Source organism: Embleya sp. AB8, assembly GCF_049739465.1.
In the GTDB taxonomy this organism is placed as follows: domain Bacteria; phylum Actinomycetota; class Actinomycetes; order Streptomycetales; family Streptomycetaceae; genus Embleya.
In genome coordinates this window covers 1-57,238 of sequence record NZ_JBMHHY010000047.1, presented here as the reverse complement: position 1 = coordinate 57,238, position 57,238 = coordinate 1, and the positions used below count along the sequence as shown (strand labels likewise).

Genomic DNA, 57,238 nt, shown 5'->3' with positions numbered 1-57,238 from the left:
CCCGAGTCCAACCCCGGCGCGAAGAAAGCTCCAGCCCCCACCCGGGACAGCACCGGGGTCGGCAACCCGCATCCCGAACCCGCCGCCCGGGCCCCGAGTCCCGCGTCACCCCCGCTCGGGAGCCCAGCCCCGACCGGGGTTAGCGCCCGGGCGGCACCGAGCAACACCCCAGCCCCCACCCGGAACAGCACCAAAGTCGGCAAACCAAGCCCCCGAACCGGCCCTCCACGCCCCCGAGTCCCGCGTCGCCGCGAAGCGGGAAGCGGGAAGCGGGAAGTGGCTCAACCGTGGTCCGGGGTGAAGAACGGCAGTATCCGTTCCTCGCCCGTCGGGCGCAGGTCCACCCGGACCCGCATCCCCGAGTGGATCTCGGTCGGTTCGACCTCGACCAGGTTGGTGAGCATTCGATAGCCCTCGTCCAGGTCCACGATCGCCACCGCGTATGAACCGGCCGACCCGCGCCCGGCGGGCCTGCGGACCACCGTCCAGCTGTACACGCTGCCCCGCCCCGCGCTGGTGGCCCAGTGCAGCGTGCCCGACGAGCAGCCCCGACACAGCTCGGTGGGCGCGAAGTTGGCCGCCTCGCACTCGGCGCAGCGCTGATAGCGCAACTCCCCCGGTTCCGGCGGCACCCGCACCGACGCGGCGGGAGTGACGGGTACACCGATCTGCGGTCCCAACACGGGTGTCACGGCCTTTCCGTTCCGAACGTTTCGTCGTGCCCGTCGGCGTTCGAGGACGAGCGTTGGCTGCATGCTCGCGCACCAAGCGCGTGGTTGCCGAATCGATCGCACATTCGTTCCCGTTCGGCATCGCTCCCATCACGTCGACTCCCATTCCGCCGACTCCCATTCGAACGCCGGCACCCTGCACCGCACCCGTCCGCACCCCTACCGGCACTCGTGAGGAGGACACCGACAGGACTTCTCGGCCAAGTCACAGACAGGGCTTGCGTGATTGGCGCAGGATAGGTAGCGCAAGTGATCCGCCACGGCGCGTAATCGTTCGCGCGCACCCGAGGCGGGGACGCACAGCAGAGAGGTTGCGCGATGACGGCACAACGCATGGCACCGCGCCCGGATGACCTGGGGCGCGAGCAGACTCCCGGCTCCGGATCCGGAGCGGAGCCCGTGTCCCTGGTCGAGCGCGACTTCCTGCAGCGCGATCTCCACCGCCAGCTGGAATCGGTTCGCGACACCGGCGAGGGCCGACTCGCGGTGATCACCGGACTGGCGGGCATGGGCAAGTCGGCGATGCTCGAGTGGATCAAACGCACCGCCCTGGCCGAGGGTTTCGCCGCCCTGCACGTGGTCGGCTACGACCTGGAGAAGGTCCGGGTATACGGCCTGGTGAAGCGGCTGTTCCGGGATCTCTACAAGCTGGACGACGAAGCTCAACGAAATCGACTCGGCGAGTGGTACGGCATCCTCGGGCCGATCTTCGGGATGAGCCCGCGTCAGCCGGAGGAGTCGCCGGACACCGAGAACGTACGCTCCGGCCTCGACGCGGTGCTGCGCGGCTACGTCAAGGAACGCGCGCCGCTGATCATGGTGATCGACGACGCGCACTGGTCGGACCCGTCCTCGCTGATCTGGCTCACCCAATTGGCGATGCGGATCCGCGACTTCCCGATCCTGATCGTGCTCTCGTATCGACCCGACGAACACGAGCCGGCCCTCGAGGAGCCGCTGCGCGCGCTGGATGCCATCGCGGGCGAGATGTGCGCCAGGCTGATGGAGATCACCCTCGACGGCACCACCACGATGATCCGCCGCCGCTTCCCCGGCCGACAAATCGATCCCGAGTTCGCCGAGCACTGCCACCGCAGTTGTGGCGGCCAGCCGCAGACCGTGCGCGAACTGCTGCGCTACATCGAAGTGAACGGGATCGAGCCGACCGCCGCCGCACTGCCCGTGCACGGCGTGGACATGGAACAGCACGCCGCCAAGGCTTACGCCCGAAGCCACTTCAAGAAGCGCTTCGATCGGCTGGCCCCGGATTCGCGCCGGGTCGCGCTGGCCGCGGCGATCCTGACCCCGCACGTGACCATGGAACGTGCCGCGGAATTGGCCGGGTTGACCCGCGCGGCCACCGTGGTCGCGGCCGCGGATCTGTACCAGCAGGAGATCCTCACCGACGTCGAGGACACACGCACGGCCTGGGGCTTCACCCACCCGCTGGTGCGCCTCGCGGTCTACCGCCACTGCTTCGAGCCGGTCGAGCGCTGCGACATGCACGCGCAGGCCGCCCGGATGTTGCGCGAGGAGCACTTCTCCGCGCAGACCGCGGCCACCCACGTGCTCAAGGTGTTCGACCGGGAGGACCGCTGGGCCGCGAACATCGCGGTGGAGGCGGCCCGCGAGTGTCTGGCCTCCGGCGTCCCCGAGGCGGGCGTGACCTACCTCGAACACGTACTCAAGGAGCTGGCGCCGAAGGACATGCGGGCCAGGATCCACTACAACATCGGCCGCGCCCATTTCGTGAACAATCCCCCGGCCAGCCTCGAACCGCTGCGCAACGCGCTCGCCGAGTCCGGCGAACCGGGCGTGGACGAGCTGCGTACCAACATCGTCGTGGAGCTGGGCCGTTCGCTGGCGTTCTGCGGCCAACTGCCCAAGAGCCTCGAACTGCTCCAGGGCGAGATCGACATCACCCCGGTCAACAAGCGCCAGCGACTCTACGCCGACCTGTTCATGTGGGCCGCGTTCTGGGAGGACGACATCAACTTCGCGTCGCGCGCCCACGACCTGCAGCGGCTGACCGTGCGGTTGAACACCCAGAACGCCACGTCCCGGACGAACTGTTCGATGTTCGCGCTGGTCGCCTGGTACGGCGTGCTCACCGGTCGCCGGCTCCAGACCACCACCAAGTTCGCCCGTGCGGCACTGGGGCCGGAGGCGCCGAACAAGGAGCGGCCGGGCTTCAGTTGGGTCGAGGACGGCTGGGGATTCGAGATCCCGATGGTGCTGACCCTGACCTTCATCTACTGCGACCTGTTCAAGGAGGCGAAGGAACTCCTCGAACGCGGCATGGCCGAACTGCGCGACAACGGCCGCCAACGTGCCCATCTGTCCTACGGCCACGCCTTCCGGGCGATGCTCTACTACCGGATGGGCCACCTCAAGGAGGCCCGCGAACAGGCCCGGATCGGCCTGGAGATGGCCCGCAAACTCGGCGAGGACACACCGTCCCAGTGGTACGCGGCCGGGGTGCTGATCCAGACCCTGATCGCCCAGGGCGACCTCGAGGAGGCCGAGCGGGTGGCCGTACTGATCGGCTTCGACGATCCGGTGAAGGCCGACCTGACCACCCGGGTTTTGCCGGTCCCGGCCATCGTGCTCGCCGAACTGCGGATCGCCCAGGGCAGGCACGCCGAGGTGGTCCAGCCGCTGACCGAACTCGGCGAGCGACTGCGCGCTCGCGGCATGGACAACCCGGCCTGGTGCCCGTGGGGTCTGCTGCTCGCCGAGGCACTGGACGCCAAGGGTCCGCAACACAACAAGAAGCTCGCGAAGGAGGTGGCCAAGCAGGCGGTCGCCCGCGCGGACACCTTCTACGCCCCGGTGGCCGCCGGCCAGGCCAAGCGGGTGGCCGGAATCGTCGAGGACAACGTCGACGCGCAGCAGGCGCTGTGGGACGCGGCGGTCGCCCTGGAGGGGGTCGGCGCCCAGTACGAATACGCCAAGGCGCTGCTCGCGTACGGCGACCGGCTGCGCAAGGACGGCCACAAGCCGGACGCGATCGGCGAGTTGGAGCGGGCCCGGGACACCGCGATGGCCTGCGGCGCGATCCCGGTCCAGATGCGGGCCGCGGAGATGGTCGAGGCCCTGGCCGGCGCGACCGCGCTGCCGCCGGTGGACCACGGGCGGGCGGACGAGGCGGCCGAGTGGGCCAACGAGTACGCCGGCGGCTACAGCCCGTACGGCATCCCGCATCGCGGCGAGGCCCGGCCGGATCCCGACGGGGATCGTTCGGACACCTGGCCGTTCCCGGAGGGGCCCACCCGGCGGCCGGAGTTGGAGTAGGCGCCGCGGGAGCACCGGCGGTGGGTCGCGGGGCGGGCCCCCGGTACGGTGGTGGGGTGATCGACACTGCTGATTCCTCCACCGTTGGTGCCGTCGCCGCAGGTCTCGCGACGATCGCCGCAGACGGCACCGTGCTGGACACCTGGTACCCCGCGCCCGAGCTGACCGCCGGCGACGCGAACGGCAAGACCGAGACCGTGCGCCTGTCCGCGGCCGAGGCCCTGGCGGCACTGGGCGCCGACGCCGCCGCCGGCCTGGGCGCCGACCCGGTCCGCGGCGTCGAGGTCGTCGCCGTACGCACGGTGATCCCCTCGCTGGCCGCCGCGCTCGTGGACACGCACGACGCGTACCTGCGCCTGCACCTGCTCAGCCACCGCCTGGTCCGCCCGCACGGGCAGAACCTGGACGGCCTGTTCGGCGTGCTCCCCAACGTGGTGTGGACCAACCTGGGCGCGGTGCCGGTCGACGGCCTGACCGGCGCCCGGCTGCGGGCCCGCGCCGCCCGGGTCCCGTTCGAGGTGGCCGGGGTGGACAAGTTCCCCCGGATGACCGAATACGTGGTGCCCACCGGCGTGCGGATCGCCGACACCACCCGGGTCCGGCTCGGCGCGCACCTGGCGTCCGGCACCACGGTGATGCACGAGGGCTTCTGCAACTTCAACGCCGGCACGCTCGGCGCGTCGATGGTCGAGGGCCGGATCAGCGCGGGTGTCGTGGTCGGCGACCACAGCGACGTCGGCGGCGGCTCGTCGATCATGGGCACGCTGTCCGGCGGCGGCAAGGAGACCATCTCGGTCGGCGAGCGCTGCCTGCTCGGCGCCAACGCGGGCATCGGCATCTCGCTCGGCGACGACTGCGTGGTGGAGGCGGGCTGCTACATCACCGCCGGCACCCGGGTGACCACGCCCGACGGTGCGGTGGTCAAGGCCGCCGAGCTCTCCGGGCGGGACGGGCTGCTGTTCCGCCGCAACTCGGTCACCGGGACGATCGAGGCGATCGCCCGGACCAAGTCCTGGGGTGCGCTGAACGAGGAACTGCACAAGAACGACTGACGATTCGGTGGTGCCCCGGGCGGGGCCGGCGGTGATCCGCGGGCCCCGCCCCGCTATTCCTCGACCAGGTCGGCCGGCTTGGCGCCGGTGGCGACCGCGCGGATCACCTTGCCGGTCGGGGTCCGGGGCAGTGGCTCGGTGCGCAGCTCCCAGTGCGCGGGGACCTTGAAGTGGGCCAGGCGTTCGGCGACATGGGCGCCCAGTCGCTCGGCGGTGATCGTGCTGCCCGGGGCCGGGACCACGATCGCCTTCACCTCCTCGCCCCACTCCGGATGCGGTACCCCGACCACCACCGACTCGGCGACCTCGGGGTGGGCGTCCAGGCAGTGTTCGATCTCGGCCGGGTAGACGTTCTCGCCGCCGCGCAGGATCAGGTCGCTGCGCCGGGTGGCCAGGTGGAACCGGCCGTCGCGGGCGTAGCCGAGGTCGCCGGTACGCAGCCGGCGGTCCGGGGTGAGCGCCTGCGCGGTGGCCGCCTCGTTGCGCCAGTAGCCGCGCATCACCAGCGGGCTGCGAATCCACAGTTCGCCCTCGACGCCGTCGGGCTGCCGGGTGCCGTCCTCGTGATGGACCGTCACCTCCACGGTCGGCACCGCCGTACCGATCGCGCCCGGTTCGCCCTCCAGTTGCGCGGCACCGGCCGTGGTGGCCACGCCGCCGGACTCGGTCAGCCCGTACCCGACGCCGATCGCGCCCTTCGCGTTCGGGAACACCTCCTGGAGCCGGCGCACCAGTTCGGGCGAGAACGCCGCACTGCCGCCGCCGAGTCGGACGATCGAGGTCAGGTCGCGGGTGGGGGTGTCGGGGTGATCGACCACCCGCCAGCCGACGGTGGGTACGAGCGACCACGTCGTGCAACGCTCCCGTTCGATCAGGTCGAGCAGGCGGGGCACCTCGAACCGGCCGCCGTAGAGCACCATCGTGTGCCCGCCGGCCAGCGCGGCCACGGCGCCCGCGAGCAGGCCGGAGACGTGGAAGAACGGGCTGTTGACCAACCAGCGGCCGGGTGGCGCCTGGGCGACCGCGGCGGCCGGCAGATGCGCGGTGGCTCGGGCGGCGAGCAGGGCCTGGAGGTTCTGCATGGCGACCACGTTGCGGTGGGTCAGCACGGCACCCTTGGGCCGACCGGTGGTACCGGAGGTGTACAGGATCAGCGCCGCGTCGTCCTCGTCGGCCGCGCCCGGGGGCAGTTCGGCGGTGCGCGCGTGGGCGGTCAGGGCGGCGAACTCGGTCTCGATCTCGAGCACGGGCACGCCGAGCTCGCGGGCGGCCGCGGCCGCGCCGCCCAGGCGGTCGAGCCGGCGGCGGTCGGCGACCAGCAGTGCGGGCGCGCAGTCGGCGACGGCGTAGCGGATCTCGTCGGCGGCCCACCAGCCGTTCATCCCGACCGCGATCGCGCCGAGCGCGGCGGTGGCCTGAAAGGCCGTCAGCCACTCGGGCCGATTGGCCGCCAGGATCGCGACCCGGTCCCCCGGACCGATCCCGTACCGGTCGCGGAACGCGTGCGCGGTCGAGGCGACGTCGCGCACGTGTTCGGCGAAGGTGACCCGACGCTCCTCGTGGACGAGGTATTCACGGTCGCCGAACCGCCCGGCCCGCTCGACGAAGGCGGTGAGCGAACGGGGCCGGTCGACCAGGACCCGGAGCGGGACACCGAGCACGTCCTCCTCGGCGAGCGCGAACGGGCCGCCGGGAGCGGTGAGGGCGAGGACCGGGTCGGCGGGCACGGCATCGGGGGCGGCATCCGGGGCGGCGGAGCTGGGGGTGGCCATGGCCGGGACCCTAGAACTCCTTGATCGAGTCATTCAAGTGATCGGGGGTGTGATCTGACACGTGATCAGCTTCCGATGCCGCTACCCCGTAGGGGTAGGGTGTGCGGCGGCGGCGGTCGAGGCAGGGGGGTGGACGACGTGGGCGGGTCGGGACGGAGCCGCGCGCATCGTGCACAGCGCGCCTGTCGCGCTTATTGCGCCTATCCGCTCGCCAAGCTGCTCTTCCTGCTGCTGCTCCTGCTCGGCACGGCCGGCATGCATACACTCGGCCATCCGCAGCAGGAGCCGGCGGCGATGTCGTCCATGACGGCGTCCACGTCGGCGTCCATGTCCGCGTCGGAGTCGGTGTCGGCCGGTGAGCGAATCGAGCACCCCACCGACTCCTCCGAGCACTCCTCCGACCACTCCTCCGGCCATTCCGCGCCGGGTTCCCACTCCGGTCCGAGCCCCGCGTCGATCTGCGTCGCGGTGCTGCTCGGCGGCCTCGCCGTGGGGCTGGTCGCGCTGTGCCGTGCCACCCCCGACCGCCGGCCGAGGGGTACGGGCGGCGCCGAGCACCTGTGGGGCCTGCTGCGGGCCGTATCGCCGCCGCCTCGGCCACCCGACCCGATGTTCCTCTCGGTACTGCGCAGATAGGCCGACGTCGCCGTTACGTCAGCCCTGTTCGCAGTCACGACCGAGAGACATCCCCATCATGAACTCGCAGTCCACCAGGCGGCTTCGGCGCGCCTGCGTACTGACCTCGCTCGCCCTCGCGGGCACCCTCGTGCTCACCGCGTGCGGCAACGACACCAAGTCCGACCGAGCCGGCAACAGCACGCCGCCCGCGACCACGGCGGCAACGGCGAGCTTCGGTGACGCCGACGTGATGTTCGCCCAGATGATGATCCCCCACCACGAGCAGGCCGTGGAAATGGCCCGCCAGGCCCCGACCAAGGCCGCCGACCCCGAGGTCAAGCGGCTGGCGGCGACGATCGAGGCGGCGCAGGCCCCGGAGATCGCCCTGATGAAAGGCTGGCTCACCGCGTGGGCCAAGCCGTTGGCGGCTCCGATGGGCCACGACATGACCGGCATGATGTCCCCCGCGGACATGCAGGCGTTCGGCAACGCGACAGGCCCCGACTTCGACCGCCACTTCCTCGAACTGATGATCGTCCACCACGAGGGCGCGATCACCATGGCCAGGTCCGAACTCACCCAGGGCACCAACCCCGAGGCCCGCCGACTCGCCCAGGCAATCGAGAGTTCCCAGGCGGAAGAGGTGAACACGATGCGACGCCTGCTGGCAGCCAGGACCGGCACCACGCCACCGCCGACCACCCCGACCCACCACTGACACCCCGACCGGGCCGGGTGGTGGGACAAGCCACACAGGCCGACCCCCGGCCCGGTCCGGTCGGCCACCCCGGGGGTGGCAGGGCCGGACCAGGCCACTCGGGTGCCGTTGAAACCGCAACTGAAACCGCAACCATCGAGGTGAACGCAACGGGTGGAGCGGGCGGTTACCCCCTCCCGAACCGGATGGCCCTACACCTGGGGCTCCCGCCTCTCGGCGCCGCGTGGCGTGCGGGTGCCGAGGACCACGAGGACGAGCGTGGCCAGGCCCGCCAGGCCCGCCAGTATCGAGACGGCCGGGAGGATCACGCCCAGGACCGCGCTCTGCGCGTCGCGCCACGCGGAGTCGGTGACCCGGAACAGCCCGATCCCGACGGCGGTCACCCCGAGCAGGGCTATCACCACGTGCCAGATCACCGGGTTCGCCGGGCGGGGTTCGCGCGTCGCGCCGAGTGCCTGGGGCGGGCCGAGGGGGAACGGCGTACCGGCCGCCGCTGGCGGTGCCTCGGTCGGGAGCGGCGGCGCGGCGGCCGATACCACCTCGGCCGAGACCACCTCGGTCGGCGCCGCCGCCGCGGACTCCCGTGCCACCTTGACGGTTTTGTCCCCGGCCCCCACGGGCGCGGGCCCGTCGGGCTTACGCGGGACCTTGACGGTCTCCTCGACCGTCCCGCGTCGCATGGCCGGCACCTTGACCGGCGACTCGCCGTCGTAGGGCGCCTTGCCGACCGGGGCGGGAGCCGCGGCACTCGCCGCGTCGCCCTCCTCCGCGTCCTCCGCGTCCTTGGCGATCCGGACGGCCGGCGTAGCCGCGCGAGCCGCATCGGCGGCGTCCGCGCCCGGCTTCGCCTTGCTCGGCTTGCTCGCCTTGCTCGGCTTGCCGGCGTCCACGGCCGGGCCGGCCACGGGAGTCGGGTCACCGTCGGCCTCCGCGTCCGAACCTTCGCCCGTACTCGGCTTCGCCTTGCCCGGTTTGCCGGTGCGGGCGGCGGGGCTCGCCACGGGAGTCGCGTCGTCGGCATCGTCCCGGCCGGCTGCCGCGCTCGGCTTCGGCCTGCTTGTTTTGCCGGTGCGGATGGCCGGTGTCGTCACCGGGGTCGCATCGGTGGCGGCCTCATCGTCGCGGCCCTCGGCCGGCTTTGGGTTGCCGGTGGGCAGGATCGGTGCCGTGACCACGGTCGTGTCGTCGGCGCCCTTGTCGCGGGTCTTCGTCTTGCTCGGTTTGGCCCTGCCGGTCTTCTTCGGGCGTACGGCGGGAGGTGCGTCGAGCCCGGCCGGGGTCGCCTCGTCGGCTTCCGGGTCCGCCAGGCCCTCCGCGGCGTTCGTGGTCGGCTTCGCGTCGGCCCCGCCCGGTGCGGCGGGCTCGGCGGTCGGCGTCTGCGCGTCGTCCCGATCCGGGCTCGCGGCGCGGGTGGATACCGGTGTCGTGTCGTCTGCCGGGGCTTCCGGGGCGGACTCGGTCGCCTCGTCGACCGTGGACACGGCGGCGGCGCCCCGGACGGCGGGCGTGGACACGGGCGTTGCGTCGGCGTCCTCGGCGGTCCGTACGGCGGCGGCCACCTCCGCCGATGCGGCCAACGCGGCCGACGCCGGGACCTCGGTCGTCTCCAACTCCGCCGCGTCCGCGTGCGCGTCCGCGCCATCACCTGGTTCCGCGTCCTCGGCCGCCCCATCGTCCACGCACGCATCCCGCGCCGCGTCCGCACTCACCTTCTGGGCCGCGCCTTTGCCCGCGCCGCGCGCCGCACCCGCGTCCCCGCTCGGCTCGGCGTCGGCATCGGCATCGGCGTCGGCGTCGGCGTCGGCAACTGTCGCGTCGGCAACCCGCCCCGCGCCCGCGCCTCGGCTCGGCCCCGCGTCGGCGTCCGCTGTCGCGTCCTCAGCCGCGCGCCCGGTCCTACCCTCCGCCGTCGCCGCGCCCTGCCCACCAACCGCCGCACCGTCCGTACCAACCGCCGCCGCAGCCACGGCAGCTCCCGCGCCACCCGCCGCTCCGGCAACCGCCCCCGCAGCCTCCACACCGTCCGCCGCCGCAGCAGCAGCAGCCCCGACAACCGCCTCCGCCGCAGCTGCCTGCGCCACCCCCTCCGGCAGCCACCCCTCACCCGCCGCGTCCCGCGCCGCGAAGCGAGCCACCAGCTGCGCCGCCGTCGGCCTGGCCGTGGGGCGCTTCTTCAGGCAGTCGGCGACTATCTCCCGCAGCCAGTCCGGGAGTTCGGTCAGGTCCGGCGACTCCCGGACCACCCGCTGGGCGATCTCGGCCGCCGAACCCGCGCCGAACGGGTCCACGCCCGCCGCGTGGCACAGGATGCCGCCGAGGGCGAAGACGTCGATCGCCGAGCCGATGGAGCCGCCGGTGACCTGCTCCGGTGCGGGCAGGCCGGGGATGTCCAGCACGCCGGTTCGGCTCATCCCGGCCGAGCCGAGCGCGCGGGCCTGGGCGTAGTCCGCGACCCGTGGGCCATCCGTCGCCAGCAGTACGTTCGCCGGCTTCAGGTCACGGTGCGTCAGGCCCGCCTCGTGCACGGCGGCGAGGCCCTCGGCCAACCCCGCGCCCAGCGTGCGCAACGTGGCCTCGGGGAGCGGGCCGTGGGCCGCGACGGCCGCCGCCAGGGTCGGGCCCGCCACGTGTTCCACGACCAACCACGGCGGCGTGCCGTCGAGGTCGGCGTCCAGGACATGCGCGACGTGCTTCCCGCCGACCTGCCGCGCCGTGACCAGGTCCGCCCGGAAACGGTCCAGGAACGTTTTGTCGGACGCCAGATCCGGCCGGACCAGTTTGACCGTGACGTGCTCGCCGCCGGGCGCACGGCCGAGGAACACCGTTCCCAGTCCGCCCTGCGTCAGTCGGCCCGACAGTCGATACCGCCCGACAACTCCGGGATCGCCCGGCTTCAGCGGATCCATGACTGCCGCCCCCTCTTGTACGTGCTGCGCCAAGGCAGGGAGCGGCTCCAGGGCATTCCTCCGGCCCTGTCTGTCTCGCCTCCCCGCGGACTTTGCCGCAGCCTACCTGCCCACCCGCGGCCCCACCGAGGTCCGGGACGGACCCGTCAACCTCTTGTTACCGACTCGGCACGACCGCCGAACCACCGACGGATCACCGGGACATGTCCGGATTCGCGGCTTTGACCACGCCGGGCCGCGCCACTAGCTTCACGACGACACACCGGCACACCCGCCCGGTTCACCCCACCCCATCCACCCCATCCCACCCCGCACGCTCATCCGCACGAGGGAGTCGACCCGATGGCGATCGTTCTGGGGCCCAACCGATACGGCAAGGCGGAGGTACGGCTGGTCCGGCTGACCCGGACCAGCACGACCGAGCACGAACTGTGCGACCTCGACGTATCCGTGTCGCTGTCCGGGGACCTCGCGGACACCCACCTGCGCGGGGACAACGCCAAGGTCCTCCCGACCGACACGATGCGGGCCGTGGTGTACGCCTTCGCCCAGGACGAACCACTCCCCGCGATCGAGGAGTTCGGGCTGCGCCTGGCCCGCCACTTCGTCGCCGCCCACGCGCCGATCGACACCGCGCGGGTGCGGCTGGTCGAGCATCCGTGGCTACGCATCCCGGCCGGCGACGGGCCGCATCCGCATGCCTGGATTCGGGGTTCGGGGGCTCGCTACGCGGGCGTGCTGCACGGGCCGGCGGGCAGCGAGGTGTGTTCCGGCATCCAGGACGTGACCGTGCTCAAGTCGGCCGGGTCGGAGTTCCATGGGTTCCTGACGGACCGCTATACGACACTGGCACCGACCCGGGACCGGATCCTTTCCACGAGCATCGAGGCGCGCTGGCGCCGGCCGCGTACCTGCACCGGACCCACCGACTGGGACGCCTCGTTTCGCACCGCGCGCGACACCCTGCTCCGCACCTTCGCCGAGACGCACAGCCTGTCCCTGCAGCAGACGTTGTACGCGATGGGCGAGGCGGTGCTGGCCGAGCAGGCGGAACTGGCCGAGGTGCGGCTGACCTTGCCGAACCGGCACCACTACCCCGTGGACCTGAGCGCGTACGGGCAGGAGAACGCGGGCGAGGTGTACGAGGCGACGGATCGGCCGTACGGGCTGATCGAGGGCAGCGTCCGGCGCGACGACGCGCCCGAAGCGTCGGCCGAACTCCCCTGGGAGTAGGCCGAGACCACACCGGGACACCCATCCGCGATGGCGGTGCGATGCCGATGTTTCCTGGGTTGTTGCATACTGCTTGAGTCAATGGAAGCAATGGCTGTGAATAGCGTCAACAGGACATCGTCGGACATGCCTCGTCGCTCCCCTGTCATCGACTCTGCGTTGTTCACGATCCCGGCCGCAAGGAGGAGGAGACGGTGTCCACCAGCCCGCGGGTCACCGCTGCCGAGATCGCCCGCATCGCGGGTGTCGGGCGTGCCGCCGTCAGCAACTGGCGTCGGCGGTTCGACGACTTCCCGAAGCCCGTGGGCGGCAGCGACGCAAGCCCGACGTTCGCGCTGTCCGAGGTGGAGAGCTGGTTGCGGGCTCAGGGCAAGATCGCCGAGGTGGCGCCCGAGGAGCACCTGTGGCACCTGGTCGCGGCCTCGGGCGACGTCCCGGGGCGGCTCGCGGACATCGGCGACCACCTGCTGGCCGGCACGCCCGCACGGGTCGGGCCGTACGCGGACCTCCTGCGCGCCGCTAGCGACCTGGCCGCGACGCGCGGCGCGCCCGCCGTGTTCGCCGACCTCTACGCCCGATTCGCCGATTCGCCCGCCGGCCCCGGCGGCGCGACCCCGCCGGCCACCGTCGCGCTGATCGCCGAACTCGCGCGCGCCGGGCGGGAGTCGGCGGTCACCGTACTCGACCCCGCGACCACGCACGGCGACCTGCTGCTCGGCTTCGTCCGGTCCGCATCCGCGCTGCGCGGCCAGACCGCGGCACCGGCCCTGGCCCGCCTGGTCCGGGCCCGACTCGCGCTGCACCCGGACGCGCTGCCGGACACCGACATCACCATCGCCGAGGGCGACGGACTGCGCGCCGACGCGTGGCCCGGCGCGCTGTTCGACACGGTCGTGGGCAACCCGCCGTTCAACGACCGCAACTGGGGGCACCACGAGCTGGCCTACGACCAGCGCTGGGAATACGGCCTGCCGCCGCGTACCGAATCCGAACTCGCCTGGGTCCAGCACGCCCTCGCACACGCCGAGGTCGGCGGGCGGGTGGTGCTGCTGATGCCGCCGGCGGTGGCGGCTCGCGGCTCGGGGCGGCGGATCCGGGCCGAGTTGTTGCGCCGGGGGGCGCTGCGCGCGGTGTTCGGGCTGCCCGCCGGGGCCGCGCCGCCGCTCGGGGTGGCGCTGCACCTGTGGGTGTTGGAGCGGCCCTCGGACGCGTTGCTGCCCTCGCATGTGTTGTTCGCCGAGGTCGAGGACTTGGCGCGGGCGGATGCGGCGGTTCGGGCCTGGCACGACTTCCGGGCCGATCCGGCCGGGTTGACCGAGCTGCCCGGGCACCATCGCACGGTGCCGCTGATCGAGCTGCTCGACGACGACGTCGACCTGACCCCCTCGCACAACCTGCCCGCGCGCACCGATGCGAACGTGGCCGAGCGGGTGCGGGAGACCCGCGAACGGCTGCTCGCGCTGCTCGGCCGACTGCCGAACCTGGTACCCGCGGTGCCCGCCGCGCCGGCCGCCGAGGCGGGCGCCGCCGGGTGGCGCTCGGTCTCGCTCGCCGACCTGGCCCGCACCGGCGCGATCACCCTGCACCGCAGCGCCTCCCGGTCCGGTCCAGGCGGCCACGAGACGCCCACCGGGCCGACCGTGCCGATGTTGACCACCACCGACCTGGCCGCCGCCGTCCCGCCCAGCGCGCGGCTGTCCGCGGCCGAGGCGGACCAGGCGCGACATCCGCGGATCCGGGCGGGCGACGTGATCGTGCCGACCCTGCTCGGCAGCGGGGAGAGCGGATGGGCGCGCGCGGTCCGGGTGGCCGGCGTCGCCGAGCAGGACGCGGTGCTGGGGCCCAATCTGCATCTGCTGCGCCCGGACCCGGCCACCCTCGATCCGTGGTTCCTGGCCGGGTTCCTGACCGATCCGGCGCACGCCAGGCGGGCCGGCTACGGGGCCGGCATCGTGCGGGTCGACGTGCGGCGGATCGAGATCCCGCTGCTGCCGCCGGACCGGCAGCGCGCGTACGGCGAGACCTTCCGGGCGCTGCGCACATTCGTGACCGACCTGCGCGACGCGGCGGCGCTGGGCGAGGACCTGGGCCGGGGGCTGCTGGAGGGCCTCACCGCGGGCCTGCTCCAACCGCCGGGCCGACCGGGCCCGATCCGGCGTGGATCGTAGGCGTCCGGAGGCGCCGGCCCGCGTCTGCCGAGAGCGGTCACGCAACGTCGCCCCGAGGCGATCCGATCGTGTGCTCCGGCATGAGGCCGCATGGGTGACCCCCGGAGCGGGAAGCCGAAACACGTATACGTTGCGACGTGAGGCAGCAATGACTCTGGGCATCTCGACCCGCCACCCTGGGTCAGGTGATGCGGCTCACGGTTTGTCGCCCAGGTGGGAGGTGGCTGCGAGGCCGCCTCGCGCGCCTGCTATTCGTACTGATGCACACATGTCACAAAGACCGGAACCGCACGGACACGATCCGGGTGGCTGCCGGAGCCTGAGCCGAGAAGTAGGGGACCCCCATGAGCGAGGACTCGGTAGTACTGCGCCACCAAGGAAACGAGCACACCCTCCCGCTGGTCGAGGGGACCATCGGCGACACCGCCGTGGACATCTCGACACTGCGCGCCAAGACCGGGCTGGTGACCTACGACGGAGGGTTCGTCAACACCGCCGCGTGTAAATCGGCGATCACCTTCATCGACGGCGAGGAGGGCATCCTTCGCTATCGCGGTTACCCGATCGAGCAGATCGCCGAGCAGGGTACCTTCCTGGAGACGGCCTACCTGCTGATCTACGGCGAACTGCCGTCCGTGAGCGCGCTGGACAACTTCCGCGACGAGATCACCCAGCACACCCTGCTGCACGAGGACGTCAAGCGGTTCTACGACGGCTTCCCGCGCGACGCGCACCCGATGGCGATGCTCTCGTCCGTGGTGTCCGCGCTGTCGACGTTCTACCAGGACAGCCACAACCCGTTCGACGAGGAGCAGGTCCGGCTCTCCGCGATAAGGCTCCTGGCCAAGCTGCCGACGATCGCGGCGTACGCGTTCAAGAAGTCGGTCGGCCAGCCGATGCTCTACCCGGACAACTCGCTCGGCTACGTCGAGAACTTCCTGCGGATGACCTTCGCGGTCCCGGCCGAGTCGTACAAGGCCGACCCGGTCGTGGTGGACGCGCTCGACAAGCTGCTCATCCTGCACGGCGACCACGAGCAGAACTGCTCGACCTCGACGGTACGGCTGGTCGGCTCCAGCCAGGCGAACATGTTCGCGTCCATCTCGGCCGGGATCAACGCGCTGTGGGGCCCGCTGCACGGCGGCGCCAACCAGCAGGTCCTGGAGATGCTGGAGCAGATCAAGAACGACGGTGGCGACATCGACTCCTTCGTGAACAAGGTGAAGAACAAGGAGGACGGTGTCCGCCTGATGGGCTTCGGGCACCGGGTCTACAAGAGCCGCGACCCGCGCGCGACGATCATCAAGAAGGCCGCCGACGACGTCCTGTCCCGGATGGGCAAGAAGGACGAACTCCTGGACCTGGCCATGCAGTTGGAGGAGCGGGCGCTGGCCGACGACTACTTCGTCGAGCGCAAGCTCTACCCGAACGTGGACTTCTACACCGGGCTGATCTACCGGGCGATGGGCTTCCCCACCGAGATGTTCACGGTGTTGTTCGCGATCGGCCGGCTGCCGGGCTGGATCGCGCACTGGCAGGAGATGATCGCCGACCCGAAGGCGAAGATCGGCCGCCCGCGCCAGGTCTACACGGGTATCGCGCTGCGCGACTACACCCCCATCGGTGCGCGCTGAGGGTAGGGAACACGTGGGAACGGTCTTGGTGTCGAGGTTCGCGAACGAGGTTCGCGGGCGCCGACGCCAAGACCGTTTCGGTTTTGGGGCGGGTTGGTTCACTCCGGACGGGTGCGGTCACTCCCGACGAGTGTGGTCACCCCCGACGGATGTGCTCACCCCTGCGGGGTCGTCACCGAAGGGCCCTTTCCGGTGGCCGCGTCGAGGACGTACAGGTGCCGATCGGCGCTGCCCACGAACAGCAGGCCGTCGGCCACCACGGGTGAGGTGACCCGGCCGCCGGTGGTGAACCGCCAGCGGGGTTCGCCGCTCAGGCCGACCGCGATCACCGAGCCGTTGCTGCTGCCCGCGTACACGATGTCGTCGGCGACCACCGGCGAGGTGACCCAGCCCTCGGCGCCGAACCGCCACACGCAGCGTGTGGTGTTCACGTCGACCGCGTAGAGCCCGCCGTCGCCGCTGCCGAAGAAGGACAGGTTGCCCGCCGTGGCCGGCTGCGCGACCGGGCCGCCCGCGCCGAACCACCCGCGCATCGCGCCGTCGGTGGCGTTGAGCAGGTAGAGGTACTGGTCGGTGCTGCCCACGTGCACTATGCCGCCCGCCACGGTCGGCGAGGACACCCAGCCGCCGGTGGCGAACCGCCAGCGGCACCAGCCGGTCGCCGCGTCCAGCGCGTACACGCAGCGGTCGCTGGAGCCGAAGTAGACCGTGCCGTCCACCACCGTCGGCGAGGTGGCCCAGCCGCCGGTGGGGAACCGCCAGCGACATCGCCCGGTGGCCGCGTCCACCGCGTACAACGCGTTGTCGCTGGACCCGAAGTAGACGGTGCCGTCGGCGACCACGGGAGCGGCCACCACCTCACCGCCGGTGGGGAAGCTCCACCGCCACTGACGCGACGTCAACTCCAGTGCGTAGACGTGGTTGTCCTGGCTGCTCAGGTACATCAGCTCGCCGTCCACGGCGGGCGGGTGCGACCAGCCCGACGAGTCGAACCGCCATTCGCGGGTGGCCAGATGCAGCGTGTGCAGCCCGTTGTCGTTGCTGTGCACGTGTACCCGGGCGGTGCGACCGGAGCCCGCGCGCACCGGCGGGGTGAGGATCTCGCCGGTCGCGGTGAACCGCCACACCGGCGAGGTCTCCAGGCCGCCGGTGGGGGTGCGCGGCGGCGTGGGGTGCTGGCGCGGTACGTCGGGCCCACCCTCCGGCCACGTGACCGGAGAGTTGGGTATCGGCGCGGGCGGCCGGGCCACTCGCTCGGTGGGCAGCGCGGGCGCCGGGGCGGACGTGGACACCCGATGCCCGGCCACCGGCAGCGGGCCGGGCGGGCGACCGGTCACCGGCGTGTTCGTCGGCGGCGCCGGCGGCCGGGGCGGCGGCTTGCGGGTCGGGTTGCCCGGCGGGCGCTGCGGCGGCGGGGGTGCGGCCCGGTGCGGCTCCAGGCGCGGCACGGGGCGCGGTTCCTCGCGTACCTGGTTGGGCAGCTTGCCCATGTTGTTCGGGTCCGGGCGCACATTCTCCGGCAGTTCGGGCTGCTCCGGCTCGACCACGTCGCGCACGGGGGGCGTGCGCGGACCCATCGTCGGGCGGTACTGGCTCTCGAACCGCTGCACCATCGCCGACGCGTTGTCCGGCAACTGGCTGTCCGCGCCGCTGTCGTCCAGGAGCGGGGCGAGTTGGTTGAGCAACTGGGTCGGGCTCGGCCGGTGTTCGGCCGCGCGCTGCATGCACAGGTTGACCAGGCCGGTCAGCTCCGGCGGCAGGCCGCCCAGGTCCGGGGAGCCGGTGACCAGGCGCAGCAGCGCCTCGGCGGGCTTGCGGTCGGGGTAGGGCGAGTGCCCGGTGGCCGCGTAGACCAGCGTCGCGCCGAGCGAGAACATGTCGCTCGCGGGGGTGATGTCACGGACGCCCTGGGCCTGTTCCGGCGACATGTACGCGGGGGTCCCGACCGCGACGCCGGTCATCGTCAGCGATCCGAAGTCGGCCGCGCGCGAGATGCCGAAGTCGATCACCTTGGGGCCATCGCTGGCCACCAGCACATTCGACGGCTTCAGGTCGCGGTGCACCAGGCCGGCGGCGTGTACGGACTCCAGTGCCTCGGCGATGCCCGCCGCCATCCAGCGCACCGCGCGCGGCGGCAGTGGCCCGCACGCGCGGACCAGCGACTCGAGCGAGGGCGCGGGGACGTACGCGGTGGCCAACCACGGCACCGCGGCGTCGGGATCGGCGTTGACCACGGCGGCGGTGAACACGCCGCTGACCCGGCGGGCCGCGGCCACCTCCTGGGCGAAGCGTGCGCGAAAGCCCGGATCGCCGCCCAGCTCCGAGCGGATCGTCTTGATCGCGACGAGTCGCCCGAAGGGCGAACGCCCCAGATAGATCCGGCCCATGCCGCCGGCCCCGAGTCGGCCGAGCACCGCATAGGGGCCGATCCGTTCCGGATCCCCCTTGGCCGGTGGCTCACCCGGCCATCCGTGTTCCGTCACAATCCCCCCGAAGTCGCCCCACCGCCCATCATCCCCGCCGAGCGGCCGTTTCGACAGGAACAGGCGGGAGGAGTGCCACGGCGCCGGTCGTCCCGTCGTCGCGCTGTAGGTGCCCCGGGGTGGAGCACCCGCTGCCTGTCGCAGGGTACCCGCCTGCTCGCCCTGCCGCCCACGCCGCGTCCCGCTTCGCCGGAAAGCCTGGGGATTCCCCCAGCCCCCGATCACGAAGAGTGGTGGCGGAAGCGGAAATTCCCGTGCCGATCGGTCCGAATCGGACGCATTGTGCTTGCGCATACGAACACCCGGGCCGGTTCTGGGTGAACCGGGCCCGGGTGTCGCGGTATCGACCGATTGTCGGAACGTCGGGATGTCGGTACATCCGACCGGTGGTGGGGGCGGATGTATCCCTTGGCGTCGTCCCGTTCCGGCCGTTGGTGCGGCCTAGCGGTCAGTGCAGGCCGGCGGGGGCATCGGCGGGCAGGTCGGACTTGTCGACCCGGAGCACCGCCACGGCGATCACGGCGGCTACGGCGAGCAGGATCGCGGCGGCCAGGAAGCCGGCCGTGTACCCGTCGGTGAGGGCGAGTTTGATCGAGTGCGGATCGAACTTCGCCTTCTCGCCCAGCTTGGCGATTTGGTCGTCCATCGTGCTGCTCTTGCGGTTGGAGTAGATCGTGGTCAGCACCGCGATCGCCACCGCGCCGCCGACCTGCTGGGTGACGTTGAGCATCGCGGAGCCGATGCCCGCGTCCTCCGGCGCGATGCCGGCCACCGCGGTGGACATGATCGCGACGAAGATCAGGCCCATGCCGAGGCCGAAGACGACCATCGCGGGCAGGAGGCCCGTGACGTAGCTGGAGTCGACCTCGAGCAGGGAGAAGTAGAACAGCCCCGCGCCGGCCAGGATCGGCCCCACGGTCAGCAGTACGCGCGGCCCGATCCTCGGCAACATCACGCTGGTGAACTGGGCCGAGATCATCACGCCCGCGCACAGCGGGAGATAGGCCAGACCCGCCTTGATCGGCGAGTAGCCGGCGACGATCTGCATGTAGAGGGTGATGAAGAAGAACGAGCCGAGCATGCCGCCGGCGGCGAGTGCCATCACCACGTAGCTGCCGGACCGGTTGCGGTTGCGGAACATCCGCATCGGCATCAGCGGTTGCTCGACCCTGAGTTCGATCACGATGAAGGCCGCGATCAGCACCGCGGACAGGATCAGCGAGCCGATGGTCAGCGCGTCGCTCCAGCCCTGGTCCGCGGCGCGGATCACGCCGTAGACGAGGGCGGTCACCCCGAGTGTGGAGGTCAGCGCGCCCGGGATGTCCAACCGGCCGCGCCAGATCGCCTTCTCGCCGGTCTTCGCGTCGTCCGGGATGGCCAGCGGCAGGGCCGCCACCAGGGCGATGCCGATCGGCACGTTGACGAACATCACCCAGCGCCAGGACAGATACTCGACGAGCAGGCCGCCGAGCAGCAGGCCGACCGCCGAGCCCATGCCCGACACCGCGGCGTAGACACCGAACGCCTTGTTGCGTTCCGGCCCTTCCTCGAAGGTGGTGGTCACCAACGACAGGACCGCAGGGGCCACCAGCGCGCCGCCGACGCCCTGGAGGGCACGCGCGGCGAGCAACAGGGCCTCGTTGCCCGCGAATCCGCCGAGCAGGCTGGCGACGGTGAACACGATCAGGCCGAGCGCCAGCATCCGGCGTCGGCCGAAGAGGTCACCGAGTCGACCGCCGAGGAGCAGCAGGCCGCCGAAGGTCAGCAGGTAGGCGTTCATCACCCAGGAGAGCGATGTTTCGCTGATGTCGAGCGCCTTGCCCATGTCGGGCAGCGCGATGTTCACGATGGTCGCGTCCAGCACGATCATCAACTGGGCCCCTGCGAGCAGGGCCAAGGCCAAGCCGCGGCGCGCGTGCGGCGCCTCCGCGGTTTGGGATCCGGTCGAGCCGGCGACCTCGGAAGGTGCCGTCGTCATGGATTGCCTCGCATTACTGGTTACTAGTGGACGTGAGCGTTCTCTACGCGAATCTAGGGCTTAAGCCTTAGAGAACGCAAACGTTTTCTGTACCATGGCGAGCGGAGGCGAGAGTGAGCACAGGAGTACGCGCGGGTCACGTCGAGACAGCCCTGCTGGTCACCGACTACAGGCAGCGACCCCGAAAGCGCGGCATCACGCTGGAACGCGCGATCACCGAGGCGGTGATCGCCGAGCTCGGCGAGCGCGGTTACGGCGCGCTCACCTTCGAGGGTGTCGCGACCCGCGCGGGCACCGGCAAGTCGGCGCTGTATCGCCGCTGGCCGGACAAGTTGAGCATGACCGCCGACGCCCTCCGGGCCGCCCTCCCGGACCCCGAATCGTTGTCCCTGCCTGGTGAGTTGCGCGCGGACCTGATCGTCTACCTGAATTCCATCGCGCAGGGCATGGCGGGCTCGCTCGGCCTGGGCATGCGGGTGCTGTGCGGCGAGATCAGCCGACACCACGAGTTCGCCGAAATGTGGGAGCACCGGGTGATCGGCCCGTGGCAGACCCGCCTGACCGAGCTGATCGCCGACGCGATCGCCCGCGGCGAGGCCCGCCCGGGGGCGCTGGCCCCCGAATGTGTCCTGGCCGGGCCGTCGGTGCTGTGCCAACGCTTCACCATGACGGCCGTCCCGATGACCGGGCCCGAGGTCGAATCCCTGGTCGACAACGCCCTGTTGCCGATGATGGCGGCCCGGCCCTGAGCCCGATCGGCCCGGAGGTGGTGCCCACCCGCTGCGCCCGTCGCGTTCGGCGCGATGGTCGCGGTCCCACCGGCTCGCGGTCGGCCTGATCCGGCCCCGCCTCACCCCCGGGCCGACCCCCTCGGCCAGATCACCCGTACCGGCTTTCCCGCTGCTCGGGCCCTGGTGACCACCTCGTAGGTGCCGCCACGCGCCGGGTCGGGCCGGCCGTCCCAGACGGCGAGCAGCACGTCCGCCGCGGCGACCAGGGCCGCGTTGGCCGCCGCGTAGGCGTCCCGGGAGGCCCTCGCGTACGGCAGTACGCGGACCTCGGCGGCGTGTGCGAGCAAGTGGTCGAACTCGGCCCGGTAGGCCGCGCCGACCTTGGCCTCGCCGTAGTCCGCCGAGGGCAGCAGGACCACCAGCCGCCCACCCAGGTCCAATACCGCCCGGGCGAAGATCGCGTCCGCGCCCGCGGCCAGGCAGCTGTAGCCGAGCAGTTCCTCCCGGGCGACGCCGGCCAGCAGTTCCCGCAGCGCGCGGTCTACCAACGGCACGGTGTCGGCCGAGATGTTGATGTGGCCGGTGATGCCGTAACTCGCCCCGCGCACTCCACACTCCACCCGTTCGGCGACGAACCGACCGATCCCTAAGCCGACACGTCCCCCGTCAAGGTCGCCCGCAACGCATCCAGGACGCCCGAATCCTCGATCGTGGACGGTGGTTCGACCACCCGCCCATCCGCGATGTCGCGCATCGTCCGGCGCAGAATCTTGCCCGATCGGGTCTTCGGCAGCGCGGCCACCACGTCCACTCGGCGCAATGCCGCCACCGGGCCGATGGTGTCCCGTACCCGGCGGACCAACTCGGCGGACACCTCGGCCGGTTCGCGCACGACGCCCGCCTTGAGCACCACCAGACCGCGGGGCACCTGGCCCTTGAGCTCGTCCGCCACCCCGATCACCGCACACTCCGCGACATCCGGATGGCCGGCCAGGACCTCCTCCATCGACCCGGTGGACAGCCGGTGTCCGGCGACATTGATCACGTCGTCCGTCCGGCCCATCACGTACACGTAGCCGTCCTCGTCCTTGCGCCCGCCGTCGCCGCTCAGGTAGTAGCCCGGATAGGTGGTCAGGTAGGAGGCGATACAACGCTCGTCGTCCCCCCACAGGGTGGCCAGCGTCCCCGGCGGCATCGGCAGTTTGAGCACCACGGCCCCATCGACGCCCGGCGCCACCTCCCGCCCCGCAACGTCCAGGATCCGTACGTCGTAGCCCGGCACCGGCAACGTCGCCGAACCGGCCCGGGTCGGGTGCGGCTCCAGCCCCATCGGGTTCGCCACGATCGGCCAACCCGTCTCGGTCTGCCACCAGTTGTCCACCACGGGGACTCCGAGCAACTCGCCCGCCCAGCGGTAGGTTTCCGGATCCAGCCGCTCGCCCGCCAGGAACAGCCCACGCAGCGCGGACAGATCGTGCCCGGCCCGCAGTTTGCCCGCCGGGTCCTCCTTCTTGATCGCCCGAAACGCCGTCGGCGCGGTGAACAACATGGTCACCCGATGCTCGGCGGCCACCCGCCAGAACGCGCCGGCGTCCGGCGTGCCGACCGGCTTGCCCTCGTACAGCACCGACGTACAACCGCTCAGCAGCGGCGCGTAGACGATGTACGAGTGCCCGACCACCCACCCGACGTCGGAGGCGGTCCAACTCACCTCACCCGGCCGCACGCCGTACACGTTCTCCATCGACCAACGCAGCGCGACCGCGTGCCCGCCGTTGTCCCGGACGATGCCCTTGGGCGGCCCGGTGGTTCCGGACGTGTAGAGGATGTACAGCGGATCGAGCGCCGAGACCGGCACACACCCGGCCGGCTCGGCGGTCGCCATCGCCGCGTCCCAGTCCAGGTCGCCGTCCGTCAACTCGGCGACCAGCTGCGGGCGTTGCAGGATCACCACCCGATCGGGCCGATGCACGGCCTCGGCCAGCGCCGCGTCCACGAGCGGTTTGTAGGCGATCGTCCGGGTCGGCTCGATCCCGCACGACGCGGCCACCACCACCTTGGGCCGCGCGTCGTCGATCCGCACCGCCAGTTCGTGCGCCGCGAAGCCGCCGAACACCACCGAATGCACCGCGCCGAGGCGGGCGCAGGCGAGCATCGCGACCACCGCCTCCGGCACCATCGGCAGGTAGAGCACGACCCGATCACCCTTGCCCACCCCGAGCCCGCGCAGCACCCCGGCAAACCGCGCGGTCAGCTCGAGGAGTTCGGCGTAGCTCAGGGTGCGCCCGGTCCCGGTCACCGGCGAGTCGTGGACGATCGCCGGCTGCGCTCCGCGACCGGCGGCCACATGCCGATCCAGCGCGTTGAAGCACGTGTTCAGCTCGCCGTCGGGGAACCAGCGGTACAGCGGCGCGGCCGAGTCGTCCAACGCCCGGGTGGGCGGGGTGATCCAGTCGATCGCCTCGGCCGCCGCGAGCCAGAACCCTTCCGGATCGTCGAGGCTGCGCCGATAGGCCGATGCGTACGCCCCGCCCGTGTCCCGGCTCATCCGCGATTCCTCCCAGTGGTCCCGGCGGGCCGCAGCGTGAGCGTGCCGCCCGCCGGCAGGATCCCGACGCGACGGCCCGAAGTCAAGACACGCGCACGCCCGTTCGAAGCCACGTCGGCCTCGACGCCGCCGATCTTCGGCGGCAGCCGAACGTCGGCCGGCACTCTGGGCCACCACGCCTCACGCTCGACGAACGCACCGGGATCGGCGGCGGCGATCTTGGATTCGGGCTTGGATTCGGGTCAAGTAACGGGCATCGCCCGGGAGTCGAGGGAGTCCGGACAATCCCCGGCGCCCTACCGATCGACCTCAAGCATGAACGGCGCCGATTCATACACCGTTTCGTCACTGGTGATCGTGTAGTGGATCGGGATCACGGTGCCGCCGCCGATGATGGATCCGCTCTCGATGTCCAGGTCGATCGTCCCATCCGGCGCGATGTCGGCGATGAGCGTCAAGGCGTCACCGAGTGGTTGCCCGTCCCAGTACAGCTGGATCTCGTCCCCCTCCCGCATTCCTGTCGGCGAGCCGATCCGGATGCTCCCCATGGCCATCGTCGGATCGACCAACTCCACCTCGGGCGCGGGCAATTCCATGGCCATTCTCCTTCGTGTCGACGAGCGCCGAGGGGACGGCGACGTATGTGCCGAGTGTGCCGGACAGAGCCGACAGGGTTTCTTCCGACGGAAACTCAGAACTGCTCCGTGGCCGCCCGGTCGGCCAGTACGAGGGCGACGGCGGCAACGGCCGCGGCGATCAGGGCGACGGCGAACAGCGTCGCTCCCGTACGCAGGCCGACCGCGTCGCTCAAGTAGCCGACGGAGACCGGGAGCAGGCCGGCCGGGACGTAACCGCCCACATTGAGCGCCGCATTGGCCTCGGCGGCCCGTTCGCGCGGGACGGTCGCGCCGAGCAGGGTCAGGCCGCCGAGTTGGCCGAGGCCCTGCCCGGCGCCGGCGAGCATCGCGGCCAGGAACAGCAGCGGCGCGGAGGCGAGTTGCACGGCGCCGATCAGGGCGGCCATCGCGACCACCACCGCCGCCGCCCCGGCCGGCAGGGTGGTCCGTACCGCCAGTCGGCGAACCGCGAACTGCACGCCGGTCGCCGCGGCGAACATCACAAACGCGGTGGAGCCCGCGACGATCCGGCTCGACGTACCGAGCAGCCCGGCCAGGAGCGAGGGACCGAGGGACAGCACAAACGAGGTGGCGGTGATCCCGGGCGCGAACACCGCGATCCCGAGCAGTAGTTGCCGGCGGTTGGCGGTGGGGACGGACGCGATCCGCAACCGTCCGCCGGGGGTGCCGGCGGTACCGGCAGCGGCGCGACGCGCGGGCGCGAGCGGTATCCGGTACACGACCACGAACGCCGTGGCCAACAGCACCGCCTCGATCACGAACACCGTGGTCGTCGGCCCGGGAACGGTCTCGGACAGCACCCCCGCAAGCATCGGCCCGAGCCCCGCGCCCAGCACCATCGCCGACGACGCCGACAGCGCGGCGAGCCGCTTGCGCGCCGGTCCCGCCACGTCGGCGACCGCCGCCATGCCGGCCGACACGGTCGCCCCGACCGCGATCCCGGTGAGCAGGCGCGCGAGGCCCAGGGCCACCACCGACTGGGCGGTGGCGAAGACCACGCAGGCGAGGGCGGCCAGGCCGAGCGCGGGGAGCAGGACCGGTTTGCGGCCGATGCGGTCGGACAGGACGCCGGCCACGGTCAACGCGCCGAGCAGACCGACGATGTAGGCCGCGAAGACGACGGTCAAGGTACCCGCCGAGAAGCCGAACTCGCGCTGCCAGACGACGTAGAGCGGGGTCGCGGCATTGGACAGGACGAACACGGCGGTCACCGGCCACGCGGCGAGCCAAACGGCGGATCGCGGCGACTCGGCGGCCCGCTCGAGCGCCCGGCCGGAATCCTGGTCGGGAACCCGGCCGGCAGCCCTCGCGGGTGTGTGGCGAACGTCGGTGCTGGTCATGGAGCCCCCAAGGCATGGCTGTACGACTCGACTCGTACATGCTGTACGAGTCGAGTCGAACATGAAATGCAGTACGATGCAACTCGTACAGCTCACCCGAGTCGAGTCGCGGCCCACACCGAGGAGAGATGCCCAGTGCCCCACGACGCGGTCGTCCGCCCGGTCCCGAACGACGCCCCCGAGCCGCTGCCCGAACCCACGATCGCCGAGCTGCGGCTGGAGGTGGTGATGGGCGCGCTCAGCACCCCGCTCCGGATGGGCATCGTGCGCACGCTGCTCCTGGAGTCGACCGAGTTCGACCACACGTGCGGCTGGTTCGGCCTCGGCCAACCCAAGTCCTCGCTCACCCACCACTTCCGCGCGCTGCGCGAGGCCGGGCTGATCCGCCAGCGCCAATACGGCCTGGAGCGCCGCAGCCACGTCCGGATCGCCGACCTGGACCAGCGCTTCCCGGGTCTCCTGGACCTGGTCGCGGCCTGGTCACCGCCGGCAGGCTGAGCGACGCCGGCATCCCGAGCCGTCCGCATCACCTCGTCAGTGCCGGCTCGGCGCCGAGGTCGGCCGGGTCGGGACCGGCGGCCCGGCGGCCTCGATCGACAGCCGCGGCAGATACCGGTCCAACCACGCCGGCAACCACCAGTTGGCCCGCCGCAGCAGATGCATCACGGCCGGGACCAACACCGTCCGCAGCACGAAGGCGTCCAACGCCACCGCGGCGGTCAGCCCCACACCGAACTCGGCGATCACCCGCCGGCCGCCGAACACGAAGGACATGAACACCGCGATCATGATCGCCGCGGCGGCGGTGATCACCCGGCTCGTCTCGATCTGCCCGACCGCGATCGCCCGCGCGTTGTCCTTCGTCCGCACCCATTCCTCGTGCATCCGGCTGATCAGGAACACCTGGTAGTCCATCGACAGGCCGAACAGGATCGCCACCATGATCACCGGGACCGACGCCTCCACCGGCCCCTCCGCACCCGCGCCCAACTGCTCGGCGCCCCAGCCGAATTGGAAGACCAGCACCACCACCCCGAAGGACCCGCACGTGGCCAGCAGGTTCATCACCGCCGCCGTCACCGGCACCAGCAGACTGCGGAACGCCACCAGCAACAGCACGAAGCCGAGGACCACGATCACCACGATGAACAGCGGTAGTTTGTCGGCCAGTACACCGGAGAAGTCCTTGCCGATCGCGGTCGCGCCGCCGACGTGGACGCTGAGCGTCGAGGTCCGCTCGGCGGCCGGCACCGGGCCGTCGCGCAGCCGGTCGATCAGTTGTGCGGTTGCCTTCGACTGGGGCGACGTGGTCGGGAACACCCGGACGATGCCGATCCGCGCAGTCGGCGGGAGCGGCACCGCGGCCACCTCGGCGACACCCTTGGTCCGGCCCACCTCGGCGATCAGCGCGGCCAGTGCCGCGCGGTCGGCGTCCGAGCGCAGTTCGGCGACCAGTTGCAGCGGGCCGTTGAAGCCGGGGCCGAAGCCGCGCGCGAGCATGTCGTACGACTGCCGAGTGGTGGTCGAGGTCGCGTCGTTGCCCGAATCGGACAGGCCGAGTCGGATCGAGAACATCGGGATGGTCACCACCGCGATCAACCCGAGCGCCAACACGGTCAGCCGCCGGGGCTGCCGCCGCACGGTCCGCGACCAACGCACCCACATCCCCTCCCGGGCCGGGCGCGGCGAACGAGCCGTGTCGCCCGCGTGGCCCCCGTGGCCGGCGCGGCCCGCGTGGCCCGTGTCCCCCACGCCGGCCGAGGCACCGACCCCGGCCGCCCGCCGGCGCTCGCGCCGCGACAACACCCGCGTCCCGAGCAGGCCGAGCAGCGCCGGGAGCAGGGTCACCGCGGCGACGACCGTGCATACCACCGTCGTCGCGGCCGCCACCGCGGCGCCGTTGATGTAACTCATGTCGAGAACGAACAGGCCGAGCAGGGCGATCACCACCGTGCCGCCGGCGAAGAGTACGGCCCGGCCGGAAGTGTCCATCGCCTTGACCACCGAGTCGCGCACCGACAGGCCGGCCTTCAGGCCGGCGGTATGGCGGGTGACGACGAACAGCGCGTAGTCGATGCCGACGCCGAGGCCGATCAGGGTGCCGAGGATCGGACCCATCGAGCTGATCGACATCACGTGGCTCAGCAGCCGGACCAGCATCAGCCCGCTGCCCACGCCCGCCACCGCGGTCAGGATCGGCAGCAACATCGCGGCGAACGAACCGAACGCGACGAACAGGATGAGCGCGGCCGCGAGGATGCCGATCAGCTCACGTTTGTGGTCCGCGCCGTCGTCGTTCACGTCCTTGATCACCGCGCCGCCCAGCTCGACCCGCAGGCCGGCGGTCCGGGCGGCCTCGGCGGTGTCGATCACCCGGCGTACGTCGACCTTCGGGATGTCTTCCGCCTGTTCGGCGAACACGACGTCCGCGTACGCGACTTGCTCGCCCTTGGCGACTTGGGCCGCGGCGCCGGGGTCACTCGCGTACGGGCTGTTGATCGCGCTGACCGAGGGCAGTCGGGCGATCCGGTCGAGCATCTCGACCATGTGTTGCCGAACCGCCGGCTCCCGCACGCTGTGCCCCGGCTCCACCTGCCACACCACGGTCGCGGATGCCCCGGAGTGCTCCGGAAGTGCCTTCTCCACCAGGTCCGTTGCCTTGGTCGACTCGACGCCCGGCAGCGAGAAGCTCTCGTCGGTGGCGGACCCGGCCCGGAGGCCGGCGACGAGCAGCCCGGCCAGGGCCGACACCCAGATCAGCACCACCAGGGCACGGTGTCGATGGCACCAATTCGCGAGGACGGACACGTCGAACCTCCAAGGGCGCACCGGATCGGCGTCCCGAACCGAGCGGGACGCGGGCATGAAGGCGAGCCGCGCGGTTGCGCGTTCGGCTCGACCCCCGCATCCAGCGTGTCGTCGGCGGATCCCGGTTCGGTCGCCCGAGGGGAGGGTTTCCGGACTACCGCGAACGCCGCAGCCCGGGAAGGGAGTTACTGCGCGGACAGGCGGGCGGCCGGGCCGACCCGGACCATGCCGGTCTCGTACGCGACGATCACGAGCTGCGCGCGGTCGTGCGCGCCGAGCTTGACCATGGCCCGATTCACATGCGTCTTGACGGTGAGCCGACTGATCCCGAGCCGGTCGGCGATCTGCTCGTTGGTCAGCCCGGAGGCGGCCAGGAACATCGATTCGTGCTCCCGGTCGGTGAGTTCGGCCAGCCGCTCGCGGGCCCGGTCCAGGTTCTCCGGTGGGCCGGAGAGGAAACGCTCGATCAGACTGCGGGTGGCTCCGGGCGACAACAGCGCCTCGCCGCGCGCGACAAGCCGGATGGCATCGTGCAGTTCGGCCGGCTCGACGCCCTTGCCCAGGAAGCCGCTCGCGCCCGCCCGCAGTGCGGCAAAGATGTACTCGTCGATCTCGAAGGTGGTCAGGATCAGCACCTTCAGTTGCGCGAGGCGCGGGTCGGCGGTGATCTCCCGGGTGGCGGTCAGGCCGTCCATGTCCGGCATCCGAATGTCCATCAGCAACAGATCGGCCTCCACCGTTCGGGCCAACCGCAGTGCCTCGAGGCCGTTCGCCGCCTCACCGACGACCCGAAGATCGGCGGCGGAGTCCACGAACGCCTTGAACCCGGTCCGGACCAGGGCCTGGTCGTCGGCAATCAGCACACGAATCGTCACGACGCCTCATATCCGAATATCCGAGAGCAGTGTCCGGCGAGACCCCGGGCCCGGGGTCGGAGGGTGTTACTCCGGCCGGAGAAATGGGTGGCTCCGGCCGGAGAATCCATGGGGCGGGCGCGAGTACGCATCGGCGCCTCAGCCCGCCGGGTGAGCAACGGACGGGTCCCGGGGCGCGGCGTCGGAGGGCCGGGACCGCTCCGGGGTGCGGTCCGGACACCGCTCCTTGGTGGGCGTCGGCAACACCACACGCACCCGATACCCGCCGACCGCGCGCGGGCCTGCGGCGAACGTACCGCCGAGCGCGAGCGCCCGTTCGCGCATCCCGATCAGGCCGTGTCCGGAACCGCCGACCGGCTCGATCGGCCGGGTGGCCCGGGAGTTGGCGACCTCCACGGACACCGCGTCGCGCTCGTAGCCGATCCGTACGGTCGCCGTCGCGCCCGGCGCGTGCTTCCCGACGTTGGTCAGCGCCTCCTGCACCACGCGATACGCGGTGAGTTCGACGGCGGCGGGCAGGTCGCGACCTCGGCCGCTTTCCCGGCGGAGCACCGGGGTGCCGGCCGCCTCGACCGAGGCGAGCAGCGCGGGCAGCCGGTCCAAGCCGGGCGCCGGCTCGGTGGGCAGCGGGGCGTCCGCTCGGCGCAGCAGTCCCACGGTGGTCCGCATCTCGTCCAACGCCGCGCGACTGGCCCGTCGGATGTGACCGGCCGACTCCCGTGCCTGGTCCGGCGCGGTGTCCAACACCTGCGCGACCACGCCCGCCTGAACGTGGATCAGCGCGATGTGATGGGCGAGTACGTCGTGCAACTCCCGGGCGATGCGCAGCCGTTCCTCGACCACCCGGCGGGCCGCCTCGGCCTCGCGGGTACGCTCCGCCCGATCGGCCCGGTCCTGGATCGCCCCGACGAACGCCCGTCCGCTGCGTACCGCGTCGCCGACCGCGACGCCGAGGCCCATCCAGGTCAGCGGCACGGCGGCGGCCTGCCCCTGCCAGCACGGCGCACCGAACGCCAGGCCCGCGACCCCGATCCCGGCCGCGGCAACGATGGTGCCCGGTACGGCGATCCGGCGCGGACGCTCCACCGCCAGGGTGTACGCGGCGGTCATCGGCGCGAACAACAACACCGTGCGATAGCCGCCCTCGACGATGAACACGGCCATGCCGACCGAGGTCCACGCGAGCACCACCCCCGGCCAACGCCGCCGAAATACCAGCGAGAGGCTGATCAGCCCGGCCCAGAGGTTGTCCGGAAAGCGCAACACGCCCAACTCGGTGACCCGTTGCCCCACCGACTCGGGATCCCCCAACGGCTGCACCACGACGGCCGCCACGAACACGAAGACCGCCAACCCCCGGTCCACCAGGACCGGATGGTCCCGGACCGCTCGCCTCCCCCACACCAGGTGACCCACGCCCACACGCTATGCGCCGGGCCCCGCCGCCCCCGTCCTGCCCAGGTACGATCTCCCACCTACTGCGCGCGCGGTATGACCGAGCCGACCACCCGGCCGATCGCCCCCGGCCGCCGGCCGCACTACAGCCGGTCGTACCAGCCCGGGTGGCTGTTGTGCAGGGCGGCCAGGGCCAGGAGTATGCGGCCGTCGGTGTGGCCCGGCGGCAGGTCGTAGGAGTCCGTCGTGCCGACGCTGCCCAGGTATTCGAAGACCCGCTTGCCGTCGTGTCGCCAGATCGTGCGCAGCGGCAACCTCGGTGCCTTCCCGCCCAGTACCGCCACCGCCATCATCAGCCCCCACAGCGGGGACAGCGCCCACCACGCGATCCAGCCGAACGTGGTGCCCTTCGCCGCGTGCAGCGTGGGCCCCTCCGCCGGGCGGATCGTCCAGGACGTGCGGCGCAGTCGGCGGATGCTGCCCTGCTCGCGGTGCACCGTCGCCAGGTGTTCCCCGGCCGGCCCGGTGATGCTGTAGACCGCGTAGTCGGGCGCGGCCGAGTAGGTCCCCACCGCCGCGATCCGGTGCCGCCGGGTCCGGTCGGCCCACAGGGTCAGGTGGCGCGAGGGGGAACTGCCCATGCCGTCCGTGGAGGCCGCGTCGATGTACGCGACGTCCTCGTAGTGCCGTTCCCCCTGCGGGCGGACCCGGACGATCGGGCCGACCCAGATGTGTTCGGGAACGTCCTTGGCTTCATCAGCCTGGAGCGCGCGGCGTACCTCGATTGCGGCACCCGCGCCCGTGTGAAGCGCGACGGTCATGTGCGTCCAGAGTTCGGAAAACGGCCGGTCTGGACAGCAGCGTAGACAGCGTTGCCTCGGCTTGGGGAACGAGGGACCGAGAACCCCACCAAAGCCTGGTCGGGCCGGGCGGAAAATGCCCGCCCGGCCGTCCGAAGTCGTCATCTCTGGGTGGTTATCAGGGATTTACCCGCGCTGGTTCCGGACCTCGGCGAAGTCCGAGCGGTGTTCCTCGGCCCACTGGCGAAACGTTCTGCCAGGTCGCCCGGTGACCGCCTCGGTGGTGCCGAGGACGGGCTCGGGCTCGACCGCCGCCTGCCACAGATCGAGCAGCGAATCGGCGTAGCCCTCGTTCATGTAGGGGGCGAGTCCGGCGCGCGCCGCCTCGCGGGAGACCTCGGCCAACGGCAGCTCGTGGCCGAGCACATCGGCCAGGATCGCGATCTGCTCGACGAACGACAACGATTCGGGGCCGTTCAGGTCGAGCGTCTCGCCGAGGTGGTCGCCGGCCACCAGCACGGCCGTGGCGACGTCGGCGATGTCGTCCTCGTGGATCGGTGCCATCTGGGCTTCGGGGTAGGCGAGTTGGATGGCGCCGGCGCCGAGCAGTTGGTACTTCCAGCCGATCGTGTTGCGGGCGAATGCGCCGGGTCGCAGGATCGTGTACGGAATGCCGGATTCGGCGACCGCGACCTCGACGGCGTAATGGCCCGCCGCGAGCGGGTTGTTCGCCGGATCGGCCGCGGCCGTCGAGGCCGAGGACAGCACTACCAGGTGCCGGACGCCGGCGGCCCGCGCGGCCTCGACGAAGTCGGCGATGCCGGCGGCCTCGGCGTACAGGAACACGCGGTCGACATCGCGCAACGCGACCGCCGCGTTGTCCGGTTCGCGCAGCGACAGCCGAACGGCCTCGACGCCGGCGATCGGTTCGAGCTCGGTCGGATCGCTACTGGCGATCCGAACCTCGTGGCCGGCGGCGACGAGGCGAGCGATCACGCCGCGCGCGACACTGCCGCGGGCGCCGGTGACGAGAGTGGTCATGGTGAGCGAAGTCCTTTGTGCGGTGGGACAAGAGTCGAGGGAAACAGCGGGGCGAACACGGCGCCCATGCCGAGGCCGGTGACGAACAGCGGCGCGATCGGCTCGACGCTCGTGGTGTTCGGGCCGTAGTGGGCGACCACGAGGGCGAGGGCGACCAGGCCGGTCATGGTGACCCCGACGCCGTCGTTTCACCATGATCGATGGACGAACAGCGTTCGTTACGAACAACGTACGTACCGAACACTGTTCCGTCAAGGCGTATACTCACCGCATGGCCACCTCACCCGGCGAACCGCACCCGCAACGGCAGTCGCAGTCGCTGTCGCGCGCGTCCACCGACTCCGCGCCGATCAGCCGGCGCACGCGGCCGGCCAAGGCCGCGCTCAGCTCGGACGCGCTCGTGTCCGCCGCGCTGGCGATCCTGGACGCGGACGGGCTCGACGCGGTGACCATGCGGCGGGTCGCCCAGGCGCTGGATACCGGCGCGGCGTCGCTGTACGTATACGTGGCCAACCGCGACGAGTTGCTCGCGCTCGTCTACGACCGGGTGCTCGGCGAGATCCCGCTGCCCGCCGTCGGGCCGGTCGGGGCGCCGCACCCGGGCTGGCGCGCGGAGTTGACCGCGCTGATCCAGGCGGCCGTCACCGTACTCGGCCGGCATCGCGGCATCGCGACGGTGGCCCTGGGGGACGTACCGACCGGCGCCAACGCACTCGCGCTGGCCGAGGCGATCCTCGCTCTGCTGGCCGGCGCGGGGATCGACGACCTGACCCGCTCGCTTGCGCTGGACCTGATCAACCTGTACATCACGGCTCGGGCGGCCGAGCAGTCCGCGTACCTCGCCAAGGGCGCGCAGGGGTTGACCGAGGAGAGCGCGGTGGCCGAGATGGACGAGGCGTTCGGGCGGTTGTCGGCGGCGGACTACCCGCATCTGGTGTCGATGCGCCCGACGCTCACCGAGGGCTCCGGCGACGAACGCGACGCGTGGGGCATCGAGGTCCTGCTCAACGGCATCCTCGCCACGGGCTGACTTGTCGGGCGGCCTCGGTCGTGCGCACCGACGTGCCGAGGCGTGCGGCCGTCGGCGGCGGCCCGGCTACGGATCCGCAGGAGCAGGAGCAGGAGCCGGAGCACCCATCAACTCCCGGGAGGCCACGGCGTGATCGACGAAGGCATGTGCGGGCGATCTCCGGTATAGCTGTCGGGTCGTCAGCTATACCGACCATCCAGTCACCCGGGGTCCGCCATGTCCGACGCCTGGACCGTCGCCCTGCTCATGGGCGGGATCGTGCTGCTCGGCGCCTCGGTGCAGCGGCTGACCGGGATGGGCTTCGCGCTGGTCGCGGCGCCCGGCCTGGTGTTGTTGCTCGGCCCGGCGCAGGGGGTGGTGTTGTGCAACGGCGGCGCGGGGGTGATCAGCGCGATCGGGCTGGCCGCATCCTGGCGTCGGGTACGCCTGGCCGCGATGCTCCCGCTGGTGATCGCGGCGGCGTGCACCGTCCCGCTGGGCTCGTGGGTGGCCGCGCGGTTGCCGGAGCCGTGGTTGCTCGCGGGCATCGGCGCGGCGGTCTGCGTCGCGGTGGTGTTCGTGATGCGCGGGGTGCGTGTACCGGCCCTACGGGCCCGCCGGGGCGCGGTGGCCGCCGGCGCGGCGAGTGGCTTCATGAACTCCTCGGCCGGCGTCGGCGGCCCGGCGGTATCCCTGTACGCCCTCAACGCCGGGTGGACCGCCGCCGAGTTCGTCCCCAACGCCCAGTTCTACGGGGTTGTGGTGAACGCCTTCTCCCTGGCCGCCAAACCACTGCCCCACCTGACCGCGCAGTCCTGGACGACAATCACGACAGCCCTGATATCCGGCGCCGCGATAGGCCAATTCCTGGCCGCCCACACCAACGAACACCAGGCCAAACGCGCCGTGCAATGGCTGGCTCTGGCCGGCGGCGCGACAACCCTCGCCAAGGGCCTGTGGACCCTGTAACGCCTCGAACCCGACCGTCGCGTCAGGCCACGTGGAAGGACACGTCACCGATGTTCACAGCCACCTCGAGCCGACCCCCGAGCGCAGCCGCATACGAGCGCAGCGTCTCCAACTCCATCGCGTCGAGATCCCCCGTCTCGATCTGCGACACGCGTGCTTGCGAGACGCCGAGCACGGCCGCGACCTCTGTCTGCGTCTTGCCCAACGACTTGCGCAGTTCCTTCAGTTGGAAGCCGACGACGTAGGCATCCAACTCGGCCCGGGCCCGCGACTGCACGGCAGGATCGGCCAGGTTCGGACTGACACGGTGGGCGTCGGCTTTGACATCCTGCCAACGTCGAGCGGGATTCATGCTCGCTGCTCCTTCAACTCCTTCTGCTCCTCGCGAAACACCCACCACCACCGAGCTTCCGCAAGCGGGATCGCCTCTTCGTACCACCGCGACCGGTGATCGGGCACACGAATGAGAGTCACATCCCTCTCGTGGTGTCGTTTGGGGCTCCCGCGTGGGCAGATCATCAGAATGATCCTCATGAAAGATCTGGCCGAACCCGCGTCCCCGGTCGAGTCGCGTCCCGGGGCGGGCCGTGGGGGTGGGGGGCGGACCGCGGCGGAGGAGGAGAAGCTTCGCGGGGTGCGGCGGATGAAGGTGATTGCCACCGGGTTTTTGGTTTTCGCCGTCGTGTTGTTCGTACTGGCTCGGTGGGCCGAGGCGCGGGGGGCCGGGAGTTGGGCCGGGTACGTGCAGGCCGCGGCCGAGGCCGGGATGGTCGGGGCGATGGCCGACTGGTTCGCGGTGACCGCGTTGTTTCGGCGACCGCTCGGGCTGCCGATCCCGCATACCGCGATCATCCCGACCCGCAAGGACGCCCTCGGGCGCAATCTCGGCGAGTTCGTCGGGGAGAACTTCCTCTCCGAGTCGGTCGTCCGGCAGCGGCTGAGTCGGATGGAGGTCTCCCGGCGGGCCGGCACCTGGCTGGCTGCCCCCGGGCATGCCGAGCGGGTCACCGACCAACTGGGCGCGCTGGCCCGCGCCGCGCTCACCGTGCTGCGCGACGAGGACGTGCAGAGCGTGTTCGCCCACGCGATCACCCGTCGGGTCTCCGCCCAGGCGGTCGCCCAGCCGATCGGCGAGTTGCTCGACCGGATGGTTCGCGAGGGAGCCCACCACGGCCTGGTCGACCTGGTCGCGGACAAGGCGCACGACTGGCTGGAGCAACATCGCGACGCCGTGCTGCGCGTGGTCAGCGAGGAGTCGCCGGGCTGGGCACCGCGCTTCCTGGACCGGCAGATCGCCAACAAGGTGCACCGCGAACTGGTCCGGTTCGCGGGCGCGGTGCGCGACGATCCGGAGCATCCGGCCCGACTCGCGGTGGACAACTTCCTTGCCGACGTGGCCCGCGACCTCCAGCACGATCCGCAGATGATCGCCCAGATCGAGGGCCTGCGCGATCGCACCATCGCGCACCCGGCCGTGCAGGAACTGATCGCGTCGGTGTGGAGCGCCGCCCGCGCGATGCTCGTCGAGGCCACCGAGGACCCGAACAGCGAACTGCGCAGCCGGGTCACCGTCGCGCTGCGCTCGCTCGCCGGGCGACTCGCCGAGGACCCGCGCGTACGCGGCAAGGCCGACCGCTGGATCGAGCAGGCCGTCGCCTACGTGGTGACCACGTACCGCGACGAGATCACCGCGTTGATCACCGACACGGTCGGCGCGTGGGACCCGAAGGAGACCAGTCGCAAGATCGAGATCAACGTCGGCCGCGACCTCCAGTTCATCCGGATCAACGGCACCGTCGTCGGCGCGCTGGTCGGCCTGCTGATCCACACCGTGACCCAGGTCACCGGCTGAGCGCGGCAACCGGGCCGGCTACCGCGACAGTTCCTCCGCCCGCGCCTTCGCCGCGCGCAGGTCCACCTTGCCGGCGGCCGTACGCGGGACGGCTTCGACGAAGTGGATGCGCTTGGGCGTCTTGTAGCCCGCGATCCGGGCCCGCGCGTGCGCCGTGATCGCCTCGGCCGTCGGTTCGGTGCCGTCCCGGACCACCACGAGCGCCGTGACCGCCTGGCCGAAGCGCGGGTCCGGTACGCCGACCACGACCGCGTCGAACACGTCGGCGTGCGACTTCAGCACGTTCTCCACCTCGTCCGGATACACCTTCTCGCCGCCGGTGTTGATCGTCGCGCTGCCGCGGCCCAGCAGGATGATGCTGCCGTCCCGGTCGAGCAGCGCGGAGTCGCCCGGCAACACCCAGCGCCGCCCGGCCGCGTCCCGGACGAAGGTGGCCTTCGTCTTCTCGTCGTCGCCGTGATACCCGAGCGGGATGTGTCCGCTGACCGCGAGTCGGCCCACCTCCCCCGAGCCGGGCTCGACCGGCACCAGGTGCTCGTCGAGCACCGTGGTGGTGTCCGAGGCGGCGAACCGGGTGGCCGCGCCGAGCGCGCCGGTCTGCCGGGTCGCGGCGCCGGTCTCGGACGCGCCGAAGCTGTCGATCACGAACAGGCCCGCCTGTTCGAGCGCGGTCCGGACCGCGGCGCTCATCGGCGCCCCGCCGTTGCTGACCGCCTTGAGCGCGGACAGGTCGTAGCGGTCCGGATTGGCCGCCAGCCAGTCCGCCAGCGGCCGGCCCATGCCGTCGCCGACCACCGCCATCGACAGCGCCTTCTCCCGGGCCGCCAGCGCCAGTACGGCGTCCGCGTCGAAGGTGCGCCCGGTCCACATCAGGAACGTGTTGCCCATATAGAAGGTGTTCCACATCGACCACTGCCCGCCGCCGTGCATCATCGGCGCCAGCCCGAGCATGGTCAGCCCGGCCGACTCCCGTACCGTCTCCGCCAGTTCGCCCGGCGCCGGCAACTTCGGCCGAGCGCCGCGACCGGCCTGGAGGGCGGCGAAGAAGATGTCCTCGCCGCGCCACAGCACACACTTGGGCATCCCGGTCGTACCGCCCGTGTACAGGCCGTACAGATCGTCCTCGCTGCGCGCCCCGAAGCCGCGTGCGGGCGAGGCCGCCGCGAGCGCGGCCTCGTAGCCGACGGTGCCCTCGGCCGGTTCGGTCGAGCCGTCCTCCAGGATCACCACGTGCTTCACCGCCGGGAAGTCGGCCCGGATCGCCTCGGTGAGCCCCGCGAACGAGCGCTCGGCGACCACCGCGACCATGCCCGAGTTCTCGTAGAGGTAGCGCAGTTCCGCCTCGACGTAGCGGTAGTTGATGTTGATCGGCACCGCACGCGCCTTGTGGCAGCCGATCATCGCCTCGACCCACTCGGCGCGATTCCACGCGTGGATCCCGACGAAGTCGCCCGGCTCGATCCCGGCCCCGAGCAGGTGGTGCGCGAACCGGTTGGCCCGCTCGTCCAGTTGACGGTACGTCAGTCGTACCTCGCCCGCGATCAACGCGGTGCGGTCGGGAATCGCGTCCACCACGATCTCGAACAGATCGGCGAGGTTGAACGACGGGCTGACGGACGTCATGGTCGGCTCCCACGGCGGATGAACGAAACGAACGAACAACGAACGAGCAACGGGCGAACTGGCGAACGAGCAGCCCGGAACGGCTCGAAGCAGGGTCGGGCCAACTTACCCTTGACTCGATCAAAAGAATAGGTTCACCGCCGCCGGTCGACCCCCGCCCGCCGACCCCTCGGCAGCGCAGTGAAATCAGCCGCGGGTGGGCCGCAACCCGGACCCCCACCCGTGCGTCGAAATGATGAGGACCCGCCGGGGGATTGCCGTCCCTGACCCGGCGGGCCCGTTTCATGCCGAAGTTTTCCGATGGCACATCAGGTGCCCTTGAACTCCGGGGTCTTCTTCGCCGCGAAGGCTCGCGGACCGATCTTGGCGTCGTCGCTCATGAATACTCGCATGCCGATCTGCGATTCCAGCTTGAACGCATCTTCCTCGGTCAACTGGTCGGTTTCACGCAGAACGCGCAGGACCGCCTGAACGGCGATCGGACCGTTGGCGGCGATCTGGTGGGCGATCTCCATCGCCCGCTCCAGCGCACCGCCGTCCGGCACGACATGGCCGATCAGACCGAGCTCCTTGGCTTCGGGCGCCTTGATATGGCGGCCCGTCAACAGCAGGTCGGCGGCGACAGTGTACGGAATCTGACGGCGCAGGCGCACCGCCGACCCGCCGAGCGGGAAAAGACCCCAGCGCACCTCGGACACCCCGAAACGCGCCGACTCGCCCGCGACGCGGATGTCGGTGGCCTGGAGGATCTCGGTGCCGCCCGCGATGGCCGGTCCCTCGATCGCGGCGATCAGGGGCTTGGTGAGGGTGAAGCCCTTGAGACACCACTTCATCACGGACATGTCCATCGCCGGCCGACCGTCGCCGCCCTTGAACGCGTCGCCCGGCGCACGCCGACTCATCGCCTTGAGGTCGGCGCCCGCGCAGAACGCGCCGCCGGCGCCGGTGAGGACGGCCACCCGGATCTCCGGGTTCGCGTTGACCTCGTCCCAGGCGGCCTCCAGGATCTGGACCATCTCGCCGGTGACCGCGTTGCGCGCCTCCGGGCGGTTCATCGTGACGATCAGGACGGGGCCGTCCCGCTCGACCAGGGCGTGGGGTTCGCTCATGTTTCCTCGTCTCCAGGGGTCACAGGGGTATGTCGTCGCGGCCGTCGCAGCCATCGCGGCAGGCCGTGGCCGCCGCCGTTCGGCAACCACAGCAACCACGGCAGCCGCAGCAGTCGCCGCTCAGGCGAACTCGCCCGCCGCCGTGGCCGCGAAGCCGGCGCCGATCCGCAGCGCCTGCTCGGTCGCGCCGCCGAGGGAGAGTTCGAGCTGCTTGGCGTGGTTGAAGTAGCGGTGTACGAAGTGCTCCTCGGCAATCCCCATCCCGCCGTGCACGTGTATCGCCGCGTGCGCCACCCGGTGCCCGCCGTCGGCCGCCCAGAACTTGGCGGTGGCGATCGCCTCCGCCGCGTCCAGCCCCTCGGCCGCCTGCCACGCGGCCTGCCACGTGGTCAGCCGGATCCCCTCGACATCGATGTAGGCATCGGCCAGCCGGTGGCCCACCGCCTGGAACGAGCCGATCGGCCGCTTGAACTGGACCCGTTCGCTCGCGTACTTCGCGGTCTCGCGCATCGCCTTCTCGGTCACCCCGAGCTGCGTCGCGCACAGCGCGAGGGTGGCCCGGTCGCGCAGCCGCAGCGCCGCGTCGGGGCCGCCCAGCGGCACGCCGACCGCGCCCACCAGCGTCACCAGGCCGGCGATCTCCTTGGCCGTGGTCAGCTGCGCCTCGATCCGCACCCCGGGCGCCTGCGGCTCGACCAGGAACACCCCGGCCGCGCCGCCCCCGAGGTCCGCCGACACCAGGATCAGGTCGGCGATCGTGGCCACCGGCACGCCGGTCTTGACCCCGTCCAGGCGCCAAGTCCCGTCAACCCGCGCCGCCTTGGTGGCGGGCGCCGCGCCGTCCCGCCCATACGGCTCGGCCAGCGCGTAGGTCAGGATCCTTGATCCGTCCACCGCCCCCGGCAGCCACGCCGCCTGCTGCTCGGCCGTCCCCAACTCGTTCAGGATCGACGCGGCCACCACGATCGACGGCCCGAACGGCACCGGCGCGAGGGTACGGCCGATCTGCTCCAGGATCAGGCACTGCTCGAACACGCCGTAGCCCGAACCGCCGAACTCCTCCGGCAGCCCGATCCCGAGCAGATTGGCCTTGGCCAACTCCGCCCACAACTCCCGGTCCAGGCGCGGCGCGCCCTCGTCCTCGACCCGCCGATCCAGCGCGGTGAGCGCCTCGTGGGTGACCCGCTCGCCGAGGATCCGCCCGGCCAGGCCCACCAGGTCCTGCTGTTCTTCCGTGTAATCGAAGTCCATTTCACCTGTCCTTGTCAGCGTGGTGACGGCGGGTCAGCGGGGCGGGCGGGGCAGACCCAGGCCCAGCATCGCGATCATGTCGCGCTGTACCTCGTTGGTGCCGCCACCGAAGGTGAGGATCAGCGCCGTACGGTGCATCTTCTCCAGCCGACCGCGCAGCACCGCGCCGGGCGAGTCCTGCTGGAGATAGGCGTCCTCGCCCATGCACTCCATCAGCAACCGGTAGGCCTCGGTGGCGAATTCGGTCCCGAAGATCTTGGTCGCCGAGGCGTCGGCGGGACCGACCTTGGTGCCGTGGTCGACCGACCAGGCGATCTTCCAGTTGACCAGCTTGAGGAACTCGACCTTGGCGTGCACCCGGCCCAGGTTGGCCTGGACGTGCTCCCGGTCGATCACCCGCGAGCCGTCCGGGAGCAGCGCCCGTTCGGCCCAGCGCCGGGTCTCGTGCAGCGCGAGCTGGATGGCGGCGGCCGAACACAGCGCCACCCGCTCGCGGTTGAGCTGGCCGGTGATCAACTTCCAGCCGCCGTTGAGCTCGCCGACCAGCGCCGAGGCGGGCACCCGGACGTTCTCGTAGAACGTCTGCGCCGTGGTCTGGCCGCCCATGGTCTTGATCGGCGTCCAGGAGAAGCCCTCGGCGTTGGTCGGCACCAGGAACATGCTCAACCCCCGGTGCCGGGCCGCGTCGGGGTCGGTACGCGCGGCCAGCCACACGTAGTCCGCGACGTGGATCAGCGAGGTCCACATCTTCTGGCCGTTGATGATCCAGTCGTCGCCGTCCCGGACCGCCTTGGTGGTCAGCGCGGCCAGGTCGGTGCCCGCGCCCGGCTCCGAGTAGCCGATCGAGAAGTGCATGTCGCCGGCGAGAATCTTCGGGAGGAAGAAGTCGCGCTGTTCCCGGGTGCCGTACTCCATCAGCGTCGGCCCGACGGTGTTGATGGTCAGGAACGGCACCGCGGCGCCGGCCAGCGTGGCCTCGTCGGTGAAGATCAGCTGTTCGAGCATCGTGCGGTCCTGGCCGCCGTATTCCTTGGGCCAGCCGATACCCAGCCAGCCGTCCTCGCCCATCTGCTTGACGACGCGGCAGTACGCGCCGTCCTTGCCCATCAGGCTGGTCTCGCCCGCAGCCTGTTCGGCCCGGATCTCGGGGGTCATGATCCGCGCGAAGTACTCGCGCAGTTCCCGCCGCAGGTCCTCCTGCTCGGGGGTGTAGGCGATGTGCACGTGGTCTCCCTATAGCGATAACCGATAGCGACAACCGGGAAAAGTGGCTTCGTCAGCTCCTGGGCAGGCCCAGGATGCGTTCGGCGACGACGTTGAGCTGGATCTCCCGGGTGCCGCCGCCGAGCAGGACCGCCGGCAACGAGAGGTAGGCGGTGAGCAGTTCGCCGCCGAGGCCGTCGTGGTGGGTGCCGCCCGCGCCGATCCGGTCCAGGCGCGCGGTGACCACCGCCCGCTGGTGTTCGGTGACGGCGAGCTTGAGGACGCTGGAGGCGGCGCCCGGGTCGAGTCCGGACAACTGCCGAAGGGTCGAGCGCAGGGTCAACGCGCGCAGTGCGAAGTTCTCCGCCGCGAAGCCGCCGAGTCGACCGGTCAGCGCGGTGTCCGCCCGGGCCGCGCCGCTCTCGCCCCGGTCACCGAGTTCGGCGAGCAGCCTGCCGAACGCCTGCATGCCCGGGCCGCCGGCGATCATCACCCGCTCGTTGGCCAGCGTGGTGCGGGCGATCCGCCAGCCCGCGTGCACCTCGCCGACCACCTGGTCGTCGGCCACGAACACGTCGTCCAGATAGACCTCGTTGAACTCGGACTGCCCGTTGGCCTGCCTGAGCGGGCGGACGTCGATCCCGGGGGTGGCCATGTCCACGATGAAGTACGTGATGCCCTTGTGCTTGGGCGCGTCCGGATCGGTGCGGGCCAGGCAGATCCCGAAGTGCGCCTCGTGCGCCTTGGAGTTCCATACCTTCCGGCCACTCAGCCGCCAGCCGCCGGGGACCCGCACGGCACGGGTGGTCAGCGACGCGAGATCGGAGCCGGCGCCGGGTTCGCTGAACAGTTGGCACCAGACGATCTCGCCGCGCAGCGTGGCCGGGACGTACGCGTCGCGTTGGGCGTCGGTGCCGTGCGCCATGATCGTGGGCAAGGCGAACTCGCCGATGATCGTGCTCGGCCGGGTCAGTCCGAGGCGGGCGAACTCCTGCTGGACGACCACCTGTTGGGCGGGGCCGGCGGCGATCCCGTACGGCCTGGGGTAGTGCGGCGAGACGTAGCCCAGTTCGGCCAGCCGGTGCCGACGGGCGGGCTCGGCAAGGGTGTTCGCCTCGGCCAGGTGCCCGGCCACCTCGGCCCGGAACACGGCGAGGTCGCCCTCGTCGGGATCGAGGTCGAGGCCGAGGTCGAGATCGAGGTCGAGGTCGAAGCGCCGGGTGGGGCCGCCGGTCAGGGTGTCCAGGGCGGCGCGGCCCAGGCGCTCGGTCCACTCCCCCGCCGGGCCGAGCCACTGGGCCAGGAAGACGGCGCGGCGCCAGTAGAGGTGGATGTCGTGTTCCCAGGTGAAGCCGATGCCGCCGAGCATGGTGAGGCAGTCGAGGGCCACCTCGCGGGCCGGCGGCAGGCAGACCACGGCGGCTTCGGCGGCGGCCAGGCCCAGTTGTTCGTCGGCGTCGGCGGCGGCATCGTCGGCGGCCCGGGCCGCGTCCCACGCGGCGGCGCCGGCCAGTTCGAGGCGGGTGAACAGGGTGGCGGCCTTGTGCTTGATCGCCTGGAACGAGCCGACCGGGACGCCGAACTGCTCGCGGATCCTGACATAGGCGAGCGCGGTCTCGAAGCACCAGCGGGCCACGCCGACCGCCTCTGCGGCGGCGAGTACGGCGGCCAGGTCGCGCACCCGGCCGGTGGTGATGCCGGGGAGCACCTGGGACGCGGTGATCTCCAGGTCGTGGGTGCGTACCCGGGCCACCCCGCGGGCCAGGTCGACCGGGTCCAGCGGGGTGACCTCGATGTCGTCCCGGCCGCCGGGCTCGACCACGAACCAGATCTGCGCGTCGTGGCCGGCACCGGCGTCGGTCCGCGCGCCGAGCAGCAGGTAGTTCGCGCCGATCGCGCCCAGGACCGGCTCGGCGCTGCCGTTGATCTCCCAGCCGACCTCGGTCTGCCGCGCGGTCAGGTCGGCCGCGACGGCGACCGCGCCGCGGGCGCCGGCGGCGAAGCGCGGCAGCAGCGCCTTGCCGACCTCGGGGCCGGCGTGGCGGGCCAGGATGGCGCTGGTCAGGACGGTGGGCAGGTACGGGCCGGGCAGCAGGCCGCGACCGGCCTCTTCGAGGGCGACGGCCAGTTCCAGGACACCGGCACCGGCGCCGCCGTGTTCCTCGGCGAGGTGGACGGCGGTCAGGCCCTGGTCGACCAGCGCGCTCCAGCAGTCCGGCAGCGCACCGGCGGACAACTGCTCGGCGGCCCGGCGGGTGGCCTCGACCGAGGCGTGGCGAGCGACGAAACCGGCGACCGATTCCGCGAACGCCCGGTGCTCGTCGGCGAATCCGATCGGCACTGTGTACTCCCTCACCAATCACCAATACTCGAGCTACTCGAGCACTCAATACTTGTCTTTATCAAGTAAGCGGACAGGCTACCTGACCGGATCCGACGTCGCCAGATCCACCGGTCGACCGAAGCGGAGCCACGCACGGGCAGCGCGGCGCACGGGATGGACGCGGGCGCGGGCGCGGTCGCATGGAGCCAGGGGCGGGTTGGGGTGGGCGGTGGAGGCGGGCGTGGTCGCGGGCACGTGGGGCCGGCGGCAAGCCAGGCGCCGGCGTACGGGGATGGGCAGGGCCGCTGCCGCGCGGGCCGAAGGTGCGCCGGGTCGGGAGCGAATCGGGGGGCGGGCGCGCCGGGCCGGGGGTTGGGATGGGCGGGGCGGGCGGGGTCGGCGGCAGCGGTGGGCTTGGTCGCGGGCGCGCGGAGACGGACCGGACGCGGGCGCAGCGACGTGGGCGGGGTCGCTCACGCCCCTGCCGGAGACAGGCCGGGTCAGGGGCGGACCGGGGCGCGGGCGTGCGGATGGGAGCGGTGCGCGTGGCGCCGGGAGTCGGCTCGCGCGGGTGGCAGGCAGCCCGACCGTGCGGCGGCCTCGGCGGTGGGCGCGACCCGGGACGACCTCGATCACCACACGCCCGTGCGCATCACTTCGTGGACGGCAGGCCGAGCTTGCGGTGATCCCAGGAGACGACGCGGTCCGGGACGACCTTGATCACCACACGCTTGTTCAGCATCATCTCGACGGCCGGGCGCATCTCCTCGGTGTACGGCGCGGCGTAGCGACCGAACACGCTCACCCCCAACTCCCAGATCCGGTCCGGCTCCTCGACCACCTCGGCCTTGCCGACGATCGATACGCCCCGCAACTCCTCGTAGTGGTCGCCGGCCTCGACCAGGCAGGTGATGGTCGGGTTGCGACGTACGTTGAGCACCTTCTGCGCGCGGGCCTTGCTCTCCAGGGCCACCTCGCCCTCCAGGAAGCCGTACCACATGCCGACCGAGTGGATGCTGCCGTCGGCGTTGAGCGTGGACATCGTCATCGAGTGCCGCTCGGCCAGGAACGCGGCGACCTCGCCGTCCGTCATCCTGACCCGGTCGCGCTGCTTGACGCCGTGGCCCATGTGCCGCTGCTGCTCACCCATTGCCGAACCCCTTTTTTGATTGCCTGGGTCAAACATTGCCACGCCGGCCACACAATTGACAGACCGTCAGTTCCACCTCCGCCCGCCCCCGGAACGATGATTGACACCCCGTCGGGTCCTGCCTGGCATCGGCGCCATGACCCGAACTGGCCAGACCTTGACAGTCGACGGCGCGGTAGGCGCAAAGTTCCCGTGCGCACCGCCGGACGCGAACGCGGCACCGCACCGGGGCGGCAACGGACTCACCCTCAAGGCTGAACCTTTGCTCAACCAAAGAGAGCGTCAGCCCAGATCACGCTCGGAATCCGCACGCTCGACCGAACGACACGGCACCGCAATGCACCCCCAGGGAGATATACTTTTCTCGATTCGATATATACTCGAGGAGTGTAGACATGGCCAAAACCCTCGTCGACATCGATGAAGACGCCTTGGCGGAAGCCGCTCGGATACTGGGTACGACGACCAAGCGGGACACGATCAACGGCGCCTTGCGCTCGCTCGGCGACCGGGATCGACGCTTGGCAGCCTTGGCAGGCATGCGCAAGATGGTCGCGGACGGACGCTTGGACTTCTCCGTCCTGGGTTACCCCGACGAGGATTCCTCTGCCGAGGGCCCGGCCACTGGAGCGGATGCGTGAGCCAGGAGCTCTACTTGGTCGACACCTCCGCACTGGTCAGGTATTTCCGCGGACAAGTCACCGAGCATTGGAACGATCTGATCGGTGCCGGGCGCGTCGGTCTGTGTGAACCGGTCCGCATCGAGTACCTCCGCTCGGCCGGTCGTCAGGAGGACTTCCACGAAGCGGATCACTTCCTCACCGAGATGTTTCCGTACCACCTCGTTCCGGATTCGCTCTGGTCCGAATGCGCCCAGTTGCAAATGGACTTGGCGAACCTGAGTTGGCACGAGGGGGCAAGCATGGTGGATCTCGTAGTGGCCGTGACGGCACGTCATCACGGGTTGACCCTGTTGCACCTCGACCGCGACTTCGAGGTGATCGCCAAGCTCACCGGCCAACCCACCAAGCGCATCGACGCCCGCTGACCCCCACCTGAGAGGATGCCGAGAAGGCTGACGGCAGCAAGTGGAGCGAGGAGTGCGCGGTGTCCGATGTGCGACGTGTAGGGGTGGTAGGCGCCGGGCTGATGGGGTCCGGGATCGTCGAGGTGTGTGCCAAGGCCGGGCTTGACGTGCTCGTGGCGGAGACGAACGCCGCCGCGGCGGAGGCCGGGCGGGCTCGGGTGGCCAAGTCGATCGATCGTGGTGTGAAGGCGGGCAAGCTCGCCGAGGCGGATCGGGACGCGGCGCTCGCGCGGATCACCTACACCACCGATCTGGGCGACTTCGCCGATCGGGACCTGGTGATCGAGGCGGTGGCCGAGATCGAAGAGGTCAAGACGCAGATCTTCGCCACGCTGGACAAGGTCGTGGTGCGCGAGGACGCGGTGCTGGCGTCCAATACGTCGTCGATTCCGATCATGAAGCTGGGCATGGCCACGGCCCGGCCGCAACAGGTGATCGGGATCCACTTCTTCAACCCGGTGCCGGTGCAGAAGCTGGTCGAGCTGGTGCCCTCGCTGCTCACCGACGACACGACCGCCGCCCGTGCGGAGGCCTTCGCGGCGGACGTGCTGGGCAAGACGGTGATCCGCTCGCAGGACCGCGCGGGCTTCGTGGTCAACTCGCTGCTCGTGCCGTATCTGCTCTCCGCGATCCGGATGTTCGAGTCCGGCTTCGCGTCGGCGGAGGACATCGACAACGGCATGGTGCTCGGCTGCGCGCACCCGATGGGCCCGCTGCGGTTGACCGACCTGATCGGCCTGGACACGATCAAGGCGGTCGCGGACAGCCTCTACGACGAGTTCAAGGAGCAGCTGTACAGCTCGCCGCCGCTGCTGCTGCGGATGGTCGACGCGGGGCTGCTGGGGAAGAAGACCGGGCGCGGGTTCTACCAGTACTGACATACGCGACACGCGACACGCGACGCGCGATACGCGATACGCGGCAGGGCGGTCCCGGTCGGGGCCGCCCTGCGGTGCGTCTCGGGCGGCTACGGCGTCCGTGCCTCGACCTTGTCCGTCCGTACCGGCGCCGAAGGCTCCCCCGGCTCCTCCGCAGGCGCCCCCGTCGGCTCCGCCTTGGCCACCACCACCGCCTGGGCCGTCTGCAGCGGGACCTCCTTGATCAGCAGCACCGCGAGCAGCGCCAACAGGCCGAACGGCGCGGCGAACAGGAAGATGTCGCCCACCGCGTGACCGTACGCGCCCTCCACGACCCCGCGCGCCGGCTGCGCGATGTGATGCACGTTCGGAATGCCCGAACCGCCGCCACTGCTCCCGGACTTGAGCCCGCCGTCGGAGAGGTAGCCGGTCACCTTGGTCGCCATCACCGCGCCGAGCGCCGAGACGCCCACCGCGCCGCCCAGGCTGCGGAAGAACGCGACGACCGAACTGGCCGCGCCGAGTTGGTGCACCGGTACCGCGTTCTGCACGGCCAGCACCAGGTTCTGCTGCAACGCGCCGATCCCCATGCCGAGGACGAACATGTACGCGCCCAGCACCCACAGGTTCGTGTCCGCCCGCGTCGTGCTCATCAGCGCCAGGCCGATGGTCAGCGACACGCCGCCCATCACCAGGTAGCGCTTCCAGAACCCGGTCGCGGTGATCAGCTTGCCGACCACCGTCGAGGCGATCACCAGGCCGCCGATCATCGGCAGCGTCATCAGTCCGGACACGGTCGGCGACTTGCCGCGGGCGATCTGGAAGTACTGGCTCAGGAAGACCGACGAGCCCATCATCGCCAGCCCCACCGCCAGGCTGCCGAGCACCGCCAGCACGATGGTGCGCTCCTTGAACAACCACAGCGGGATGATCGGTTCGACCGCGCGCCCCTCGACCCGGATGGCCAGCACGATCAGCAGCAGCGAGCCGAGCACCATCGCCGCGGTCTGCCAGGACACCCACGCGTAGTTCTTGCCCGCGAGCGAGACCCACACCAGCAGTACCGAGACCCCGGCGCTGATCAGCGTCGCGCCCAGGTAGTCGATGGTGACCTCACGCTTGACCACCGGCAGCTTCAGCGTCTTTTGCAGGATCACGATCGCGGCCACCGCGAACGGTACGCCGACGTAGAAGCACCAGCGCCAGCCCAGCCACGGGGTGTCCACGATCACGCCGCCGATCAGCGGCCCGCCGACGGTGGCCAGTGCGAAGGTGGCGCCGAGGTAGCCGCTGTAGCGACCGCGCTCGCGCGGCGAGATCATCGCCGCCATGATCACCTGGGCCAGGGCGGTCAGTCCGCCGACCCCGACACCCTGGATGACCCGACAGCCGATCAGCATGCTCGTGTTCTGCGATAGCCCGGCCAGCGCGGAACCGGCCACATAGATCACCAACGCGAGCTGGACCAGCAGCTTCTTGCTGGTCAGGTCCGCGAGCTTGCCCCAGATCGGGGTGGTCGCGGTCATCGCGAGCAGGGTCGCGGTGACCACCCACGTGTAGGAGGTCTGGCTGCCGTGCAGGTCGGAGATTATTCGCGGCAGGGCGTTGGAGACGATCGTGGACGACAGGATCGCCACGAACATGCCCAGGAGCAGGCCGGACAGGGCCTCCATGATCTGCCGGTGGGACATCGGTTCCGCCGACACCTCCGCGGCCGGTGCGTTGGTCATACCTACCCCTTCGACTTCGGATGCTCTGCGCCCGGACGCGGCTTCACCACCCCCGACACGGTTGCCTGCTACAACCATAGCGTTCTTTGTTGCTGCAAGCAACTTTCAAGAGATGGTCAAGTCGGCGCACCCGGGCGGCAGATCGGCGCGCCTCGACGTGATCGAGCGATTACGCAAATAGCATCCGAGCATGGCAAAGACCCCTCAATCCGGCGCTTCGGGCGGCAACATCGGCGGCGTGTCGTACCGCACGATCGGCATCGGGGCGATCGTCGTCCTGAGCGTGTGGTTCGTGCTGGCCAATACCGACTCGGTGAGCATCCGGTTCTGGATCCCCACGCTGGCCGCGCCGTTGTGGATCGTGTTGGTCGGGGCGTTCGGGGTGGGGGCGCTGACCGGCTGGTGGGTGAAGGGGAACCGAGCGGGAAGCCGACGCTGAGCGGCCCGATACCCTGGGCCGCATGCTTCGCTTCAGGCTGCGTCCGGCCGCACACGTGGCGAGCCTGGTCACCGCCGGCCTGCTCGTGGCCGGCTGTTCGAGTACCGGTTCCCCCACCGCCGAGCCCTCCGCCGGCACTCCCACCGGGTCCGACACCCAACCCGTCGGCGACACGGTATGCGCCGGGCTGCTGCCCACCGCGGCGGTCACCGCGCTGCTGCCCGCGGCGCCCGCGTTCACCGACAAGGACCAGGCGCCGCAGGACCACTACCCGGTACTGCGCTGCCAGGTGACGGCGGGCGACCGGTCCTTCGTCGGCTCCGCGTACCTGTTCAACATGGCCGGCGCCGAACGGGTCCAGCTGCCGGGGCTGACCACGACCGGGTCGGCGCCGCTGGGCAACGGGGACAACAAGCTGTACGGCATGGCCGGTGCGGACGACGCATGGCTGGTCCAGAACTGCAAGGTGCAAAACGTCGAGCAACCGGTGCCGATGCTGATCCGCGCCCGCACCATCGCGCCCGCCGGCGCGCCGAATCAGTCGGACCGGCGGCAGCAGTTGGCCGACCTCGTCGTCGACCTGGCCAACGGCGTGTCCAAGGCGGCCGGGTGCGAGGCCCCGCCCACCCCGCGCCCCGACAAGATCAAACCCGCGAGCGAACCCAAACCGATCACCGACGCACCGATCTGCGGCATGCTCGACCCGGCCGCGCTCGGCCCACAGGCGGCCGGCGAGCAGCGTGCGCGGTGGACCGCGTCGGCGACGCCCGAGGGGCCCGGCGCGATCCAGGGTTGTGATCTGTTCCTGGACAACCGGCGGGTGCTCTCCTTCGCGATCGTGCACGGCTACCTCGCGCCCGGCACCGAGGCGCCGGGCGAGCGTCCGGAGTTGTCCGAGCGACTGCCCACCGGCGGCATCCCCAACGACGCCCAACTCGCGGGCACCGTCGAGGGCAAGGTGCTCGGGATGTGCGACGGCCACAAGGTCGCCTACCAGCTCAGCCGGCACAACGGCGCGGACCCGCCCGGGCTGACCCTGGGTCAGCCCACCGAGCCGTTCTTCCGCGCCTTCGCGAACGGGGCCTCGAAGTGGGGCTTCAAGTGCGAACCGATCAACCCGCAAGAGGCCCCGGACCAGTGGCAGTTCCGCAACTGAGCGGGCACCCTTCCCGCGAACGCCTGCGGGGCCGCGCCGAGACGATCTCGGCACGGCCCCGCAGGGTCCCGCGGCTGGCGTTGTGTCACCCACGTGGGTGACACAACGGGTGACACCGCATCAGGTCACGACGCCCCCGACGGCTCCCGACTCGCCGCCGGCAACGACGGCGGCGGCGCCGACTGCCCCGACCCCGCACCCCCGTCCGGCTTCGGCTGCCCCTGGCCCTGGCCCTGACCCGCGCCCGCCGGCGGCAGGTCGGCCAGGAACTTCCGCTCGACGTCCGGGTGCTCCTTCAGATAGGCCTTGACGCCCTCCGCCGCCGCGTTCGACTTGCCCGCGTAGTCGACGAAGACCTTCTTCTCCAGCGGCCCGAGCACCGAGTCGTCCAGCTCCAGGTTCTTCACCCACGTGTTCAGCTGCGGGAAGTCCTTCGCAAAGCCCTTGCGCCCGATCGAACCGATCCAGCCGGGCGCGCCATAGGACTGCTTCGGGTCGGCCAGCGGCTTGATGTCGTACTTGGTGTACGCCCAGTGCGGCCGCCACATCGTCACCACGATCGGCTTGCCCGCCGCCATCTGCCGGTCCAGTTCGGCGATCATCGCCGGCGTACTGCTCTTGACCAGGTCGAAGTCGAGGCCGTAGTCCGGGATCAGCTTCTTCTCGGTCAGGTCCATGATGTTCGCGCCCGGCTCGATGCCGATGATCCGACCGCCGAACTCCTGCTCGTGGCCTTTGAGTTCCTCGACCGAGTTGTACGGCATGCGCTTCGGGACGGCGAGTTGCACGTCGACGTTCTTGTACCACTTGCCGATCTGTTCGAGCTTGGCGCCGTACTCGTCCAGGTACTTCTTGTGCAGCGTGGGCAACCACGCGTCCAGGAACAGGTCGATGTCGCCGCGCGCCAGGCCCTGGAACATCGGGCCCACGTCGAGCTGCTTCATCGTCACGTCGTAGCCGCGCTTCTCCAGCAGCTGCTTGTACATGTTGGTGACCACGACGTCCTCCTCCCAGGGGATCCAGCCGATGGTCACCTTCTTCCGGCCGTTGTCCGAGCTGCCCAGGCCGAAGCCGCCGAGCAGCCCGGCGACCAGCGCGACGGCGACCACGCCGCCGACCGCGACCACCGGACGCGGACGCCAGTCCAGGAGCCACTTGGGGGTGAACCCGTCGGCGGAGCGCGCGGTCGCGGTGCGCTTGGCCCGGGCCTCGACCCGCTGCCCGGCCGCGCTGACCGTACGGTCCAGGTAGATCGCCAGGACCACCACCGCGATCCCGGCCTCGACACCCAGGCCCACGTTGTTGTTGGACAGCGCGCCGAACACCTCGCTGCCCAGGCCACCCGCGCCGACGATGCCGGCGGTGACCACCATGGACAGGGACAACATGATCACCTGGTTGACGCCGGCCATGATGGTCGGCAGCGCGAGCGGGAACTGGATGTCCTTGAGGATCTTCCACTCGCTGGTGCCGAACGCCTCGCCCGCCTCCACCATTTCCGCGTCGACGCTGCGGATGCCCAGTTCGGTCATCCGCACGCCGGGCGGCAGCGCGAAGACCACGGTGGCCACGGCGCCCGGTACCGTACCGATACCGAAGAACGTGATCGCCGGGATCAGGTAGACGAAGGCCGGCATCGTCTGCATGAAGTCGAGTACCGGCTTGACCACCGTGCCCACCGCGCGGCTGCGCGCGGTCAGGATGCCCAGCGGAATCGCGAACAGCAGTGCGACCGCCGCCGAGACCAGCACCAGGGCCAGCGTGGACATGGCCGGCTTCCACATGTCCAGGCCGTCGATCAGCAGGAAGCCGGCCGCCGCGACCAGCCCGAACAGCAGGCCGCGCACCGCCCAGCCGATCACCGCGAACAGGATCACCACGGCCGGCAGCGGCGAATCGGTCAGCCAGTCGGCCAGGTGCGTGATCGCCCCGCCCACCACGCTTTGAATGAAGTCGAAGAGCCAGGCGAAGTGGTCGCGCATGAAGTCGACCACACGCTCCGCCCAGTCCCCCACGTGGATCCTAGGCATCGTTGTGCACCCCGCCGTCGCGGCCGTCGATACCGGACCGCTCGCCGCCCTGAGCCGGTACCCGCGCCGCGCCCCCCACGTCCCCCGCGCTCGTGGGCAGCAACTTCTCCCCCGGTCCCATCGGGACCAGCATCTTCACGCTGCCCGTGTCGGTCACCCCGAGGGTGCCGCCCTCCGCCTCGGCGGAGGCGCTCTGCGCCGCGTTGCCGAGCGCGGCCAGCAGGCTCACCCGGGGGATCACCCCGACCAGGCGCAGTGCCTCGTCCACCACCGCGAGCGGCAGTCTGCTCTCCGCGCACGGCGTGAACAGCTCGGCGACCGGGGTCTGCGGGGTCACCGTGACCACGTCGAGGGTCGGGTCGGGCCGGATGCTCCGGTCGCCGGTGCGCGCCGCCTCGGTGACCGCAGCGTCGGTGACCGCGCCGAGCAGCCGGCGGCCGTTCTCCCGGGTGTCCACCACGAAGGCGGCCGTGGTCTGCGCCTCGCGCATCGTGCGGATCGCCACGCGCGGGCCCTCGCCGACGGTCACCGTGGCGCGCGAGTCCTCCATGATCGAGCCCGCGGTGAGCACCCGGGTGCGGTCCACGTCGGCGACGAAGGAGGCCACGTAGTCGTTGGCGGGGTCGGTCAGGATGTCCTCGGCGGTGCCGATCTGGACCACCCGGCCGTCGCGCATCACCGCGATCCGGTCGCCGAGCCGCATCGCCTCGTTGAGGTCGTGGGTGATGAACACGATGGTCTTGCGCAACTTCTCCTGGAGTTCCAGGAGCTGGTCCTGCATCTCCCGGCGGATCAGCGGGTCGAGGGCGCTGAACGACTCGTCCATCAGCAGGATGTCGGCGTCGGTGGCGAGCGCGCGGGCCAGGCCGACCCGCTGCTGCATGCCGCCGGACAACTCGCTCGGCGCGGACTCCTCCCAACCGGCCAGCCCGACCAGGGCCAGCGCCTCGCGGGCGCGCCGGTCGCGTTCGGCCGCCGGGACGCCCTGGACGGACAGACCGTAGCCGGCGTTCTCCAGGACGGTGCGGTGCGGGAACAGCGCGAAGTGCTGGAAGACCATGCTGATGCGCCGGGCGCGCACGTCGCGCAGCTCCTTGGCGGGCAACGAGGTCAGGTCCCGGTCGTCGATGTAGACGGCGCCGGCGGTGGCGTCCAGGAGACCGTTGAGCATCCGCAACAGGGTCGATTTACCCGAGCCGGACAGGCCCATCACCACGAATATCTCGCCCTCGGCGACCTCGAACGAGACGTCGATGACGGCCGGGGTGGCATTGCTCTTGCGCAGGGCGTCGCGGCTTTCACCGGCGCGGAGTCGAGCCACCGCGTCGTCGGCGCGCCGGCCGAATATCTTGTACAGGCCTTCGGCCCGGAGTCTGGACACACATACCTCGTCGTTAGGGCCGCGGGGGAACGGAATCGTTGATTTCGATTCCGGGCCGGAGCACCGCCGTGAGCAGGGGCGCCGGCGCCGCGGGCTGTGGATGCGGGAGTACGGCCGCCGAAAAAACGTCACGGCAGCGGCGCGCGTCCGGGGTCGAACGCCTGTTCGTGGATATTCCCCACGAAAAGTTGTATCCCGCATGTGTTACCGGGCGTGACTTGCCCGAGCGATTCAGATGAGAAACATATGGAGATGCTCATCTCATTAACGCGCAGGCATTTGCCCGAATTGATGAGTGGATCGGCCGATTGAGCCCGAGCCTTCGGCCGTGATCGTGCGGTGATCATGACGTGATCACCTCGACATATTCGCTCCTCTCGGTTACCGAACGCATACGCGCCTGCGAATTCCGGAGCGCCATCGTCGAGCTCCGGCGCGCACTCCGGCGCCGTCGCCCGAATGGCCGTGGCGCGGCCGGGGCGCACATGCCCCATAGGGGTGATGTTCCCGCGTTCTCCAGGTGACACAACGTCACCAGGCGGTAACGTCCCGGCGCGAGAACGCAGGCGGCGATCCCCCACTGTCGCACGCACCCCTACCGATGGAGCCTTCCGTGTCACGCTTGCTCGACGTAAGCCCCGAGGTCCGCGCCGAGATCGGCGACGACGAGGCCGCCCGCCTGGTGGCCGGGGAGACCGGCCCCCAGACCTACGCGTGCGCCTCGTGCCGCGGTGAGGGCGACACCACCTCCGTGCAGACCAGTGCGCTGCTGTACCTGGCCGAGGAGACCGCGGTGCTCGCGTTCGCGCACACCCGGTGCATCCCCTCGCAGGTGATCCCGGTGTCCGAGGCCGCCGTCGAACCGCTGCTCGCCGCGCAGGCCAATCCGGGGCTCGCGGTGCAGACGGTGGTGCCGGGTGGGCCGGTGCCGATCTCGATCACCGGCAGCATGGTCGCGTGCGCGGGCGTGACCTACGCGGCGCTCGTCGTCGAGCCCGGCGCGGCGGTGGCCCGCCCGGGTACACCCGGCTCGCAGGACGAGTTCCTGTCGCTGCTCGGCGAGCGCGGCTTCGCGCCGATCGCCACGCCCGAGGAGACCCTGCCGCCGCTGCTCGGCGGGTGGTCGGTACAGATGACCGACGGCTACCTGACGGCGGTGCTCTTCCCCGGCGCGGGCGGTCGGACCGAGGCGTGGTGGCAGGCGCAGGCCCCGGCCGAGGTGCCCGAGGCGTGGCTGAACGCGGCCAAGACGCACGGCGTGGTGTTGTTGTTCGCGGCGCCGGTAGGCACGATCGGCATCCACACCGGCAACGACGAACTGGCCGCCGCGCTCGGCGAGGCCGGCCGCCGCAACCTGCTGGCCGCCGGCTCGGTACCGGTCAGCGGCATCTGAACGAACGACCCGCCGCCCCGGGCCGCGCGGAGGCGGGCCCGGGGCGGCGGCGCGTGGGCGGGCGCAGGTGGGGCGGCGGGTTCGGGCGGCGGGTGCTTCCCGGGCGTCGCGCGCGTTCCGATAGCGTGCCGGGGCTATGGAGCAATACGACGCGGCCTACGGCGACGAGCTGGTCTCCGCCGACCGGCGGCACATCTGGCATCCGTACGCGAACACGGACGGCAACTCGCCGCTGTTCCCCGTGGTCGGCGCCGACGGGGTCCGGCTTCGGCTCGCCGACGGGCGCGAGTTGATCGACGGGATGTCGTCGTGGTGGGCCGCGATCCACGGCTACAACCACCCCGAGCTGAACCGGGCGGCGCACGCCCAGGTGGACACGATGGCGCACGTGATGTTCGGCGGGCTGACCCACCCGCCGGCCGTGCGGTTGGCGAGGCGGCTGGTGGAGATCACCCCGGAGCCGCTGACCAAGGTCTTCTTCGCCGACTCCGGGTCGGTCTCGGTCGAGGTGGCGCTGAAGATGGCGCTGCAGTACCAGCGCGGGCGCGGGCGGCCCGAACGCACCCGGCTGCTGACCGTGCGCGGCGGCTATCACGGCGACACGTTCGGCGCAATGTCGGTGTGCGACCCGGTCGGCGGGATGCATCACCTGTTCTCCGGGGTGCTGCCGACCCACCTGTTCGCGCCGATCCCGCCGGCCGGCTTCGCCGCCGAGTTGCGGGCCGAGGACACCGCCGGGATCGAGGAGTTGCTCGACCGGCACGGCGCGACGATCGCCGCGGTGGTCCTGGAGCCGATCGTGCAGGGCGCGGGCGGGATGCGCTTCCACTCCCCCGCGTATCTGCGCCGGGTGCGCGAACTGTGCGATGTCCACGACGTGTTGCTGATCGCGGACGAGATCGCCACCGGGTTCGGCCGGACCGGCGCACTGTTCGCGTGCGAACACGCGGGAATCGCACCGGACATCATGTGCCTGGGCAAGGCACTCACCGGCGGCTACCTCACCATGGCCGCGACATTGTGCACCGACGAGGTGGCCACGACCATCTCGCGTGGCGAGGGCGGCGCGTTCATGCACGGCCCGACCTTCATGGCCAACCCGCTGGCGGCGGCGATCGCGGGGGCGAGCGTGGACCTACTCCTTGCCGGCCCGTGGCGCGAACGGGTCGCGGCCCTGTCCGAGGGCCTGCGCACGGGCCTTGCGCCGGCCCGCGAACTGCCCGGCGTGGTCGACGTCCGGGTACTCGGCGCGATCGGCGTGATCGAACTGGCCGCGCCCGTCGACATGTCCGTGGTCCAACCGGCCTTCGTCGAACACGGCGTCTGGATCCGCCCGTTCGGCCGCCTCGTCTACACGATGCCGCCGTACGTGATGTCCGAGGCCGACCTGACCACGGTCACCGGCGCGATGGTGGACGTCGTCCGCGCCCACACCTGACCGGACCGCGCCCACCCTGCCCGGGCCGAGCCCGGTACCCGCCGCCCACGCCGCACGCCCCGCGCGGCGCTCGACCCACCCCACGTCGCCCGCCGTGCGCACCACCTCCGCCGTGCGCACCACCTCCGCCGTGCGCTCCCGTGCTGCCCGTGCCAACCGCCCCCGTGCCCGCGCGCCGTCCCTACCGTGCGCTCCCGCGCCGCCCGTGCCAACGGCCCCGGTGCCCCGCGCGCCATTCCCACCCTGCGCTCCCGCGCCGCCCGTACCAGCCGCCCCCATCCCCGCGCGCCGTCCCTACCGTGCGCTCCCGCGCCGCCCGTACCAACCGCCCCCGTCCCCACCGTGCGCGCCCGCGCCGCCCGTCCCCACGCACCATCCCCACCGTGCGCTCCCGCGCCGCCCGTACCAACCGCCCCCGTCCCCACCGTGCGCGCCCGCGCCGCCCGTCCCCACGCACCATCCCCACCGTGCGCTC

Annotated in this window: 44 protein-coding genes; 19 read left to right on the top strand and 25 right to left on the bottom strand. The window is 71.2% G+C overall.

Annotated features, from left to right (window positions below; genetic code table 11):
• Window positions 1-281 precede the first annotated feature (281 nt).
• Entirely contained in the window at window positions 282-692 is a 411-nt protein-coding gene (locus ABIA38_RS43015) for a Zn-ribbon domain-containing OB-fold protein (protein ID WP_424644479.1), read from the bottom strand.
• 357 nt (window positions 693-1,049) lie between these two features.
• Here ABIA38_RS43015 and ABIA38_RS43010 point away from each other — a divergent pair, with 357 nt between their 5' ends.
• Together ABIA38_RS43010 and dapD are read left to right on the top strand one after the other, a co-directional pair.
• Window positions 1,050-4,025, top strand: coding sequence for an ATP-binding protein (locus ABIA38_RS43010; protein ID WP_424644478.1), 2,976 nt, complete (start codon window positions 1,050-1,052; stop codon window positions 4,023-4,025).
• A 56-nt stretch (window positions 4,026-4,081) separates the two neighbouring features.
• Window positions 4,082-5,077 (top strand): 2,3,4,5-tetrahydropyridine-2,6-dicarboxylate N-succinyltransferase, encoded by a 996-nt coding sequence (dapD, locus tag ABIA38_RS43005; RefSeq protein ID WP_424644477.1) that lies wholly within the window; start codon window positions 4,082-4,084, stop codon window positions 5,075-5,077.
• Window positions 5,078-5,130: 53 nt separating this feature from the next.
• Here the strand turns inward: dapD and ABIA38_RS43000 are convergent, their stop codons facing one another.
• The gene (locus tag ABIA38_RS43000; protein WP_424644476.1) at window positions 5,131-6,849 is read right to left on the bottom strand and encodes a class I adenylate-forming enzyme family protein; all 1,719 of its coding nucleotides are present in this window, start codon (window positions 6,847-6,849) and stop codon (window positions 5,131-5,133) included.
• 129 nt (window positions 6,850-6,978) lie between these two features.
• On the opposite strand from ABIA38_RS43000, the gene ABIA38_RS42995 reads away from it, so the two are divergent.
• A complete protein-coding gene (locus ABIA38_RS42995) occupies window positions 6,979-7,485 on the top strand; it encodes a hypothetical protein (RefSeq protein ID WP_424644475.1) in 507 nt (168 codons plus the stop codon).
• A 58-nt stretch (window positions 7,486-7,543) separates the two neighbouring features.
• The gene (locus tag ABIA38_RS42990; RefSeq protein WP_424644474.1) at window positions 7,544-8,185 is read left to right on the top strand and encodes a DUF305 domain-containing protein; all 642 of its coding nucleotides are present in this window, start codon (window positions 7,544-7,546) and stop codon (window positions 8,183-8,185) included.
• 191 nt (window positions 8,186-8,376) lie between these two features.
• Here ABIA38_RS42990 and ABIA38_RS42985 read toward each other — a convergent pair whose 3' ends face one another.
• Window positions 8,377-11,091 (bottom strand): protein kinase domain-containing protein, encoded by a 2,715-nt coding sequence (locus ABIA38_RS42985; protein ID WP_424644473.1) that lies wholly within the window; start codon window positions 11,089-11,091, stop codon window positions 8,377-8,379.
• 342 nt (window positions 11,092-11,433) lie between these two features.
• Between ABIA38_RS42985 and pucL the strand changes: the two genes are divergently transcribed.
• From pucL to ABIA38_RS42970, 3 genes are all read left to right on the top strand, one after another.
• Complete coding sequence (gene pucL, locus ABIA38_RS42980; RefSeq protein WP_424644472.1) at window positions 11,434-12,324, top strand: factor-independent urate hydroxylase; 891 nt, start codon at window positions 11,434-11,436, stop codon at window positions 12,322-12,324.
• Window positions 12,325-12,518: 194 nt separating this feature from the next.
• Entirely contained in the window at window positions 12,519-14,492 is a 1,974-nt protein-coding gene (locus tag ABIA38_RS42975) for an N-6 DNA methylase (protein WP_424644471.1), read from the top strand.
• Window positions 14,493-14,836: 344 nt separating this feature from the next.
• A complete protein-coding gene (locus ABIA38_RS42970; RefSeq protein WP_424644470.1) occupies window positions 14,837-16,126 on the top strand; it encodes a citrate synthase in 1,290 nt (429 codons plus the stop codon).
• Between the two features lie 155 nt (window positions 16,127-16,281).
• On the opposite strand, the gene ABIA38_RS42965 is transcribed toward ABIA38_RS42970, so the two are convergent.
• Both ABIA38_RS42965 and ABIA38_RS42960 read right to left on the bottom strand, forming a co-directional pair.
• A complete protein-coding gene (locus ABIA38_RS42965) occupies window positions 16,282-18,609 on the bottom strand; it encodes a PQQ-binding-like beta-propeller repeat protein (protein WP_424644469.1) in 2,328 nt (775 codons plus the stop codon).
• A gap of 448 nt (window positions 18,610-19,057) precedes the next feature.
• The gene (locus tag ABIA38_RS42960) at window positions 19,058-20,587 is read right to left on the bottom strand and encodes a DHA2 family efflux MFS transporter permease subunit (protein ID WP_424644468.1); all 1,530 of its coding nucleotides are present in this window, start codon (window positions 20,585-20,587) and stop codon (window positions 19,058-19,060) included.
• A 113-nt stretch (window positions 20,588-20,700) separates the two neighbouring features.
• Here ABIA38_RS42960 and ABIA38_RS42955 point away from each other — a divergent pair, with 113 nt between their 5' ends.
• On the top strand, window positions 20,701-21,336 hold the full coding sequence (locus ABIA38_RS42955) for a TetR/AcrR family transcriptional regulator (RefSeq protein ID WP_424644467.1): 636 nt from the start codon (window positions 20,701-20,703) through the stop codon (window positions 21,334-21,336).
• Between the two features lie 101 nt (window positions 21,337-21,437).
• Here ABIA38_RS42955 and ABIA38_RS42950 read toward each other — a convergent pair whose 3' ends face one another.
• The 4 genes from ABIA38_RS42950 to ABIA38_RS42935 all read right to left on the bottom strand — a co-directional run bounded on the left by ABIA38_RS42950 (window position 21,438) and on the right by ABIA38_RS42935 (window position 25,844).
• On the bottom strand, window positions 21,438-21,926 hold the full coding sequence (locus ABIA38_RS42950; protein WP_424644466.1) for a hypothetical protein: 489 nt from the start codon (window positions 21,924-21,926) through the stop codon (window positions 21,438-21,440).
• Between the two features lie 38 nt (window positions 21,927-21,964).
• Entirely contained in the window at window positions 21,965-23,866 is a 1,902-nt protein-coding gene (locus tag ABIA38_RS42945; RefSeq protein ID WP_424644465.1) for a propionyl-CoA synthetase, read from the bottom strand.
• A 296-nt stretch (window positions 23,867-24,162) separates the two neighbouring features.
• Complete coding sequence (locus tag ABIA38_RS42940) at window positions 24,163-24,462, bottom strand: hypothetical protein (RefSeq protein ID WP_424644464.1); 300 nt, start codon at window positions 24,460-24,462, stop codon at window positions 24,163-24,165.
• A 95-nt stretch (window positions 24,463-24,557) separates the two neighbouring features.
• Entirely contained in the window at window positions 24,558-25,844 is a 1,287-nt protein-coding gene (locus tag ABIA38_RS42935) for an MFS transporter (RefSeq protein WP_424644463.1), read from the bottom strand.
• Window positions 25,845-25,979: 135 nt separating this feature from the next.
• Here ABIA38_RS42935 and ABIA38_RS42930 point away from each other — a divergent pair, with 135 nt between their 5' ends.
• Window positions 25,980-26,342 carry an ArsR/SmtB family transcription factor gene (locus tag ABIA38_RS42930; protein ID WP_424644462.1) on the top strand — a complete coding sequence of 121 codons (363 nt, stop codon included), beginning with the start codon at window positions 25,980-25,982 and terminating at the stop codon, window positions 26,340-26,342.
• Between the two features lie 36 nt (window positions 26,343-26,378).
• Here ABIA38_RS42930 and ABIA38_RS42925 read toward each other — a convergent pair whose 3' ends face one another.
• From ABIA38_RS42925 to ABIA38_RS42900, 6 genes are all read right to left on the bottom strand, one after another.
• Window positions 26,379-28,610 carry an MMPL family transporter gene (locus ABIA38_RS42925; protein ID WP_424644461.1) on the bottom strand — a complete coding sequence of 744 codons (2,232 nt, stop codon included), beginning with the start codon at window positions 28,608-28,610 and terminating at the stop codon, window positions 26,379-26,381.
• A gap of 227 nt (window positions 28,611-28,837) precedes the next feature.
• Window positions 28,838-29,527 (bottom strand): response regulator transcription factor, encoded by a 690-nt coding sequence (locus ABIA38_RS42920; RefSeq protein WP_424644460.1) that lies wholly within the window; start codon window positions 29,525-29,527, stop codon window positions 28,838-28,840.
• 138 nt (window positions 29,528-29,665) lie between these two features.
• The gene (locus ABIA38_RS42915; protein ID WP_424644459.1) at window positions 29,666-30,943 is read right to left on the bottom strand and encodes a sensor histidine kinase; all 1,278 of its coding nucleotides are present in this window, start codon (window positions 30,941-30,943) and stop codon (window positions 29,666-29,668) included.
• A 122-nt stretch (window positions 30,944-31,065) separates the two neighbouring features.
• Window positions 31,066-31,743, bottom strand: a complete 678-nt coding sequence (locus ABIA38_RS42910) for a hypothetical protein (protein ID WP_424644458.1) — start codon at window positions 31,741-31,743, stop codon at window positions 31,066-31,068.
• Between the two features lie 165 nt (window positions 31,744-31,908).
• Window positions 31,909-32,763 carry an NAD(P)H-binding protein gene (locus ABIA38_RS42905; RefSeq protein ID WP_424644457.1) on the bottom strand — a complete coding sequence of 285 codons (855 nt, stop codon included), beginning with the start codon at window positions 32,761-32,763 and terminating at the stop codon, window positions 31,909-31,911.
• Window positions 32,760-32,930, bottom strand: coding sequence for a hypothetical protein (locus ABIA38_RS42900; protein WP_424644456.1), 171 nt, complete (start codon window positions 32,928-32,930; stop codon window positions 32,760-32,762). The genes ABIA38_RS42905 and ABIA38_RS42900 overlap by 4 nt, the downstream gene beginning before the upstream one ends.
• A gap of 104 nt (window positions 32,931-33,034) precedes the next feature.
• On the opposite strand from ABIA38_RS42900, the gene ABIA38_RS42895 reads away from it, so the two are divergent.
• Together ABIA38_RS42895 and ABIA38_RS42890 are read left to right on the top strand one after the other, a co-directional pair.
• The gene (locus ABIA38_RS42895) at window positions 33,035-33,793 is read left to right on the top strand and encodes a TetR/AcrR family transcriptional regulator (protein WP_424644455.1); all 759 of its coding nucleotides are present in this window, start codon (window positions 33,035-33,037) and stop codon (window positions 33,791-33,793) included.
• A 216-nt stretch (window positions 33,794-34,009) separates the two neighbouring features.
• Window positions 34,010-34,741, top strand: coding sequence for a TSUP family transporter (locus ABIA38_RS42890; RefSeq protein ID WP_424644454.1), 732 nt, complete (start codon window positions 34,010-34,012; stop codon window positions 34,739-34,741).
• A 22-nt stretch (window positions 34,742-34,763) separates the two neighbouring features.
• Here ABIA38_RS42890 and ABIA38_RS42885 read toward each other — a convergent pair whose 3' ends face one another.
• A complete protein-coding gene (locus ABIA38_RS42885) occupies window positions 34,764-35,093 on the bottom strand; it encodes a helix-turn-helix domain-containing protein (protein WP_424644453.1) in 330 nt (109 codons plus the stop codon).
• Between the two features lie 180 nt (window positions 35,094-35,273).
• On the opposite strand from ABIA38_RS42885, the gene ABIA38_RS42880 reads away from it, so the two are divergent.
• Window positions 35,274-36,593: a DUF445 domain-containing protein gene (locus ABIA38_RS42880; protein WP_424644452.1), complete on the top strand. Its 1,320-nt coding sequence runs from the start codon at window positions 35,274-35,276 to the stop codon at window positions 36,591-36,593.
• An 18-nt stretch (window positions 36,594-36,611) separates the two neighbouring features.
• Here ABIA38_RS42880 and ABIA38_RS42875 read toward each other — a convergent pair whose 3' ends face one another.
• The 6 genes from ABIA38_RS42875 to ABIA38_RS42850 form a co-directional block, all read right to left on the bottom strand.
• On the bottom strand, window positions 36,612-38,216 hold the full coding sequence (locus tag ABIA38_RS42875; protein ID WP_424644451.1) for an AMP-binding protein: 1,605 nt from the start codon (window positions 38,214-38,216) through the stop codon (window positions 36,612-36,614).
• Between the two features lie 308 nt (window positions 38,217-38,524).
• Window positions 38,525-39,325, bottom strand: coding sequence for a crotonase/enoyl-CoA hydratase family protein (locus ABIA38_RS42870; protein WP_424644450.1), 801 nt, complete (start codon window positions 39,323-39,325; stop codon window positions 38,525-38,527).
• Window positions 39,326-39,445: 120 nt separating this feature from the next.
• The gene (locus ABIA38_RS42865; RefSeq protein WP_424644449.1) at window positions 39,446-40,576 is read right to left on the bottom strand and encodes an acyl-CoA dehydrogenase family protein; all 1,131 of its coding nucleotides are present in this window, start codon (window positions 40,574-40,576) and stop codon (window positions 39,446-39,448) included.
• Window positions 40,577-40,609: 33 nt separating this feature from the next.
• Window positions 40,610-41,800, bottom strand: coding sequence for an acyl-CoA dehydrogenase family protein (locus ABIA38_RS42860; protein WP_424644448.1), 1,191 nt, complete (start codon window positions 41,798-41,800; stop codon window positions 40,610-40,612).
• 52 nt (window positions 41,801-41,852) lie between these two features.
• Entirely contained in the window at window positions 41,853-44,120 is a 2,268-nt protein-coding gene (locus ABIA38_RS42855) for an acyl-CoA dehydrogenase (protein ID WP_424644447.1), read from the bottom strand.
• A gap of 634 nt (window positions 44,121-44,754) precedes the next feature.
• Window positions 44,755-45,252, bottom strand: a complete 498-nt coding sequence (locus ABIA38_RS42850) for a TIGR03618 family F420-dependent PPOX class oxidoreductase (RefSeq protein ID WP_424644446.1) — start codon at window positions 45,250-45,252, stop codon at window positions 44,755-44,757.
• A gap of 395 nt (window positions 45,253-45,647) precedes the next feature.
• On the opposite strand from ABIA38_RS42850, the gene ABIA38_RS42845 reads away from it, so the two are divergent.
• From ABIA38_RS42845 to ABIA38_RS42835, 3 genes are read left to right on the top strand one after another with little or no spacing between them, the layout of a single operon-like run.
• Complete coding sequence (locus tag ABIA38_RS42845; RefSeq protein WP_424644445.1) at window positions 45,648-45,893, top strand: type II toxin-antitoxin system VapB family antitoxin; 246 nt, start codon at window positions 45,648-45,650, stop codon at window positions 45,891-45,893.
• Window positions 45,890-46,300 (top strand): PIN domain nuclease, encoded by a 411-nt coding sequence (locus ABIA38_RS42840; RefSeq protein WP_424644444.1) that lies wholly within the window; start codon window positions 45,890-45,892, stop codon window positions 46,298-46,300. Before ABIA38_RS42845 ends, ABIA38_RS42840 begins: the two co-directional genes overlap by 4 nt.
• Window positions 46,301-46,359: 59 nt before the next feature.
• Window positions 46,360-47,217: a 3-hydroxybutyryl-CoA dehydrogenase gene (locus ABIA38_RS42835; protein ID WP_424644443.1), complete on the top strand. Its 858-nt coding sequence runs from the start codon at window positions 46,360-46,362 to the stop codon at window positions 47,215-47,217.
• 89 nt (window positions 47,218-47,306) lie between these two features.
• On the opposite strand, the gene ABIA38_RS42830 is transcribed toward ABIA38_RS42835, so the two are convergent.
• Window positions 47,307-48,926, bottom strand: a complete 1,620-nt coding sequence (locus ABIA38_RS42830) for an MDR family MFS transporter (RefSeq protein ID WP_424644442.1) — start codon at window positions 48,924-48,926, stop codon at window positions 47,307-47,309.
• Between the two features lie 190 nt (window positions 48,927-49,116).
• Here ABIA38_RS42830 and ABIA38_RS42825 point away from each other — a divergent pair, with 190 nt between their 5' ends.
• Both ABIA38_RS42825 and ABIA38_RS42820 read left to right on the top strand, forming a co-directional pair.
• Entirely contained in the window at window positions 49,117-49,365 is a 249-nt protein-coding gene (locus ABIA38_RS42825) for a LapA family protein (protein WP_424644441.1), read from the top strand.
• A 22-nt stretch (window positions 49,366-49,387) separates the two neighbouring features.
• Window positions 49,388-50,521: a hypothetical protein gene (locus ABIA38_RS42820; protein ID WP_424644440.1), complete on the top strand. Its 1,134-nt coding sequence runs from the start codon at window positions 49,388-49,390 to the stop codon at window positions 50,519-50,521.
• A 125-nt stretch (window positions 50,522-50,646) separates the two neighbouring features.
• Here the strand turns inward: ABIA38_RS42820 and ABIA38_RS42815 are convergent, their stop codons facing one another.
• Both ABIA38_RS42815 and ABIA38_RS42810 read right to left on the bottom strand, forming a co-directional pair.
• Window positions 50,647-52,551, bottom strand: coding sequence for an ABC transporter permease/substrate binding protein (locus ABIA38_RS42815; protein WP_424644439.1), 1,905 nt, complete (start codon window positions 52,549-52,551; stop codon window positions 50,647-50,649).
• A complete protein-coding gene (locus ABIA38_RS42810; RefSeq protein WP_424644438.1) occupies window positions 52,544-53,932 on the bottom strand; it encodes a quaternary amine ABC transporter ATP-binding protein in 1,389 nt (462 codons plus the stop codon). The genes ABIA38_RS42815 and ABIA38_RS42810 overlap by 8 nt, the downstream gene beginning before the upstream one ends.
• A gap of 613 nt (window positions 53,933-54,545) precedes the next feature.
• On the opposite strand from ABIA38_RS42810, the gene ABIA38_RS42805 reads away from it, so the two are divergent.
• Window positions 54,546-55,325, top strand: coding sequence for a hypothetical protein (locus tag ABIA38_RS42805; RefSeq protein WP_424644437.1), 780 nt, complete (start codon window positions 54,546-54,548; stop codon window positions 55,323-55,325).
• 136 nt (window positions 55,326-55,461) lie between these two features.
• Window positions 55,462-56,763 carry an adenosylmethionine--8-amino-7-oxononanoate transaminase gene (bioA, locus tag ABIA38_RS42800; RefSeq protein ID WP_424644436.1) on the top strand — a complete coding sequence of 434 codons (1,302 nt, stop codon included), beginning with the start codon at window positions 55,462-55,464 and terminating at the stop codon, window positions 56,761-56,763.
• Window positions 56,764-57,238: the final 475 nt, after the last annotated feature.

What these genes read in the sequence shown, in the direction of transcription:
- ABIA38_RS42900 (WP_424644456.1), bottom strand. Translation starts at nt 32,930, where the DNA reads ATGACCGGCCTGGTCGCCCTCGCCCTCGTGGTCGCCCACTACGGCCCG.
- ABIA38_RS42935 (WP_424644463.1), bottom strand. Translation starts at nt 25,844, where the DNA reads ATGACCAGCACCGACGTTCGCCACACACCCGCGAGGGCTGCCGGCCGG.
- ABIA38_RS42875 (WP_424644451.1), bottom strand. Translation starts at nt 38,216, where the DNA reads ATGACGTCCGTCAGCCCGTCGTTCAACCTCGCCGATCTGTTCGAGATC.
- ABIA38_RS42945 (WP_424644465.1), bottom strand. Translation starts at nt 23,866, where the DNA reads ATGAGCCGGGACACGGGCGGGGCGTACGCATCGGCCTATCGGCGCAGC.
- ABIA38_RS42960 (WP_424644468.1), bottom strand. Translation starts at nt 20,587, where the DNA reads ATGACGACGGCACCTTCCGAGGTCGCCGGCTCGACCGGATCCCAAACC.
- ABIA38_RS42905 (WP_424644457.1), bottom strand. Translation starts at nt 32,763, where the DNA reads ATGACCACTCTCGTCACCGGCGCCCGCGGCAGTGTCGCGCGCGGCGTG.
- bioA (WP_424644436.1), top strand. Translation starts at nt 55,462, where the DNA reads ATGGAGCAATACGACGCGGCCTACGGCGACGAGCTGGTCTCCGCCGAC.
- ABIA38_RS42845 (WP_424644445.1), top strand. Translation starts at nt 45,648, where the DNA reads ATGGCCAAAACCCTCGTCGACATCGATGAAGACGCCTTGGCGGAAGCC.
- ABIA38_RS42940 (WP_424644464.1), bottom strand. Translation starts at nt 24,462, where the DNA reads ATGGAATTGCCCGCGCCCGAGGTGGAGTTGGTCGATCCGACGATGGCC.
- ABIA38_RS43010 (WP_424644478.1), top strand. Translation starts at nt 1,050, where the DNA reads ATGACGGCACAACGCATGGCACCGCGCCCGGATGACCTGGGGCGCGAG.
- ABIA38_RS42820 (WP_424644440.1), top strand. Translation starts at nt 49,388, where the DNA reads ATGCTTCGCTTCAGGCTGCGTCCGGCCGCACACGTGGCGAGCCTGGTC.
- ABIA38_RS42885 (WP_424644453.1), bottom strand. Translation starts at nt 35,093, where the DNA reads ATGAATCCCGCTCGACGTTGGCAGGATGTCAAAGCCGACGCCCACCGT.
- ABIA38_RS42985 (WP_424644473.1), bottom strand. Translation starts at nt 11,091, where the DNA reads ATGGATCCGCTGAAGCCGGGCGATCCCGGAGTTGTCGGGCGGTATCGA.
- ABIA38_RS42865 (WP_424644449.1), bottom strand. Translation starts at nt 40,576, where the DNA reads ATGGACTTCGATTACACGGAAGAACAGCAGGACCTGGTGGGCCTGGCC.
- ABIA38_RS42970 (WP_424644470.1), top strand. Translation starts at nt 14,837, where the DNA reads ATGAGCGAGGACTCGGTAGTACTGCGCCACCAAGGAAACGAGCACACC.
- ABIA38_RS42830 (WP_424644442.1), bottom strand. Translation starts at nt 48,926, where the DNA reads ATGACCAACGCACCGGCCGCGGAGGTGTCGGCGGAACCGATGTCCCAC.
- ABIA38_RS42870 (WP_424644450.1), bottom strand. Translation starts at nt 39,325, where the DNA reads ATGAGCGAACCCCACGCCCTGGTCGAGCGGGACGGCCCCGTCCTGATC.
- pucL (WP_424644472.1), top strand. Translation starts at nt 11,434, where the DNA reads ATGGCGATCGTTCTGGGGCCCAACCGATACGGCAAGGCGGAGGTACGG.
- ABIA38_RS42890 (WP_424644454.1), top strand. Translation starts at nt 34,010, where the DNA reads ATGTCCGACGCCTGGACCGTCGCCCTGCTCATGGGCGGGATCGTGCTG.
- ABIA38_RS42895 (WP_424644455.1), top strand. Translation starts at nt 33,035, where the DNA reads ATGGCCACCTCACCCGGCGAACCGCACCCGCAACGGCAGTCGCAGTCG.
- ABIA38_RS42910 (WP_424644458.1), bottom strand. Translation starts at nt 31,743, where the DNA reads ATGACCGTCGCGCTTCACACGGGCGCGGGTGCCGCAATCGAGGTACGC.
- ABIA38_RS43000 (WP_424644476.1), bottom strand. Translation starts at nt 6,849, where the DNA reads ATGGCCACCCCCAGCTCCGCCGCCCCGGATGCCGCCCCCGATGCCGTG.
- ABIA38_RS42825 (WP_424644441.1), top strand. Translation starts at nt 49,117, where the DNA reads ATGGCAAAGACCCCTCAATCCGGCGCTTCGGGCGGCAACATCGGCGGC.
- ABIA38_RS42990 (WP_424644474.1), top strand. Translation starts at nt 7,544, where the DNA reads ATGAACTCGCAGTCCACCAGGCGGCTTCGGCGCGCCTGCGTACTGACC.
- ABIA38_RS42880 (WP_424644452.1), top strand. Translation starts at nt 35,274, where the DNA reads ATGAAAGATCTGGCCGAACCCGCGTCCCCGGTCGAGTCGCGTCCCGGG.
- ABIA38_RS42815 (WP_424644439.1), bottom strand. Translation starts at nt 52,551, where the DNA reads ATGCCTAGGATCCACGTGGGGGACTGGGCGGAGCGTGTGGTCGACTTC.
- ABIA38_RS42850 (WP_424644446.1), bottom strand. Translation starts at nt 45,252, where the DNA reads ATGGGTGAGCAGCAGCGGCACATGGGCCACGGCGTCAAGCAGCGCGAC.